Annotated in this window: 50 protein-coding genes, 1 tRNA gene and 1 pseudogene (1 of these 52 running past the window's edge); 31 read left to right on the top strand and 21 right to left on the bottom strand. The window is 59.3% G+C overall.

Annotated elements, in window-relative coordinates; genetic code table 11:
* Positions 1-1,354, bottom strand: partial view of a hypothetical protein gene (locus ACQY7R_RS14155; protein ID WP_428306239.1) — the 5' portion only. 524 nt of this gene lie to the left of the window's left edge; 1,354 of the gene's 1,878 nt are visible here — the first part of the coding sequence; its start codon is at positions 1,352-1,354; its stop codon lies beyond the left edge, outside the window.
* Positions 1,355-1,822: 468 nt separating this feature from the next.
* Here ACQY7R_RS14155 and ACQY7R_RS14150 point away from each other — a divergent pair, with 468 nt between their 5' ends.
* From ACQY7R_RS14150 to ACQY7R_RS14135, 4 genes are all read left to right on the top strand, one after another.
* Positions 1,823-2,353: a sigma-70 family RNA polymerase sigma factor gene (locus ACQY7R_RS14150; RefSeq protein WP_428306238.1), complete on the top strand. Its 531-nt coding sequence runs from the start codon at positions 1,823-1,825 to the stop codon at positions 2,351-2,353.
* Between the two features lie 54 nt (positions 2,354-2,407).
* On the top strand, positions 2,408-4,195 hold the full coding sequence (locus ACQY7R_RS14145) for a LamG-like jellyroll fold domain-containing protein (protein ID WP_428306237.1): 1,788 nt from the start codon (positions 2,408-2,410) through the stop codon (positions 4,193-4,195).
* A 215-nt stretch (positions 4,196-4,410) separates the two neighbouring features.
* Positions 4,411-5,454, top strand: a complete 1,044-nt coding sequence (locus tag ACQY7R_RS14140; protein WP_428306236.1) for a DUF1559 domain-containing protein — start codon at positions 4,411-4,413, stop codon at positions 5,452-5,454.
* A gap of 231 nt (positions 5,455-5,685) precedes the next feature.
* Positions 5,686-5,767: transfer RNA gene (locus ACQY7R_RS14135), tRNA-Ser, on the top strand.
* A 156-nt stretch (positions 5,768-5,923) separates the two neighbouring features.
* Here the strand turns inward: ACQY7R_RS14135 and ACQY7R_RS14130 are convergent.
* Positions 5,924-7,165, bottom strand: coding sequence for a tyrosine-type recombinase/integrase (locus ACQY7R_RS14130; protein ID WP_428306235.1), 1,242 nt, complete (start codon positions 7,163-7,165; stop codon positions 5,924-5,926).
* A gap of 25 nt (positions 7,166-7,190) precedes the next feature.
* The gene (locus ACQY7R_RS14125; RefSeq protein WP_428306234.1) at positions 7,191-7,469 is read right to left on the bottom strand and encodes a helix-turn-helix domain-containing protein; all 279 of its coding nucleotides are present in this window, start codon (positions 7,467-7,469) and stop codon (positions 7,191-7,193) included.
* A gap of 158 nt (positions 7,470-7,627) precedes the next feature.
* On the opposite strand from ACQY7R_RS14125, the gene ACQY7R_RS14120 reads away from it, so the two are divergent.
* The gene (locus tag ACQY7R_RS14120) at positions 7,628-8,776 is read left to right on the top strand and encodes a hypothetical protein (RefSeq protein WP_428306233.1); all 1,149 of its coding nucleotides are present in this window, start codon (positions 7,628-7,630) and stop codon (positions 8,774-8,776) included.
* Positions 8,777-8,789: 13 nt separating this feature from the next.
* Here ACQY7R_RS14120 and ACQY7R_RS14115 read toward each other — a convergent pair whose 3' ends face one another.
* A complete protein-coding gene (locus tag ACQY7R_RS14115; RefSeq protein ID WP_428306232.1) occupies positions 8,790-9,248 on the bottom strand; it encodes a hypothetical protein in 459 nt (152 codons plus the stop codon).
* Between the two features lie 126 nt (positions 9,249-9,374).
* Between ACQY7R_RS14115 and ACQY7R_RS14110 the strand changes: the two genes are divergently transcribed.
* Together ACQY7R_RS14110 and ACQY7R_RS14105 are read left to right on the top strand one after the other, a co-directional pair.
* Positions 9,375-9,581: a helix-turn-helix domain-containing protein gene (locus ACQY7R_RS14110; protein WP_428306231.1), complete on the top strand. Its 207-nt coding sequence runs from the start codon at positions 9,375-9,377 to the stop codon at positions 9,579-9,581.
* A 1,267-nt stretch (positions 9,582-10,848) separates the two neighbouring features.
* Positions 10,849-10,971: a hypothetical protein gene (locus ACQY7R_RS14105; RefSeq protein ID WP_428306230.1), complete on the top strand. Its 123-nt coding sequence runs from the start codon at positions 10,849-10,851 to the stop codon at positions 10,969-10,971.
* Positions 10,972-11,003: 32 nt separating this feature from the next.
* On the opposite strand, the gene ACQY7R_RS14100 is transcribed toward ACQY7R_RS14105, so the two are convergent.
* Both ACQY7R_RS14100 and ACQY7R_RS14095 read right to left on the bottom strand, forming a co-directional pair.
* Entirely contained in the window at positions 11,004-11,510 is a 507-nt protein-coding gene (locus tag ACQY7R_RS14100) for a hypothetical protein (protein ID WP_428306229.1), read from the bottom strand.
* Positions 11,511-11,742: 232 nt separating this feature from the next.
* Complete coding sequence (locus ACQY7R_RS14095) at positions 11,743-11,991, bottom strand: helix-turn-helix domain-containing protein (protein WP_428306228.1); 249 nt, start codon at positions 11,989-11,991, stop codon at positions 11,743-11,745.
* Between the two features lie 104 nt (positions 11,992-12,095).
* Between ACQY7R_RS14095 and ACQY7R_RS14090 the strand changes: the two genes are divergently transcribed.
* Positions 12,096-12,299 (top strand): DUF5685 family protein, encoded by a 204-nt coding sequence (locus ACQY7R_RS14090; RefSeq protein WP_428306227.1) that lies wholly within the window; start codon positions 12,096-12,098, stop codon positions 12,297-12,299.
* A gap of 4 nt (positions 12,300-12,303) precedes the next feature.
* Positions 12,304-13,077, top strand: coding sequence for a DUF5685 family protein (locus ACQY7R_RS14085; RefSeq protein WP_428306226.1), 774 nt, complete (start codon positions 12,304-12,306; stop codon positions 13,075-13,077).
* 754 nt (positions 13,078-13,831) lie between these two features.
* On the opposite strand, the pseudogene ACQY7R_RS14080 reads toward ACQY7R_RS14085, so the two are convergent.
* From ACQY7R_RS14080 to ACQY7R_RS14045, 8 genes and pseudogenes are all read right to left on the bottom strand, one after another.
* Positions 13,832-14,524, bottom strand: a pseudogene (locus ACQY7R_RS14080) (DUF1501 domain-containing protein); the annotation flags it as partial.
* A 1,201-nt stretch (positions 14,525-15,725) separates the two neighbouring features.
* Positions 15,726-17,495 (bottom strand): DUF4091 domain-containing protein, encoded by a 1,770-nt coding sequence (locus ACQY7R_RS14075; RefSeq protein WP_428306225.1) that lies wholly within the window; start codon positions 17,493-17,495, stop codon positions 15,726-15,728.
* 46 nt (positions 17,496-17,541) lie between these two features.
* On the bottom strand, positions 17,542-18,780 hold the full coding sequence (locus ACQY7R_RS14070) for a hypothetical protein (protein ID WP_428306224.1): 1,239 nt from the start codon (positions 18,778-18,780) through the stop codon (positions 17,542-17,544).
* A gap of 29 nt (positions 18,781-18,809) precedes the next feature.
* Entirely contained in the window at positions 18,810-20,024 is a 1,215-nt protein-coding gene (locus ACQY7R_RS14065; RefSeq protein ID WP_428306223.1) for a hypothetical protein, read from the bottom strand.
* A 209-nt stretch (positions 20,025-20,233) separates the two neighbouring features.
* Positions 20,234-22,648 (bottom strand): hypothetical protein, encoded by a 2,415-nt coding sequence (locus tag ACQY7R_RS14060; protein ID WP_428306222.1) that lies wholly within the window; start codon positions 22,646-22,648, stop codon positions 20,234-20,236.
* 116 nt (positions 22,649-22,764) lie between these two features.
* Complete coding sequence (locus ACQY7R_RS14055) at positions 22,765-23,781, bottom strand: DUF1559 domain-containing protein (RefSeq protein ID WP_428306221.1); 1,017 nt, start codon at positions 23,779-23,781, stop codon at positions 22,765-22,767.
* A gap of 90 nt (positions 23,782-23,871) precedes the next feature.
* On the bottom strand, positions 23,872-24,282 hold the full coding sequence (locus tag ACQY7R_RS14050) for a hypothetical protein (protein WP_428306220.1): 411 nt from the start codon (positions 24,280-24,282) through the stop codon (positions 23,872-23,874).
* A 123-nt stretch (positions 24,283-24,405) separates the two neighbouring features.
* Positions 24,406-27,759 carry a beta strand repeat-containing protein gene (locus tag ACQY7R_RS14045; RefSeq protein WP_428306219.1) on the bottom strand — a complete coding sequence of 1,118 codons (3,354 nt, stop codon included), beginning with the start codon at positions 27,757-27,759 and terminating at the stop codon, positions 24,406-24,408.
* 824 nt (positions 27,760-28,583) lie between these two features.
* Here ACQY7R_RS14045 and ACQY7R_RS14040 point away from each other — a divergent pair.
* The 13 genes from ACQY7R_RS14040 to ACQY7R_RS13980 all read left to right on the top strand — a co-directional run bounded on the left by ACQY7R_RS14040 (position 28,584) and on the right by ACQY7R_RS13980 (position 43,003).
* A complete protein-coding gene (locus ACQY7R_RS14040; RefSeq protein ID WP_428306218.1) occupies positions 28,584-29,915 on the top strand; it encodes an ROK family protein in 1,332 nt (443 codons plus the stop codon).
* Positions 29,912-31,012, top strand: a complete 1,101-nt coding sequence (locus ACQY7R_RS14035) for a mandelate racemase/muconate lactonizing enzyme family protein (RefSeq protein ID WP_428306217.1) — start codon at positions 29,912-29,914, stop codon at positions 31,010-31,012. Before ACQY7R_RS14040 ends, ACQY7R_RS14035 begins: the two co-directional genes overlap by 4 nt.
* Positions 31,005-31,733, top strand: coding sequence for an amidohydrolase family protein (locus ACQY7R_RS14030; RefSeq protein ID WP_428306216.1), 729 nt, complete (start codon positions 31,005-31,007; stop codon positions 31,731-31,733). The genes ACQY7R_RS14035 and ACQY7R_RS14030 overlap by 8 nt, the downstream gene beginning before the upstream one ends.
* A 12-nt stretch (positions 31,734-31,745) precedes the next feature.
* Positions 31,746-32,546: an amidohydrolase family protein gene (locus ACQY7R_RS14025; protein WP_428306215.1), complete on the top strand. Its 801-nt coding sequence runs from the start codon at positions 31,746-31,748 to the stop codon at positions 32,544-32,546.
* Positions 32,543-33,418: an amidohydrolase family protein gene (locus ACQY7R_RS14020; RefSeq protein ID WP_428306214.1), complete on the top strand. Its 876-nt coding sequence runs from the start codon at positions 32,543-32,545 to the stop codon at positions 33,416-33,418. The genes ACQY7R_RS14025 and ACQY7R_RS14020 overlap by 4 nt, the downstream gene beginning before the upstream one ends.
* Positions 33,415-35,304 carry a sodium:solute symporter family transporter gene (locus tag ACQY7R_RS14015; RefSeq protein ID WP_428306213.1) on the top strand — a complete coding sequence of 630 codons (1,890 nt, stop codon included), beginning with the start codon at positions 33,415-33,417 and terminating at the stop codon, positions 35,302-35,304. Before ACQY7R_RS14020 ends, ACQY7R_RS14015 begins: the two co-directional genes overlap by 4 nt.
* A gap of 11 nt (positions 35,305-35,315) precedes the next feature.
* Positions 35,316-35,822, top strand: coding sequence for a hypothetical protein (locus tag ACQY7R_RS14010; protein WP_428306212.1), 507 nt, complete (start codon positions 35,316-35,318; stop codon positions 35,820-35,822).
* Positions 35,819-36,670, top strand: coding sequence for a creatininase family protein (locus ACQY7R_RS14005; RefSeq protein WP_428306211.1), 852 nt, complete (start codon positions 35,819-35,821; stop codon positions 36,668-36,670). The genes ACQY7R_RS14010 and ACQY7R_RS14005 overlap by 4 nt, the downstream gene beginning before the upstream one ends.
* A complete protein-coding gene (locus ACQY7R_RS14000; protein ID WP_428306210.1) occupies positions 36,667-37,755 on the top strand; it encodes a Gfo/Idh/MocA family protein in 1,089 nt (362 codons plus the stop codon). The genes ACQY7R_RS14005 and ACQY7R_RS14000 overlap by 4 nt, the downstream gene beginning before the upstream one ends.
* An 81-nt stretch (positions 37,756-37,836) precedes the next feature.
* Positions 37,837-38,232: a RidA family protein gene (locus ACQY7R_RS13995; RefSeq protein ID WP_428306209.1), complete on the top strand. Its 396-nt coding sequence runs from the start codon at positions 37,837-37,839 to the stop codon at positions 38,230-38,232.
* A 53-nt stretch (positions 38,233-38,285) separates the two neighbouring features.
* A complete protein-coding gene (locus ACQY7R_RS13990; protein ID WP_428306208.1) occupies positions 38,286-38,960 on the top strand; it encodes an RraA family protein in 675 nt (224 codons plus the stop codon).
* A gap of 96 nt (positions 38,961-39,056) precedes the next feature.
* A complete protein-coding gene (locus tag ACQY7R_RS13985; RefSeq protein WP_428306207.1) occupies positions 39,057-41,165 on the top strand; it encodes a hypothetical protein in 2,109 nt (702 codons plus the stop codon).
* Between the two features lie 53 nt (positions 41,166-41,218).
* Complete coding sequence (locus ACQY7R_RS13980) at positions 41,219-43,003, top strand: DUF4091 domain-containing protein (RefSeq protein ID WP_428306206.1); 1,785 nt, start codon at positions 41,219-41,221, stop codon at positions 43,001-43,003.
* A 568-nt stretch (positions 43,004-43,571) separates the two neighbouring features.
* Here the strand turns inward: ACQY7R_RS13980 and ACQY7R_RS13975 are convergent.
* The gene (locus tag ACQY7R_RS13975) at positions 43,572-44,009 is read right to left on the bottom strand and encodes a hypothetical protein (protein WP_428306205.1); all 438 of its coding nucleotides are present in this window, start codon (positions 44,007-44,009) and stop codon (positions 43,572-43,574) included.
* A gap of 651 nt (positions 44,010-44,660) precedes the next feature.
* Here ACQY7R_RS13975 and ACQY7R_RS13970 point away from each other — a divergent pair.
* From ACQY7R_RS13970 to ACQY7R_RS13940, 7 genes are all read left to right on the top strand, one after another.
* Positions 44,661-44,843: a hypothetical protein gene (locus ACQY7R_RS13970; protein WP_428306204.1), complete on the top strand. Its 183-nt coding sequence runs from the start codon at positions 44,661-44,663 to the stop codon at positions 44,841-44,843.
* Positions 44,844-45,774: 931 nt separating this feature from the next.
* Positions 45,775-45,915 (top strand): hypothetical protein, encoded by a 141-nt coding sequence (locus ACQY7R_RS13965; RefSeq protein WP_428306203.1) that lies wholly within the window; start codon positions 45,775-45,777, stop codon positions 45,913-45,915.
* Positions 45,916-46,060: 145 nt separating this feature from the next.
* On the top strand, positions 46,061-46,309 hold the full coding sequence (locus ACQY7R_RS13960; RefSeq protein WP_428306202.1) for a hypothetical protein: 249 nt from the start codon (positions 46,061-46,063) through the stop codon (positions 46,307-46,309).
* A 570-nt stretch (positions 46,310-46,879) separates the two neighbouring features.
* On the top strand, positions 46,880-47,107 hold the full coding sequence (locus tag ACQY7R_RS13955) for a hypothetical protein (RefSeq protein ID WP_428306201.1): 228 nt from the start codon (positions 46,880-46,882) through the stop codon (positions 47,105-47,107).
* 344 nt (positions 47,108-47,451) lie between these two features.
* Positions 47,452-47,766: a hypothetical protein gene (locus ACQY7R_RS13950; RefSeq protein ID WP_428306200.1), complete on the top strand. Its 315-nt coding sequence runs from the start codon at positions 47,452-47,454 to the stop codon at positions 47,764-47,766.
* A 451-nt stretch (positions 47,767-48,217) separates the two neighbouring features.
* Positions 48,218-48,607 carry a hypothetical protein gene (locus tag ACQY7R_RS13945; protein ID WP_428306199.1) on the top strand — a complete coding sequence of 130 codons (390 nt, stop codon included), beginning with the start codon at positions 48,218-48,220 and terminating at the stop codon, positions 48,605-48,607.
* Positions 48,608-48,613: 6 nt separating this feature from the next.
* Entirely contained in the window at positions 48,614-48,937 is a 324-nt protein-coding gene (locus ACQY7R_RS13940; RefSeq protein WP_428306198.1) for a hypothetical protein, read from the top strand.
* A gap of 359 nt (positions 48,938-49,296) precedes the next feature.
* Here ACQY7R_RS13940 and ACQY7R_RS13935 read toward each other — a convergent pair whose 3' ends face one another.
* The 3 genes from ACQY7R_RS13935 to ACQY7R_RS13925 form a co-directional block, all read right to left on the bottom strand.
* Positions 49,297-49,626: a hypothetical protein gene (locus ACQY7R_RS13935; RefSeq protein WP_428306197.1), complete on the bottom strand. Its 330-nt coding sequence runs from the start codon at positions 49,624-49,626 to the stop codon at positions 49,297-49,299.
* A gap of 41 nt (positions 49,627-49,667) precedes the next feature.
* Positions 49,668-50,069, bottom strand: coding sequence for a hypothetical protein (locus ACQY7R_RS13930; RefSeq protein WP_428306196.1), 402 nt, complete (start codon positions 50,067-50,069; stop codon positions 49,668-49,670).
* 729 nt (positions 50,070-50,798) lie between these two features.
* The gene (locus tag ACQY7R_RS13925) at positions 50,799-51,158 is read right to left on the bottom strand and encodes a rhodanese-like domain-containing protein (RefSeq protein WP_428306195.1); all 360 of its coding nucleotides are present in this window, start codon (positions 51,156-51,158) and stop codon (positions 50,799-50,801) included.
* Positions 51,159-52,327: 1,169 nt separating this feature from the next.
* On the opposite strand from ACQY7R_RS13925, the gene ACQY7R_RS13920 reads away from it, so the two are divergent.
* Positions 52,328-52,513, top strand: coding sequence for a hypothetical protein (locus ACQY7R_RS13920; protein WP_428306194.1), 186 nt, complete (start codon positions 52,328-52,330; stop codon positions 52,511-52,513).
* A 613-nt stretch (positions 52,514-53,126) separates the two neighbouring features.
* Here ACQY7R_RS13920 and ACQY7R_RS13915 read toward each other — a convergent pair.
* A complete protein-coding gene (locus tag ACQY7R_RS13915) occupies positions 53,127-53,801 on the bottom strand; it encodes an RNA polymerase sigma factor (RefSeq protein WP_428306193.1) in 675 nt (224 codons plus the stop codon).
* A 606-nt stretch (positions 53,802-54,407) separates the two neighbouring features.
* On the opposite strand from ACQY7R_RS13915, the gene ACQY7R_RS13910 reads away from it, so the two are divergent.
* Positions 54,408-56,111 (top strand): TolC family protein, encoded by a 1,704-nt coding sequence (locus tag ACQY7R_RS13910; protein ID WP_428306192.1) that lies wholly within the window; start codon positions 54,408-54,410, stop codon positions 56,109-56,111.
* 598 nt (positions 56,112-56,709) lie between these two features.
* Here the strand turns inward: ACQY7R_RS13910 and ACQY7R_RS13905 are convergent.
* Together ACQY7R_RS13905 and ACQY7R_RS13900 are read right to left on the bottom strand one after the other, a co-directional pair.
* Positions 56,710-57,201, bottom strand: a complete 492-nt coding sequence (locus ACQY7R_RS13905) for a DUF421 domain-containing protein (RefSeq protein WP_428306191.1) — start codon at positions 57,199-57,201, stop codon at positions 56,710-56,712.
* A gap of 70 nt (positions 57,202-57,271) precedes the next feature.
* Positions 57,272-57,607: a hypothetical protein gene (locus ACQY7R_RS13900; RefSeq protein ID WP_428306190.1), complete on the bottom strand. Its 336-nt coding sequence runs from the start codon at positions 57,605-57,607 to the stop codon at positions 57,272-57,274.
* Between the last annotated feature and the right edge of the window lie 64 nt (positions 57,608-57,671).

Raw genomic sequence — 57,671 nt, 5'->3', positions numbered from 1 at the left:
CGATCGATAGCGACGTCAGGGTGTCGTTCTTAAGCGATGCGATGCCGGTCGTCGTGTTGACGATCAGCGCGATGTTGTTGAGGAACTGCGTGCCGACGTATTCGATTTGCCCGCTCACCACGCCGCCGCCGGTGGCGTGGTAGGTGAATTGGAGGTCTTCGCCGTTGACGCCAAGCCCCTTGCTGGCGACCGCGGTTTTGCTGAATCCGGTTCCCAGGGTGACGGACGTTCCTGCGGTAGAAACGTTGAACGAGCCGGTCGGCTTAAATTCAGCCAAACCATTGGCGGAATTTCCGGTAGCCTTTTCCCAACCAGCGTTTCCGGCGGGAGCGCCGGAGATTCCCTTGTAGCTGGTGAGCAGCGAACCGATGGTGGGCGAACTGATGGTGTAACCATCGAGTTGCGTTACCGCCGCGCCGAGCGGATTGCGGATGGAAAGCTCGCCCGTGTCACGGTTGACCCGCAGCACGAGCATCGTTTCTAAGGCGACCTGCAACAACTGGCCGTTGGCGCCGCCGGCCGTTTGGCGGAGTCGATACGCCGAACCGAGTGCCGGGGCGGGAGCGCCGGTCACTTGAACCTGGCCGCCGATCGTCGCGTTGGCGAAGTTGCCGGTGATGGCGGCGGCGTCGACGAGATTCCAGGAGTTGCCTGCGGTCGGCGTGACGCCATTGAACTGCACCGCCAAGTTGCCGCCGAGGGCGACGCTGGCGGCGGACTTCACCGGCGACTGGGAGGAGCCGCTAGTGATCTCGTGCGTCAAGACGCTTGTTCCTTGGAACGTCACTCCGGTCGCGGAGTTGAAGTTGACGTTCGGACCCGTGATCCGCAGGTTACGGGAGATCGTCGAGCTGCCGCTGATCGCGACGGCGGCATTGCCACTGAAGGTCGCTTGGCTGGCCGCTTGTCCGGCTACCGAGAGACTCGTCGCGGCGAACGAACCAGTTCCACTAACGTTGAGCGTCCCCGTACCGGCGACGCCGATCGCGGCGGCGCCCGTCGTCGACGGGCTCACGACGCTGTTGAAGACGCCGCCGGAGGTGATGGACAACGTGCCCGAATCAGCTGCAGCTTGTCCGAGCGATACTCCGCCGACGTCTTGGATGATTGCCGTGCCGAGCGTCGCCGTTCCGCCATTGTTAATGACGCCGTTTTCCTCAAAGGCCGCACCTGGTGCTCCCTCGGGCCGCGCCGCGCCGCCAGGCGTGTAAGACCAATTGGCGTTCGAATTCCACCCCGAACTGCCGGTTGGCAGCCAGTAGATGTCGAATCCCGCCGTTGCCTCCGGCGCGGCCGCAATGCTCAGACCAATTGCAGCGAGCGTTGCCGCGATGAAAAGCCTCAAACGCGTCATGATGCATCCCCGAAAGAGTTGCTGTTATCCCTTGCCTCGCTTGGAGGCCCAGCAGATTCACACAGTCTTGCCAACTCGCTATCTCTGTCGGCGGAACGTCGGCCGTCGTCGCGTAGCTAGCGACTGCGGGCGCCGCCGTTACTCAAGCCGCCTGGACCATCGCCGCATAGCGGGCGAAGTCGTGCGTCGTCACGATGAGAAGCGATTAGAAAAGTCTATTAACCGCGGCGTCCCCACCGCGGTCTGCCTAGTATCTCCGGAGGCGTCGCTGTGGTGACGCGCTTTCTTCACATTTTCTTCTTTTGTCGGCGAGATTCCGCCGAGACGATTTCTTTCAAAGAAACTGGCCGAATCACGGAGTTTCTTCGACACCAGCATCGGTTCAGCGGAGACTCTATGCTGGAGAGGAAGGCAACGCACCATTGGTTGAGATATAAGACCGCAATTCCCAATCGTTGAAGTTCCACGATGAGCGATGAACGCAGCGAGGCGCTAGAGGCTTACGTGCAGGCGTTGACTGCCAATCAGGGGCGTTTGCGCGGTTATATTTTGGCGTCGCTGGGGAACTACGCCGATGCGGCCGACGTGCTGCAGCGCACGAATCTCGTGCTTTGGAAAAAGGCGAGCGAGTTTCGCGTCGGGGCCGAGTTTTTGCCGTGGGGATTGACGATCGCCCGCTTCGAAGTGTTGTCGTTTTTGCGCGACGGTCAACGCGATCGGCACGTCTATTCGACGGCAGTTGCGGAGATGATGCTCGACTCTGCCGCCGTGGAAGCAGCGGACGCCAACGACCGGCAGGCCGCGTTGCGGAAGTGTCTTGAAAAAGTGCCGCGAAGAAATCGCGAGTTGCTCTGGCAGCGTTACAGTGCGGAAATGTCGATTCGACAAATCGCCGCGGAAGCGCAGCGGAGCGAAGACTCGATCAAGAGTCTTTTCCTGAGAATCAGGAAGGGACTCGAGCGTTGCGTCGAAGCGAGTTTGAACTGGAACGCAGACTAGGGCAGCGGATTAGAGGCGGCGACGATGACTGCTGATCGTCGCTAGGAACCCACAATGGCCACCGAAGAAGACGAACTTCGAGAACTCTTGCTAGTCGCACTCGACGGGGAGTTGTCGGACGAACAGCGTGAACGCCTCGATGCGCTGCTACGTGGTAGCGAAGCGCTGCGGAGCTCGGCTGCGCGATTTCTGTACGACGACTCAGTCCTTGCGGAAGAAATTGGTACGCTCGGCGAAGCGCTCGATTTCCTGCAGCATCCCCGGGAGCAGACCGCGTCCGGGGAAGTGATCCCCATGGTGACGCCGGCGGGCGCCGCTCGGCGGATGGTTCAGGAACGCTTCCATCCTGCGGCGGAGTCGCCGAGGACGCTTCCCAATAAGTTCCGGCGCGCCACAGACTATGTCAATCGGCATGGCGTTGCGGTCGCTCTCGTCGCCAGCATCGCCGCCGTGGCGTTTATGTGGCAGTACACGACGATGATGGCCAAGCTCGATCATCTCCACACGCTTGCCGCGGCCAGTGATCCGGCTGAAGTGAAGAAGTATCAGCAAAAGATTAACAAAGGAGCCGCCTCTCCCGGCAGCCCGCCCGTGGCGCGAGTCACCGGTCTCTCCGGCTGCGAGTGGCCGAAAGGCGTCCAGGGTCTGAAGTTTGGCGATACGCTGGCGCCCGGGCAGCGCCTCCGGCTGACGAAAGGGGTCGTGCAGCTGACCTACGACGCCGGCACGCGCGTGATGCTTGAAGGCCCGGTCGATATGGTGATGACGACTGCCATCGAAGCGAAGCTTTCGTCGGGAAAGATTGCAGCCGCCGTGCCGAGATTCGCTCGCGGCTACACGATCCTCACGCCGACGGCTGAAGTCGTCGACTTGGGCACCGAGTTTGGCGTGGCTGTCGACAAGCTAGGCGATTCGGAAATCCACGTCTTCGACGGCGACGTCGTCACGCGGCCGCTTGGCGAAAAGGGCGTCGACGGCAATCTGGTGCATACCCGCCAGGACCAAGCGGTGAAATTCGGCGTGTCCACGAAGAAGCCGGAGCGAATTCGAGCCGATAGCAAGAAGTTCGTCCGTCGTCTGATTCCCGATCTTCCCGCCGATAAGCTCCCTCAGTTGCCGCTGACGGAGAAGCTATCGCTCTGGCTGGCGGCTGACGTGATGCCGAGCATGCAAGAAGGAGATCCCGTTTCGGTCTGGCCCGATATTCTCGTTGGCGAAAACAGTTTCCCGGACGACGCCTGGCAGTTCGATGAGCGGCTTTGCCCGACTTGGATCCGCGACGGCGAGAAGCGGCCGGCGATTCGGTTCGACGGGTGGTCGACTTATCTATCGACGAGCCCGATGGAAGCTGGCGACCAGCAGACGGCATTTGTGGTGTTTGCCCCCAGCCCGGCGACGTTTGCCAGCTCTACTCATGGCGGAATGCTGCTCAAATATGGCCTGAACGCCCCCTCGCTTGAGCTGAGCCTCCTCACCGACCATGTCCCACGCGGCCTCGTTTGGGCGAGTAATTCTGTTGGAGAGACCTCAAACGTTGGTATGATAAGCGGCGTGCCAGTAAAGCCATTGGCCCCGTGCGCCGTGGCGTATACCTACGATGCCGTCGGCAATCAGTCGGAATTAATGGTCAACGGAGTTAGCCGAGGGGTTTCCGACGCCCCGCGGCGACTCGAACAGCACGCGAAAAAATATATCGGCAGCCACGCACAACCCTGGTACGAGGCATACTTTCTAGGCAATATGTACGAAGTGATCGTGTACGACTCGGCCTTGTCGAACGCCGAGCGTCAGCGGGTCTTCCAATACTTATCAATGCGATATGGACTTCAACTCGGCGAGTAGCCGGTTAAGTCCGAAGTTCGACGCACGCCCAAGCGCGGCCGACGCCCGCAGCAGCTAGCCAAGAGACTGCTGCCAATCGTGAGGCGAAGCTACGTTAGTGGCTGACAGCAATGCGACGAGACGCCATGACCGCCTACCAGCGAACATCGGCTACGACGCGGCGATTTCAGCCACGCGCGATTCGCTCGGCGCAGGCTTCTCGGTCTGCGTTCACCATGATCGAGCTATTGATGGCGATCGCCATCATTTCCATGTTGATTGCCGTATTGCTTCCGGCAGTCCAATCGGCCCGTGAATCGGCTCGACGCACGCAATGCAAGAATAATCTCAAGCAACTCGCTCTGGCATCGCTCAACCATCACGATGGGCAAGGGCATTTCCCAACCGGCGGTTGGGGATGGTATTGGCTTGGCGACGCCGACCGAGGATTCGGCAAAGATCAGCCGGGCGGCTGGATGTTTAACCTGCTTCCCTACTGCGAGCAGAGCGCGCTCCATCGGCTCGCCTCCGATGGCGATCCCTACGTCCTGACGCGAGACCAGCGGGTCGGCGCTTGTCAGATCGTCGAGTCTCCGCTCTCCGTGCTCAATTGTCCTTCGCGACGAGCGAACCGTACGTATCCGCTCTCGGCTCATGAGGGAGGAAGTCTTGGTTTCTTCAACTCAAACACTCCGATCTCCGCCGGTCGGAGCGACTACGCCATCAATTCAGGGCACGTCTATAGCGAATGGCACAACGATGCGCTGGGGCAGGGTCCCAAGAACTACATCGACGCCGACGTCTGGACAGCCAATCGCATTTGGGGAAGCGATCAATCGCGTTTCTTGCAGCTTCCGAACGGCGAACCAACAATGACCGGCGTCTCCTACGAGCGTAGCAAAGTTGCGACGCGTCATGTGCTCGACGGTTTGTCCTCCACTTATCTGGTTGGCGAGCGATACATTCCCCACGGCGACTATGAGTCAGGATTAAATAGCGGCGATAACGAGACTTGGTGCACTGGATTTAATAACGACAACTATCGAAGCACCGGGTGGTTGGTTGGGCTAAAGTATGTGTTGGCGACGCCCTTGTTCGACGGCGTCGTCGTGACCGATGAAGTCACGGCCGGACGTTACGGTTCGGCACATGTCGCCACTTGGAATGTGTCGTTTTGCGATGGCAGCGTGCGCGACATTTCGTACGACATCGATGCGATCGTCCATCGCGACCTCGGAAATCGCGCCGACGAGAACATGGTGCTGCCGCCGAGGGATTGACTCAGTTGCTCTTATCGCCGCACCCTGCCGACTTACGTCGCCAGCACGTCGGCCTGCGGCAGTCGCGCCGAGCCACTAATCTGTGCGGCATTCTGACCACTCGTGAAGTCCGCATGCCCTAGTTGTCGGGACCGTGGAGCGCTTCTCAGGCCTGCCCGAGAGTTTTGAGCGTTGAATCGCGGATTGCATGTAACGGAAAGTGTTCTATCATAAGAGGTTCACGCCATTTCTGGAGGGTAAGCGAATGGCTAGCGTCCTGATTGGAATTCAGGTGCCGGGCAACCGGTTGCGGGTTCGAGTCCCGTGCCCTCCGCTTCGTTAGACTGACGGTTCACAAGTAACTGGTTTTCAGGCACTTGTGATTCTCTTCCGTCACAGCACAGGTAACTGTGCCAATGACTGAGTCAATCAACTCCGCCGAAGGCTCTGCTTTCACGGCTTCTTCCCGGCTCGACGGCTCCTCTGGTTGTTAATTCTGATGGCTGTGCGGACCATCCGCAAAGCGTCCCAGAAAGTCGATTCGATTCATTCGCTGACGCGCCTCGGCGTCATGTAGGTGATAGTAGTGCCGGACCATCTCGCTGTCGCGGTGGCCCAGCCACTTCATGAGCATTTGGTCCGGCACGCCTTTGTTCGCGCAGGTCGAGCAAAAATAGTGGCGGAAGCTGTGCAGCCGCCCATCTTGGAATCCACGTTGCCCGATTAGAGTTGGGAACTTGTCGGCAAGCGGCGTTAGTACATCGCGGATCAGTAGGCGGCGCACTGTATCCGGCTTCAACTTGCCGCCGCGAGGCCCCAGAAAGATGTCCTCGACTTCTTGCGATAAGGTACGCAGGACCTGCAACAAATTTGCGTGAATCGGGAAGCTACGACTTTTGCCCGACTTAAGTCGACGGTGGCCACTGCCGTCGCGACCGAAATTTCGTTCGTCCGTCAGGCTTAAGATACCGCCTTCAAGATCGATATCAGCCCATCGCAGTCCAGCAAGCTCGCTGATGCGTAGGCCGGTGCATGCCAACGCTACGATTACATCTCCCAACCAATTGAGCCCTTTGTGCGATCGACAATGATTAATCATTGCGGCCACCTCGATCGCTCGCCAACAGTAAGGACGCTGGCTTTCGGCTTTGCGGATTTTGAGTTCGATGGGCTGCATGCCCGCTAAGTGCCCCTCGGTTATAAACCACTTAACTAGTTGCTTGGCAAACACGATCTCGTTCGAAACCGATTTGTCGGAGTACGACTCTGGCCGCGAATCTTCTGGGCCCCCGCGTTTAAGATACGCAGCATAGTCGCTCAGCAACTGCGCAGTGAGGTGGTTCCATGCGCTAATATTTTTCGCAGCAAGGAAATTGATCAGCTTGTCCAGGTGCGAGCGGTACTTTTTCTTTGTCGACTCTTGCAAGCCCCCGGTAACCGCTGGGCGATTAATGTGCTGTTCATAAAGTTTCCGGCCATCAGCCAGCGATAAAACTTCGCTGCTCGTCGTTGGCCGCGAAGTACGTGGGATAATTCCCAAGTCCTCTGCCTTCTGCTCGTCTAGATCGTGCAGAACCTTCTTTGCTTCCAGCAAATCGCTTGTCTCCAGCGAGTGACGCCCCGCGTTGGGGGTATTGCTGCGACCGTCTGCGTACCAGATTCCCTCGCGCTGATAGAGCCTCCATTTGAAATGAGGATACTCTAAGCACTTGTTTTTACGAGGTTTAGGCACTGACTGAATCTCCAAATATTGATGTTTACTTTTTCCATCTTGCCCGCGGTCCAGAGCGTTTCCTCGCGGGTGCCGTCCTGCAGGCAGTTTCCACCGATGCGACTATTCCCTGTAATGCTTCTCGCGGGATCATGACCCGGCATCGAGGACCACCAGGCTGGTAGACGGGCAACTTGCCGCTGCGGATGTAGCGCCAAACCGTCGACAGTGAGAGCCCTGTGACTGCCACCGCCTGATATGGAGTCAGATATTGACGGGTTGATTCGCTGGGCTGCGTGCTGGCAGTATGCTGTAGACGGGGCATAGCGGCTGAGACAGGGGTGGTGTGGTCCTCTACCCCTCCTGCGCGCCGGAATATCGCGCGCGCTGCGCGTTCCAGCTCAAACTGCTAGCACTTTCGCCAGAAGTTGGCTTTAAGGTCCGCCGGTCCCAGTAACGCCATAAGCTTGGCACCCAACGACAATGCCCGACGTTTTTATCGAAGACATCACACGCAAGAACTCTCTCACGCAGCTACCGTTGAAGTACCGCTGGGAGTTCACTCGACGCCATCCTGTCTACCTAGTGTGTTGGAGATTGGCTCGTAGCTACCTACGAGGCGAGATTCCGACGGATCGCCACGACGAGCAGGCGACGGCTTACGCCGCGCTGCTCATCCTCCAAACGATGGGCGTCACGGGCGAGCCAGTCGATCCGGCAATGACATCCAAGCAGCTCGAAGAGGACGATTCCGTTGCGCCGGAATTTCTGGCGGGACCGGTGCAACCGATGACTTATCGAATGATGCTGCTCAACCAGATTATGGCGTTACCCACACCTGAACTCGCCACAATCGGCGCACTCTTCAACGTCGCGGCTAACCGGTATCGCGAAGATGAAGGAGTCGACAACGAGGAAGCGGCATTCTCCCGAAGACGGCGAGCCGGCGCAGAACTCAACACTTTGATCAGCCCGGCACTCGATTCGTTTCCAATGGCGCCGCTGTACTACATTGATCCCAATGCATCCACGCGAGTCATTAGCGCCGCCGTCACTCGAATCGTCCGGCTATGGAAGCGCCGAAACAATATCCCCGAGCAACGACTGCAGCTAAGGGCATTTGATGAAGGGTTAAACGTCTGGGACCGCCGAGAGGGCTGGACCGGTGCAGGCTACGACCTGGAGCGAATCGAGAATAATTCCCGAATCGCCAAATCCCTCTCAGCGCCAAGATCGACGTTGGTGTCACGCTACGCGACGGCGTTTTCGTGGATTATTGGTACGCCTTACTCTATCGACAAATGGATGCGATTGTTTTTTTCGTACCACCGGCTTGCCGGCTCCCCAAGCCAATCTAATGGCTATATCACGCGCCTGCGGAGAAGTTTGGCAAGCTTCCAAAACAGGCAAAGCAAAGAGGAGGAATTGACGCCGAATGCAGACGACCTCCAGATCCCTTCATTACACTCCTACGTCGATACAGTCGCATCGGACACGGATCTCATAGACTTGCAGATCGACGTTGTGGATCTAATCAAGAAGGGCAAAACTGACGGCGAGATCGCCCATATCCTGCAGATCTCCGTCCTTCTCATTGCGCAAGTGAGGTCACATCTCTCAGACGATTCCTGAAAGCGGGCAAGCATTACTGGCGAGATTTCATCTTGAACTTTGAGTCATACCACTCTTCTTGAACCTTGAGGGTCGCGTCTACGCCTCCCTCAATTCGTTCAAATCCTTTAACCTCAATTGCAACCACTTGGTCCCGCTCAAAGATCCAAGCAGCTTCAAGCCAACCGACCTCGACGATCTCTCCTGGACCTATCAACGGGACAGTGTAAGCCATGCGAGAGCCATCTGAAGGATCCGTGACGTAGAGATCAATCTGTCGCAGCGGGCGGTCTGAAGCGTTTTGAAGCATCAGTACATAACCAATTCCAGAGTGCGACGGCCGAAGCATTGGCAGCAATGGCGCGCTTGAAACTTTATTTGATTTCACGGCGTAGAGAATCGCGAGCGCCACTAAAAATCCGATCAGGCACGCAATAGTGAGCCAAAAGTATTCTGCGTACCTGCTGCGAGGTTCTTCGAGAAAGTTATTCATCGAAAAGGTTATCTCCAGTGAACGGTGGGGGGGGGGTAGCCAAAATCAATGCGTAAGACGCGGAGCTCGGATCAATTCACACTATAGTTGGAAGACTTGCCGCTCTGCAAACTTTAGTTTGCAAGCATGTTGGGCAGTGCAATACGTAAAGCGAGACAGAAAGCGGGGTTAACTCAGGAGGAACTAGCTTTTCGCGCTGACGTGTCGCGTAATTACATCAGCCTGCTAGAGCTCGAACAGAAGTCTCCAACCGTGCAAACGCTTCTGAAGGTTGCGAACGCCTTGGGCGTAAAGGCTTCGCAGCTGGTCGCACAAGTCGAGAAGGGGAGGTAGCATCTTCCCCAGCATTGCAATCTACCTAGTCTCGATACTTAAATTACTCGCAATTTGTAGGCGTCGCTTTTCTGCACACTTGCCGCATCGGCACTCCAGCGAAATCCGTCCAGATCGCTGCGTTATGCCTTTCAACCCAACTGAAAGGAAGTAAGATGCGCCCCTCGTGGACTCTCCTGTACTTAGTCAACATCGCTTGCGGTGAGATCCCAAACCGATCGCACAGCCCTAGCAGCTCCTCGCCTGAGCCTTTAAGCCCTTCCGCTGCGTCTGCTGCGAACGCTGACCATAGTTGCGGCCACCGGAGCGGAGCCTGCTCCATTCGCCGCAAGTGGCGCTGCGCCTGGTGAAGCCGGTGCTCGAGGCGCAACGCCAACTCCAGAAGCGATCGCCAGCGACTATCTAGCCGCCGTCCTCTGGCGTACGGCCGCGGACAGCTGCTCAATGACTTCCGCATCACGATCTCGGCAGTCCAATCGACCGAGTTGCCGACTAGTCTTGGACGAAAGCCGACAAGCTGCACGCCGCGGTCCGGATCATCGAAAACCACGATGGTGGTCACTCGATGGAGTGGCACCAGTTTCGATCCATTGGCATGGTAGTAAAAACCAAGCGCCGCCCCCTCGCGAGGGCGGCGCTCGTAACGCGAGAAAGCATGCACGCCGATTTGCCGCCGCCAGCGACGACGCAAACAGGCCGATGATGTCTTCGAAAATGTGGTCGTGGTCATGGGAGTTCTCCTTGAATCGTTGTTTGACCTGTAGTGTCGATGGAAGTGGTCGTGGCAAGTTGACGAGTCCGCGTATCACATGAAGCATCCAGCTCGAATAGCCAGCAAGCGGCCTCGACGTCGATGGCGGAACTTCCCTGTCCCGCCATGACGCGCCAACAAATGCCCAATGCCAGTAGCGCAGCCAGCGCCGCCGCCAATGAGGCGCCCACGGTTTCGGTGGCCGCCCATCGGCGCTGACGTTCAATTGCAGCTTGGCGGCTTAGCTCAAGCTCACTCCAATTCGCGAGTAGCCGGTTCCGCTCATCCTGGAGCTTTCCTTGGGCGAGGATCAAGTCGCGCCGAGCCCGCGACTCTTCTTCCCCTAGACGACGAGCATTCTCGCTCGCCCCTTGAGCCGTCTGAGCGATAATCTCGCTCTGGCGAGCTTGACGGTCAGCCGCCTCGCGGGCGATCTCCGTCGACTGGTCTCGGCAGCCGATCAGACCCCACAGAGTTAGGGCGATTATCGTTAGTGCTGTTGTTTTCGCGCTGTTCATGACGGAGCCTCAGTCGATCGAGGAGTACCGCAATGATCCGCTCGAGCATTCGGCGGATGCGCACCTCGCGAGCGAACGCTACAGCGACGCTTACCAGCACTGCCGCCAGCGTGAAGATTAACGATTGAAGCATGGCGTCTTCCTGGTTGCGGCTCAGACGACCTCGTCATGGCTCAAGATCTCCTCTGCGATGCGATCGACGTCCTTCCAAAGTGTTGGATATTGGTAGGCTTCAATCGCGGAACGCCAGTGATCGTCGAACACTTCTGCGGCGTTTCGCGTTCGTCCTCCGCCGAACCAACCCATCACGATTGCGAAGGCCCAATCGAGCGCCGGATCGGGCTTTGCTTGGCGGCGTAGTAGCCAGTGCTGACGGAACCGCGTGCGGCCCGGGGCGCGGTGATCAATGGAGTGGTGCCGCTCCAGTCGAAGGAGTTCTGCCGCTGGCCCCGCCATGAGGAAGCGAACGTAATTTCGCACGGGAATGTACGGCAGTTCTTTGGCGGCTTGCTCGCAGTGATCGAAGAAAGTTTCGAAGCGATAGTGTCGATCGCCATCGCCGAGCGTCTCGCACAAGACGCCAAGCTCGCGGGCCATCACGGCGTGGCCCGCCACGCGATAGGCGCGCATTTCGTGCGCAGGTATGGGGGTGTAATTCACAGGCGCGTCTCCTGGAGAGAGGATGACGGAGGTCGGGGCGTTTCAACGCCAACCGCTAACCCTCGTCATCTAATTATGACGCGATTTGAACGCGAATTTAGTTAGGAGAATCCCTGTGGAGCAGGCGTGGAGGCTGGGCGGTGAACGGCGGAATTCTCCACTCAATGCGCCAGTGAGGTGATGGAAGCGTCAATGGCGCCAGTGCTGCCTTCAGCGTGACGCGGTGGAAGACTTAAGCCCGGCGCAGCCTGCGGTCTAGTTCCGCCACAACTTCTAAAAACGGCGTCCCAAACGCTTTGCAAATCTCACGCAGTTCCAAGACGTCGATCCTACGCTCTCCGAGCTCAAGCTTACTTACAAATGACTGGTGCCGCTTAAGCTTTTTCGCCATGTCAATTTGGCGAAATCCCGCGTTCATTCGCAGCTCGCGCAGCAGCGAAACGAGAATTTTGTGCTCTCGGCTGTGAATCTGCTTATCCATGTCGCGGGCCTAACTGTGGCCGCGACGATATATCCCGCTTGAGAATATCCCAAATTTGGATATTGTGAACTTGGGTAAGACGACTCTCCAGCAGGGCCAAAACAATGTTTGGAATTCTAAGACCTTCTCAAGTCCGGCTCAGCGGTCCGGACCGAGTGGCGTATTCTTCTACTTATTGCAATGTTTGCGGAGCGCTGGCGGCCGAGTACGGACACGCGTCGCGACTGCTAGTCGTTCATGATATCGCAACGTTAGCATGGCTTCTGATTCCTAAGAGCATCGAAACAATGCCCCCTCAACCGAGGTAATTGCTTGCGAGGCGGAGTCAGCCGCGCCAAGCAAGATGGCCTGCCACTGTTGCTCAAATATCTCGCATCGATTTCAGCGTTTACGCTTGGAGTGAAAGTGCAAGACAACGAGCGTGACCGGCGCACATGGCGCACTGCGACCGCTAACGCCATGTACCAGAAAACATTTGCGCGATCATCTAGCCTGCTGGAGGGAATTGGCGCAAACGTGAGTCGTTTACAGCAGACGCTACAGGAGCAATATGTGCTTGAAGTGAGTTCAGAGTCCGAGATTCGTCTGGCCGCAGTTCCAACCGGGTGCGCGTATGCTGCGGTGGTACATGATATTCAACGGTTCGGAGACAACGGCTGCGAACTGTCTTTCGATCAGCGAGAGACGCTCGGGCTCGCACTTGGCGGCGCGATATACGCAATCGATGCAGTCCGAGACTATGAGGCTGATATCGGCATAGCGTACAACCCTCTGTGCATTCAAGGCGGCAATTCCAACTCTATGCCAACCGATGTGCGACGCAACGCACTGATGTTTATTGAAGAACGCCTTGCTTCAGCCGGCAGCATCATCAAGCCCCTTGGAGAGGCTACGCACAAGCGTTGGAACGCCGTCGCTGCTCACTTACTCAGCCACTTGCGACCTTTTCCGGAATTCGTCACGTTGAGCGCGAGGTGCTACGTTCCATGCGATCATGGCGTTGTGGCGTTCGATGATAAGGAGTGCACGCCGGCAGCATACGCCTGCTTGTGCTGCTGTTGTGTTGGGTTCAAGTACTGCACATAAACAATTGCATTGCCTTCCCCAAAGGCAACACCGTGGTGAGAAATGCAGATTTGCCTCGGCCGTTATAGGCCCACTTCTGCTCTCCTTTTTTGCCACCCAGGGCGATGTTGAGGATTCAGAGGATGCGCTATGCCGCTTCGTCAGCGGCGTGTTGTTAAACATACAACGCAGCGTCAGTGCTCCCGATGAATTCGCGAGGCTTAGCCACCACTTTGCTAAGTCCTCACAAAATGATCGTCGGAAGCAGGGCAATCGCGGGAAGGAGGGCGTGAGGAGTCTGCTGGTCCGAAGACTGGTTCGGCTGGTTAAATCACAATTTGCTGAATCGCATTGTTGAGAGTCAGATCTTCATTTTCGGCGGATCGTGATCGGGTAGAGATCAGTAACGGCGTGCTCACCGCTTTTTGCAGAACCTCGGCTTTCCGAACTTGTACTATGTGTCGCGATGCCTTTGTGCCAGTGAATCAACGGACCTGAGAGCCCCCGTCCGATCACTAAGAGGCAAAGAATCGACGCAATGCTGTGGCGACTTGAACCCGTGGCGCTGTTCACCACCACGAAAAGTGCCGGAACAGCTATTCCCGCAAGCTTTTCGTGCTGATAGCGAATCGAAACCCATTATTTACACGCGGAGGTGTTCACGGCCGATTTTACCCAAAAACTGACGAGTTGACGCCCAGGTCGATTGCACCGCCGCGTCTTACTAACCGCCGTCGGCCGCACGCTAGGTGTCTCACCTCAGTGCGCAAATGCACTAGGCGAGAATCCCGTCGATCACGCGCCCGTGAACATCTGTCAGACGAAAGTCTCGCCCCGAGTACCGGTAAGTCAGGCGCTCATGATGGAAGCCGAGCAAGTGGAGAATCGTCGCATGCAAGTCATGCACGCTCGTTGGTTGTTCGACAGCTTTGAAGCCAAAGTCATCCGTTGCGCCGTGGACGGTCCCCCCCCGAATGCCGCCGCCGGCCATCCACACGCTGAAGCCGTAGGGATTGTGGTCGCGTCCTGCGGCTGCGTTACCGTCGGCGGTCAGCTCAACCGTCGGCGTCCGGCCAAACTCGCCGCCCCACAGGACGAGAGTATCTTCGAGCATTCCCCGTTGCTTGAGGTCGGTGAGCAGCGCCGAGATCGGTTGGTCGATCTGCGCGGCGAGGTTGCGATGGGACGACTCGATCTGTGCATGGCTGTCCCAAGGTTGGCCAGCTCCGTGCCACAGCTGCACATACCGCACGCCGCGCTCCATCAGTCTCCGCGCGATGAGCGTCTGCCGCGCATGAACGCCGGAGCCATACATGTCTCGAATGTACTGCGGTTCCTGAGCGACGTCGAAAGCGTCTGTCGCCTCCATTTGCATGCGGAAGGCGAGCTCGAACGACTGGATGCGAGCGTCGAGCCGCGGATCGCTGCGGGTCGACTTATGCTCTGCGTTAAGCCTTGCGTGGCGATCATGCCCGTGTTGTGAACACCGCCCGATGTGAAGGTGGTGATCGTGAGTAGCCCATCTGCAACCGATACGGCATCAGCCGTATTAATGGCATCGCGGCGCGGACCGAGACCTCGGTGCGACCACTTGGAAGCGTCGAGCGAAGTTCCTGAGAATTCGTCGCTGAATGCGAGCGTCCAGCCGGCAGAGTTGTCGGTAACGACGGAAGCTCGGGTCGCGTCGGCTAAGATGCCGATTGTAAGGAGCGTGACGGCTTAAGCCAGAAAATCGGTGTAGGCGCCGTGCAGTGAAAGCGTATCCTGCGTCCGGACAGCTTGCAGCACTCAAGATGAGAGAGAACATTTCTCAATTGATTATTCGGATTCTTCAGGAGCATTTCGGAACACGCCAACCGCTTGGCTGGTCAAGATTTGGCGCTGCGGCGCAGATTCTAGATAGAAGACTAAGTCTCCGGCCGCATTGCGTCAATTAACAAGATGGCAATCAATGACACTAGCATCATTCTTCGTCACGATCCTTATGGCTACGGCGTAGGGCGTAGCAGCACCTCCCTTAGCATGTTGAGCCATCGGAGACGCCTTCGCTTATCACATAGCTGAGTGGCGGAAGCCTCGATTCGCAGCTTTCCTATCGAGTCCGCGCCTTAACTCTTAGCCGCGTCCGGAATGATGCCCTAATTTTACTGCCCGGTGAGAGTTTGAAGCAGTGAGGCGGTGCAGTCACGATACAACATCAGATGCTCGCCAGGACCTAAAGCCATATCGAGGGCATACCGAACAGTATTGTTGTCACGTGATAACAATGCCTCTGGGCGGCCGACGGTCGTTCGCTATAGAGGACTCTAGCGACATCGATCGCCAAGCACTCGCGCGGACACTCATCGGTCAGCGTCACCGTCCGATCGCCATGCCGCCGCTCGTACGAGCATCATGGCTGCGTTCACTTCATTAGCAGATGCTGAGACGCAATGCGAATACTGGCCGGAACCTTCGAGATTGCAACTCGGTCTACGTCTGTCGATCCCGAGTTGACACGGCTGCAGCGGAGGCTTACCGAGGCGGTGCCGGGCTTCGCGAAGGCTCGCCGGCATGCCAGTGACCGTAAGAGTCTACTGCGCATTGAACGAGCGTTGCCCGCGCGGAAGGCAACGCCCCTATCGTCAACACGCTATCCAGCGGGCGAAGCTAACTCTGCCATTCAGCAGCTACGGTATCGTATCCGCTGTGCGTGTCTTGCCGACCGCCGGCGAGGCAGGGGAGCGGAGAATCTGCTCCAGCTTCGCGCTGATCCAATCCTTGTTTTTCGGGAACTCGGCGTAGGTCCTGATGTCTTCAAGCAACGCATCGTCCGGGCTGATGCCGGCGGTTTGCAGAATCGCATAGTCCTGTAGCGATTCGCCGAAGACTTCCCAGCGAATCGAATCGATTGGGCCGTCCTTGCCAGGGTAAATCATGAAGGGATCGCCGTAAGGAATGCCGGGCCACATGTCGCTGGAACCGTCGGCGAAGGGATCGAGAATTCGTTCTTGTTCGAGGGCGTGCCAATAGTTGTATCCCCAGTGGAGAAACCCGCGGGCCTGTAGCTTGTAGAAGAGCCAGCCCGACATGCGAATCTTCGCGAGCGGCGTATCCATGAACCGGTTGAGCCATGGTCCTGTCGGCCCGCAGCAGTAGTACACCCAGTGCGGAATCTTTGCGTCGATGTAAGCCTGAGCTGAGCTGACGATCGGAATCGGCATATCGGTGAGACCTTGCTTGCCGTACTGAATATCGCTGAGGGCGTCGATCACCTTCATCCATGGCGCGAGGTCCTTCAGCACCTTCCGCGCAGCCTTGTAATTTTCGACGTGCTGGCCCTCGCCCGGTTCATCAGAGAGATGGAAGTACGATCCATTAAGGATGTCTTCTTGAACGAGGAACTCGTGGAACGCCGGCAGAAACTGCTTGAGAAAATTAACGTACGTGTCGGATAGGGCCTTCGTTTCAGGCGGCCAGAGCATGACGTACTCGTCGCCCACTTTCTTGTAGAGTCTCATCGGGTTCTCAACGCCCCAGTAGATCCACATATGGGGCCATTCGAACTCTTTGAAACCGATCTCCTTACACATGTCGACAAACCGTTTCACGTTCGTCCAATCGAACTCGTACTTGCCCGGTTCCGGTTCATTGATGATCAGGAGCTGGCAAGGGCGTTTGAACGTTTCACGACGATTGAAGAACATCGGCACGTAGACGACGTTCGAACCATGGTCGTACATGTTTTGCATTTGGTCGCGAGTGAGTTGCCACCAACGCTCGTCTTCGAACATGCCGGTCTTATAGTAGTCCCAGGTGGCTTCGCCGCGCCACCAGTGGGTGACGGGAAAGTTCTCGCGCGGCTTGATCACAAAGGGGCTGATCTCAAGTTTGATCGGCAGTTCAGCTTCTTGGCGCAGATCGCCTAGGTAAAACTTGAACTTCAACTCGCGGACGCCCGGCTTCGCATCGGCGGGGATCCAGAGCGTAATCCAATAGGAGCGAGTTTCTCCTGGCCCAATCATCTGCTGCGTTTCGGGATAGAGCGGATCGGGAACTAAGCCAGGCAGGAAACCGACGCCGTCGAGTTCCGCCGGATCAGTGGTCGGCGTGAAGTGGAGCATCGGGACGAGACCGACATAGCGTGTGCGCGGCTTCAAGCCCTCGGCGCCTTCGATCCCGCCGTCGGTGCGCAGTAGATAGACGCGGTCGTTGCGGATGCAAGCCTGGAACGAGATCGTGCCGTTGCGTGCCGCCAACAGTTCAACCTTCTGTGAACCGGGCTTCGTTTGCGGGAAGACCCGTTCCAGCGACGTCGCGAGCCACAACTGAACAGTTGGCTTTGGTTCGTCGCCGATCGTCACTTGAAGCGCTTCGTCAGCGGCATGCGCGAACGTTGCGAGCGTGACGACGAACAGGCTGCATACGAAGCGGACCAAGAGATTCGCCGAGATGGTCATGCGGTCATCTTTCAGGTTGATCGGAAGCGACTAGCGTCGAGGCCATCTAAGGGGCCGCGACTGGCTCGTCAGGATTCAATTCCAGTAGCACGCCCTGACCAGGCGCTAGGAAGTAGGCCCAACCAATGTAGGGAAGCGTCTCGCCAGTAATGGGCGAGACGTACTTCACGTTGCCGGCGGTGGAGAGGAACTCCGGAGCACACCGCTGCGAGTTGACCATGCTGCGGTTGACAATCATCACGTAGCGTTTGCTGTTCTCGCTGTGGGTGAAATCGCCGACAACGAACTCGCCTTCGGGGATGCTTTTCACCAGCGACGTCTCGCTCGGGCCATGATTCCGGTCCGGCACGGTGCCGCCGATGTGGTAGACGTCGTTCGACTCAAGCTTGAGCAGCACCGGAGCCATGTTGTGGACCTGGCGATTGATGTTACGCATCCAATGCCAAGCCGGCGTCCGCTCGCCGAATTGGTCGAGCGGCGCGTTGCGGAAGTTGCCGAGATCAGGGGCTTTTAGAATTGGCAGAGAACCCGACATGAACTTGTAGTAGCCGATCCCCTTGGCCCCGTAGACCAGCGAGCCGAAGACCTCCATCCGATAGTCGGCCTCGGTCAGTTCACGGTAGTTCCAGTGGGTGGCCGTCAGAACGACGTTCCAGAAATCGAGCTTATGCTTCTGCGCGGCTTCCCGCATCTGCGCGAGGTTCGCCCAGAAGATCGGCAAAAAGTCGTTGACGCCGTACGTGGTGTACCGATCGTACGACAGCACCGTAGGATTGCAGATGGTAACGAAATCTTCCACATACTTGTCGTACGCTTCCCCTTCGCCGGGCAGCAGGTTGATGTAAGGCCACTTGCCAGGCGCAAGCTTGCGGACCGCAGCAACGCCCTTCGCAAGATCGGGGTACTGCTCCGGGCTCGGCTCATCGCGAAGGTGATAGCCAAGCACCGCGGGGTGGTCGCCAACTTCCTTCAGCACGGCGGGCAGGTTCTGCTCCACCGCGGCGCCGTCGAAGGGGCCGTGATACGTGGCGCCAGAGAGACGTTCGTCAAACACAACGGCCTGCAGGCTTGCGTCGTGGCAGAGGTCGAGCGCCTTGATCGGCACGAACGCAACGCTCGTGATGCCTGCGTCGCGCATCGCTTCGAACGTCGCCTGATCGTCAGCGTAGTCCCACGCCATCAGCGGGAAACGCGCCGCACCTGCTGCCACGGGTTCGCTTGCAAACGCCGCTGGTCCGCTAAGAAGCGACAATAATGCGACAATCAACATCGACCGAAACTTCATTGCAACGTTGCCTGGGGGTCCAATCGGAATCACTTCTCGCTGACTTCTGCGACTGGCGGCGCGAACGTCGGCTTCAGCAACACGCCCTGGCCAGGAGGAAGGCAGTAGTACGGGCTGATCTCTTTCATCTTGCCGCTGATCGGCGAGAGATACTCAAGCTTGGCGACGGCGTCGCGGAATTCCGGCACGAGCGTCGTTGAATGGGTGAGGCTTTTGTTGACAATCATCACCCAGCGCGACCCGTCTTCGTGCGTGAAGTCGCCGATCGCGAAATCGCTGCCGGACTTCAATCCCTTCACCAAGGTATCCTCGCCGACGCCGCGATTTTGCTCGGGAACGTCGCCGACGTGGTAGACGACATCGGACTTCAGCTTGAGCAGCGTGGGGCCCATGTTCTGGATCTGGCGGTTCATGTTCCGCATCCAATTCCAGGTATGCGTCTTCTCGCCGAACTGGTCGAGCGGCCCGTTGCGGAAGTCGCCCAGCTCGGGAGCGTCGAGAATCGGCAACTCGCGGCTAATAAACTTGTAGTAGCAGAGGCCTTTGGCCCCGTAGACGAGCGAGCCGTAAGCTTGCAGTCGCAGGGCCGCTTCCGAAGGCTCGCCGTAGGTCAGATGCGCCGAGCTGAGGAAAATGTTCCAGAACGGCAAGTTATGCCGCAAGCCGGCGTTGCGTACCTGGGCGATATTGGCCCAGAAGCCGTACGAGAAGTTTCCTTCTTGGCCGACGGGGTAGTTGTCGTACGAAAGAATCTTGGGATGGCACGTGTTCACGTAGACGTCGAGATAGCCGTCGTAACCTTCGCCCATGCCAGGCGGAAGGTTGATGTAGGCCCATTTGCCAGGCGCCAAATCGTGGACGACCTTCACCGACTTCGCAAGTTCAGGGAACTGGCTGTGGTCGGGCTCGTCCTTCAGATGGTAGCCGTACACGGCTGGGTGGTCGTTCACGCGATTGATGAGATCGGGCAGCGCTTTGTTCGCCTCCTCGGCATTGAATGGCGCCGCCCAATGGGCGGGAGTGATCCCTGCCTGGTAGACGATCGCTTTGATCCCCAGCTTCTGGCAGATATCGAGTGCTTCGGGCGGAACGAATGCGACCATGTTGATGCCGCAATCGGCCATCTTCTGCAGCGTTTCTTCATCGTCGGCGTAGTCCCACGCCATCAGCGGGAACGGCGGCGTCGCCTCCTCGCCTCGCACTTCCTGCGATCCAATCGAGAGACCGATTGCCGCTGCAAGCATTAGCGCAGTTCGTACGCAACGAACGCCGCGTCGACGAGATTGGCATGGAATCGACAGTCGCATCAAAAAACACTCCACAGACAAGTTCATGGTGTCGCGCGGGCCGAGCGAAGCTCGCAACTAAAGTTGCGCAATAGAAGCTGAACGGCGAAGACGAACTGCCTCGTCGAAGCGACGAAAACAGAAGAGTCGCCGCGCTGCGCCGACGCTCAAAGCTTCAGGATATCGCCAGGCTTAGCTGGATGGCGTTCGCCATTAACGATCACCGCTTCCAAGCCTGTGATTTCCGGCACATGCAGCTGAACGCCTTGCGGTTGCTTGCGGAAACTCGGCTCCCACTCGACGTCGAGCGCCTTGCCGCCATCGACCACTTTAAACCGCAGCGTGACGGGGCCCGATTCGGTTGCAATGTTTTCGAAAACGGTTTGCTGCTCCGCGCTCAACCAAGCCTCAGGACAAAGGCGAAGGAGGTGGAACTGGCCCGGCTCAAGTTGATCGTCGATCACCGCCAGCTTCATCGCGTAGAACATCAACGCACCCGGCGCCGGCAGGCTCCAAATGCCGTGGCGATGCTCGCAGCCGCTGAACGTCTGCTGCGACAAGGCGCCGGAGAGAAGGGCGTACATTCCCTCCAAGAACTTTTCACGATCACCCGACTGCCACGAGCAAAGAATGTTGAAACTGTAGCACGGCTCGCAGGTTGAGATCTCGTGAGTGAGAATCGCCCGCTGGTGCATGTCGCCGCGCGGATCGTACAGCTTGACGTCCGGTCCCTCGCGATAGTAGGCGAGCGAATCCTTCATCAACGGATCGTCCGCGTCGAGTAGGCCCGCGTACACGAGCACCATCGGCCCAGTGTCGAGAAAGAAAGGGTGGCTTTGCATCTCGGGTCCGAAGAGGCCGGTCGGCACGACGCGGTGCTCGACGCCGGCGTCGGTCTTCCAGGTCGGCATCGTCGCAGCGCGTTCGCGATAAGCGTTGACGAACGCCTCCTTATACTCTTTCGCTTCCGTCGCAAACTCGTCGGCGCGAGGGTGGCCGATCGATTGCAGTAGCTTCACGGCGGACTCAAGGCCTTTGTAGTTCCAGGCGATATTCCAAACCGCTTGCGAGGGAACGCCCGTGTCGGTGGCGACCGCAGGAGGGAGCACGCCCGGCGCCCCTTCGTGGTTGGTGTTGCGGCGGGCATCACGAAGGAACTCGCAACCCTTAAGAATCGGCTCAAGCGATTCGTCGATGATCTGTTGGTCGCCGGAGAGCAACGCATTCTGCGACATCGCGTGAAGCACCGAGCCGTGATCCGTCAGCCAATCGATCGAGCTGAGTTGCTTCGGGGCTCCTAGGTAACCAGGGTGTAGCTCGTACGCTTCGCCCGGCGGTTTGGTGGAGCCTTGGTACTTGTGAAAAATCTTCAGGTTGTCGGCGACAAACTGGTGGTAGCCGAGGTGATCGAGCAGCATATGCGTCGCCATGCAAGTCGGCGTGGGCCAGAGCGTGTCGTAGTTCCAGTTGCCCGTCAGGAGCGCCTGGTCGCCGTTTTCAGGATTCGTTTCGCTCGTCACGAGGGCGAGTTCAATCATCCGGCGAATCGCGCGATTAACGTGCGGCTCAGGGGTAATGACGACGGCGGCCGTTTCGGGACGCTTCGTCCATTGCTGATCGTTCTGAGCCAGGGCGGCGTCGAAACCGAGATCAGCCTCCGCACGCACCGCCTCCGTATCGCCCGGCAGCATCGGGACGAGCAAGTCGACGTACGTTCCTTTGACAGCCGGGATCGAAACCTGCAGGTAGTAGTCGCGGCTCCCTTCGGTCCGCTCCACGAGCATCGCCGAACCAGCGGACATTATGCCGACCAACCGCACGCGGCCATCGGGCTCCACTAGCCGGCAACAAGAGAGGTTTCCCTTCTGATACGTATCGCGTGTGAGAGCTCGCGGATAAATGGCGCGTTCCGGATGAACGGTGAGGTTCTCTTCGTGCCACATGCTCCGTTGCATCATGTCGGGGTTGCCGATGTGGATCATCATCACCGCGTTGGGCGACGCCTCGAACGGATCGACATGCTCAACCTTGAGCCGCATCCAGAGGTACAGCGGCTCTTTGCCGGTCTTCGCTTCGATGCCGGCGGGCGAGTGGGCGAACACCTCCTCGCGGACGACGACGCCGGTGCTGCCGTACATCGTGTTCATCGGCCAGCGGGTCCACAGGACCGGCGCTGCGTGATCGTCGTCCCACCCTTGCATCCCGACGCCGCCGTCGGGCCGGCTGCTGAGCTGAAATGGATGGTCCGGCCGCTGCGGAATCGATCCATCGAACGATGGCGTCAGCGTCAGTTGAACGCCTTGGCCAATGTAGGGGTTCAGGTACTCTTTAATCGGCCCCGCTGGCATGCTGCGCAGCGGATGCGTGTCGGCGACGATCGTGCCGTTGTAGAGCGAAGTGAACCTGAAAGGATGGTTCTTGATCCCGACGGGCGTCCAGACGTTCCGAACTGACGGGAACCAATTTTTGGCTGATTCGAAGCTGGGCTCCGCGGGCGACGCCGCAAACGTTTGGCTGACCAATGCGAGAACGAGGAGCCGAGACGCGGCCAGCTTCATTAACCGTAAACAGGGGAATTCCATAACGCTTCCTCTCTTGACTGCCTGCTAACGCAAGCTGGAGATGCGAGCGGGCAGTCGCTGTAAGCCGCGGCGACTTCACCGTTTGAACCGTGCGACGCGCAACGGCGCGTGATCACTCAATTGGAAAACGAGGTCGTTTCGCCGCCCTTAATCGTAGCGAGCGCTCGGTATACCCCCAACTCAACGCCCTCGTCAATGAAGTGGACGGAACCATCAACAAAGACGAAGCTCAATCCGGCCGGGTGCATGCTGTTGAAACCGAACTGCGTCCGGTATGGAAACTGCTCAACCGAAGGATCGGTGTTGGCGAGGCCTGGAACCGCGGCATTTGGCTTGAGGGCGGCGCTCGCGCTGGCTTCGACGCTGTGCGCCCATGAGTAGCCGAGGCCGTAGCACTTCCCTGGATCGCCGCACATTGCGCGCGATGCCTCAAACGCCTGCTCGCCAGCCATCATCGTTTGGCTGGTTCCGTCTTCCACGTGCTCGAACCCGAGCGGATTGATCCAAGCGAAGATCGCCATGACGCCGTTTCCATTACGCCACGGTTCATTGCCGGTTCCTTCGACGTTGATATTCTGATAGGGAGGGACATCCGACTGCGCTCCCATCACGCCGTCATAGTTTGTCATACCGATGTTGCGAATACCTTTGATATACCAAGTATTCGCATTTCTGATGGGATTGTTTCCGGCTAACTCATCGCTTGGACATTGGAAGGCGGGAATGACTGCGCCTATCGCCTGCAAACTGTCTTGCAAGGGTAGCTTGGGGATTTGCCCTTGGTTGTAAATAGCGCCTTGTTCAATGTGCGGCAGAATTGAGGACAGCCAACTCCAGGCTCGGCACGGAGGGCCCTGTTCTTGGCCATTAACCTGCGCAATCCCCCACGCCGTGGCTGGCAACTCGTAATTGCCGCTGTATCGATTATACGGCAGCACCTTCTGGCTTGATTCGTAATTATGCGAGCCTAGTCCAATTTGCTTCAGGTTATTCGTGCATTGCGACCGTCGCGCTGCTTCGCGCGCCGCCTGAACGGCCGGCAGCAGCAGTGCCACCAACACGCCGATGATCGCAATGACGACTAGCAATTCGACGAGTGTGAACCCACTCTTTCTCGATACAGTGCGACTCATGCTCTGCTTCCTTACTCTAGCGGGACTTATTCTCTTCCGGCAGGTGACGTGCTTGAAGGTGTGCGTTCCAATCGCTCTGGCTGATTGTTCCTACTTGGTAACGCCGAGATCGTAAGCACCAGGCGCGGCGTCTACTTTTACTTCGACTTTCAGCGGAGTGGTTCCCGGATCGGCGAACTTTCGATTGCTGACCGTCTTGGGAAGCCCCGAGTAGTTCCCGTCAGGAGTCATCGGCGTTTCGCTCACGAGAACGGTTACGACGTAGTCGCCCGCAGGCGCACCTTCGTCGCGGTTATGCATCATCACGTAGGTCCCGTCAGAACGTATCGAGCTGACGAGCTGAATCATCTGATTCGCGGCGTTGTGGAAAGTCACTCCGCCTTCCTTCGCAGGCTGGCCGTCGATTGTGACCTTGCCCTTCACTGGCAAAAGCGTCGGACCTGACTTGCCGCAGCCTGCGGCAGACAGCGCGACGGCCACGGCGACTAACAAGAGGTGCATAGCCTGCCGACGCAAAACGTAACATTGGTTCAGATTCATCGATTTCTACTGGCACATAGAAAGGTGTTGCAGGCGCTTGGCCTTCCAAAGCCAAGCGTCTGCAACGGTTCCGAATAATCTTGATTACCGGCGGCGGCGAGAGACGACCCAGCCAAGGCACGCGAACGAGCAGCCGAGGGCGAGCGATGTCGGCTCTGGCACCGCCGCGGACGTCGGCACTGCGGAAGTCCTGCCGAAGTTGCGCTGCCAGATCAAGAAATCGGCGCCATCGGTGCGACCGTCGCCATTGGCGTCGGAACCGGCGCCTGGGCCGAAATCGGTCTTCCACTTCGTCAAGTCGGCGCCGTCGACGGCGCCATTGTTGTTGAAGTCCCCGGGAATCGGCGTCGAACCGCCAACCGTCAGCACAAGGCTCTTGCCGGAAACGCCCAGCGAGAACTGCGACGCATCAGCCGGGGTTAAAGCGAGCCCCGCAGTGTTCAACGTGCCGCTCACCGTCAGCAGCGTGTAACTGCCAGACGGAACAAATCCTGGTTCAAGCGTGATATCGACCAACCCCGACAACGTCGCGTTGCCGGTAATGTTGAAGAAATCTGTATTCGCGAGGCCCAGATCGAATGCCAATGTCCCGGTGCTGGTCAGATTCGCAGCGATTGGCGTCGTGCCGGCAGTGCCGAGGACGCCCGTGTTCGTAATCGATCCGCCGCCGGTGACGCCGTAATTTAGATTGACGGCGCCGGCAGTTGCCAGCGTCTTGCCGCCTAACTCCACGGCGTTGTTGAAGTCGATCTGCGCCCCTGCGGCGACGGTGATCGTCGTATTGTCGAGAACGCTCAGGCGAGTCTGTACTTCGTGCGAGCCGCTGAGCACGTTAATCGTCGGATTGACCGTCCCGCCAACCGTATTGGCCTTGAGGGCGACGGCCCCGGGACCGGAAATCGCGTACTTGTTGGCATTGTCGAAACGAAGGCCGTTCACCGTTTGGGTTGCGCCCGTGACGACAGTTTGCGGCGAGGTGATGCGGCTGCCGAACACGGCAATTGGCGCGTTGCCAGTGGCGACATTGGGAGCGATGTTGGGAATCCACGAGGCGTTGGTCGCCCAACTCCCCGATCCGCCTCCCCACAGCGCCTCGGTGTAGTCAGCGCCGATGGCAGTAATGTTGTCGATTCGCGCCTCGCCGCTGCGAAGCAGCACTGTCGTGTCGAACGTGTAGGTTTGATCGTCGCCATCGCTCCCGTAGCCGCCTCCGAGAAAGACGAAGCGCCCGTTCGGTCCCGAGCCCGTCAGCGTTTGAGCCGGGGTTCCCGCCGTGATATTGCGTGACGTGACCTCGTACGTAGCACTGTCGACGTCGACGCCGAACGTGTACTCGTAAACGCTATTCGCGACGTACGTGGAAGTCGAGAACGCGGCGTTGTCGCCGATGAGGACGCTCCCGGTTCCAGCCGAACTGCTGGCGTCGGTAATCAAGACGAAAATCGGGCTGGCGCCGAACCGGCCAAGGAAGAAGCCGGCAGACCCGCTGCCGACGCTGTTCGCGTCAGTGCGGATCTGAAACGACGCGGTCAGGTCGTTGGCGGGCGTTCCGTCCTTTTTGGCGAAGACGGCGTTCGCTCGCGAGACGTCTGCCGCCCCGGTGTTGCCGGCGGACGGAGGATCGACAGTCTGCGAATACAAGAGCGACTGGGATCCGCCGATCGGATTAACAGTACTCACCGCGGCGGTGCCGTTCAGCACGCCGCCGAAGAAGGGGTCGGCGAGCACGTACGCGGGCGTCGTCCAGTTCTGCTGGCCAACGATATTTCCCGACGTGTACGGCGGATTCTCGAAGTTGTAGTTGACCGCTAACGCCTGCCCCACCGTTCCAGCGGTTGCCGCGACGACCACGACGCAAGCTACCTGCCGTACCTGAACTCGGCGGCGGCGAAACAAGGTTAGACCCGTCATGGCGAAGCCTAGCAGTCCGGCAGTAGTTGGTTCAGGCACGGCAACCCCCAGGAAAGTGAGCGTCAAATTGTTCCCATCCGTGCCGAGAGCGAACGACTTCGCGTCCTCCGGCGCGAGAGCCAGGCCGGAAGCGTCGAGCGTTCCGCCGGCGGTCAGAATCGTCATCTGGCCGGCGGGTAGCGACGATGCATTCCATACCACGTCCAAGATGCCGGAAAGAACGGCGTCGCCAGCGACCTGATAAAAGCTGTTGCCGCTTTCATCAGCGCTAACCAACATCGCCCCCTTGCTCGTCAGGTCGCCGCCGAAGCTGGCGACGCCTTCGGCTTCAAGCGATCCGAGGCTCATGACCGCGCCGCCGCCGATCGTGCTGTGGTTAAACCGCACCGTCCCCGAAGTGGTGAGCATGTGCCCGTTCAAGTCGACGACGTTGTTGAAGTCGAGCGACGCCCCCGCCGCGGCGGTGACGCTGGTGTCGTTGAACAGCTCGACAGCTAGCTGAATTTGGTGGGCCCCGCTCGTCACGTTAATCTTCGGAGCGATCGTCGTGGGGCCCGAAGCATCGGCCTGGAAACCCAGCGTCCCAGTGCCGGCGACGATGTACGAGTTCGTGTTGCTGATCGTTAGAGTGTTGAGCGTCCGGGCTTCATTGTTGTAGATGGTTCGCGCAGCCGTAATCGCCGAACCGAGCAAGACGTTCTGGCGACCTGCAATCGTGCCTGGTATTCCCGTCGGCGTCCAATTCGTCGTTAGGTTCCAGTTGCCAGTGGCATTGGCGGTCCATTCAAAATTCGTTTGGATGGGCCCCACGCCGGCAGTGAGCGTAATGTCGTCGACGGTGACGTTGCCGCCGCGGAAAAAGATGCCCAAGTCGATGTTGTATTCGCCATTAGGGCCGGTAGGGGCGCCGTAGCCGGCAAAGAACGGATAGACTTGCGAAGCGATCTCGCCGCCCACAAGATTCTCAAGAATCAGATTCATCGACCCCAAACCGAAGTCGATCTCGTAAGTCATTTTGATCGTTTCGCCCGGACTAAAAAAGAACGCGTTGACCGGGACGAAGGCGCCCGCCGACCCTACTTCCACGACGCCCCCGTTCAATCTCGCGAAGATGGGGCTCGCGCCGAATGGTGCGCCGTTGCCGATGAACACGCCCCCATTCGGGCCGCTGACACCGGTCGTTCCTTTGATGGTGTACGAAAGCGTGACGTCAGTCCCCTGAATGTCCTGAACGGCGATAGCCCCCAAGCGCCCGACGTCGGCCAATCCCCCGGCGGTCGCCTCGACGTACGAAATCGATTGAGCGCCGCCCAACGGAGCAGTGCTCGAGACAGTGACCGCACCGTTGGGATCACCGTAGTAGGTGTTCTTAATCCAGCCGTCCTGCCCTACGAGCGGTCCAGCGACATACGTCGGCGATTCGAAGTTGAACGTCACGGCCGCGGCGGAATTGACGGCAATCGCTACGCACGCAATCGCTAGGAAGGCCGACGCTTGCCCTGCCCGCAAGAGTCTCGAACTCGTCATGGGAAGTCCCTCGTTCGGAAAGTTGTTCGTTGTAGATGCGCCGGTCCGTCGACCGTGAAGACGCTCGCGCCGTTGCCGGCCCCGCTGCTCGCCTACCGTCTGATTCGCATCGAATGACGCTTGCCAGACGCTTCCCCTGTTCTCCGGCCCATGTCGATGAGCGGCCGGTTGACTTGCGCCCGATGCCGACGAGTTGGTTCCACCTGTCGGCATCGGGGTCGAGCGATTGCTACAGCCGGCGCGGATTTGATCGCGCCAACCATCTGCCCCGAGCAATCGACTCATCTGCAGCTCCTGATTTGAGGAGCGATTCCGTTGAACCTTCACGCATCGCGCGACGATTCAGCGAAATCGCCCAAGGTGCCGCCTGTGGACAATTCCTCACTGAACGGGCTCATGCTATTCGATGCGACCAGGCGGGGTCAATAACTTTTTTTACAAAATTGGAATTTTATTATTTCATTCCCCCGGCAAGTTGCGATAGGATGAAAGCCGCATAAAAATGGCTCGGAGACGGCCTTTAACGCGAGTCGCTTGCGAAGCGGCACCACACTTCTACTCGCACATGCCATTTAAATTTACTGTCTTGTAAGTTTACTGGGGACGTAGCAGCAGCCACGAACGTCTCCGCAAATGACTGGAGGCCCGCCAACCCAAGCCATTGATCGCCAACCACTCCGGCCTGCCGCAACTCAGCTCTAAACTGCGGCCGAGCAGAAACAGAACGGCCAACCGACCGGCGATCTCCACACGCAGCACTCGAAGCGGTTATGTTTGATCGCGATTGATCAAACTGATCCCAACCGCTTACACCGTCGCACGTTATGCCCAAGAAACGCCCCGCCGCGAATATGAAGTCAACGAAAACCAACCCGCCTGTCTGGCGACGCGAAGATGGCCGCAGCTCGAAGCGCGCCTACAACCGCTCGCTCGTTTGCGCGGCGCTGTTTCACGAAGGGCCCCGCTCGCGGGTCGGGTTGAAGCAGTCGACTGGGCTGCCGTTGTCGAGACTGTCCGACATTTGCGGCAGCTTGATCACCGAAGGGGTGGTTCGTGAAAGCATGATCAGCCCGGCTGCAGGAACGGGGCGCGGGCGGCCGCGTTCGCTGCTGGAGCTCGACCTGCGGCGACTCGGCGTAGCCTGTGTGCGTTATGACCAAGAGTCGGTAACGACGGCCCTCGTCGATCTCGCCGGAACCGTCCACTGGAAGCGCCGCTGGAACGCCCCTGAAACAGAAGATGCGACGACTCGCCTGCGGTTGATCGCCAAACATTTGAAGCAAACGCTAACAGTGGCTCACGAGGTCGGCGTGAAACTCGTCGGCGTCGGCGCGGCTGACCCGGGAACAGTCGACGTCTCCACCGGCAGATCGATTCGCGCCGTCAACATGCCAGGCTGGACGAATGTGCCGGTCGTCGAGCACTTGAGCCAGTCGACGGAACTGGCGGCGGTCATCGAACGGGCCGACGGTTGGCAAGCGCTCGGCGAAGTCGCCTACGGCGCGGGCCGCGGATCGCAGCATGTGTTGTTCGTCACCTTACTGGAAGGCATCGGCGGCGGCATCGTCGAAGGGGGCAATCTTCTCGCCGGACGCGACGGATCCGCCGGCGAAATCGGCCACACGCGGGTGTCGATGGACGGCCCCCTCTGCGGTTGCGGCGGACGGGGCTGCCTCGAGGCTCACTTGGCGCCGTCTCGCTTAGCGGCCTTGTGGCGCGGCGTAGCCCCCGCAGATCTCGACAACATCGTTCCGCGCGGCGAAGAAGCAGGCGACGATTTTGCCCAAATGCTTGTCGCAGCTCAAGCGAACGATTCGCGGGCTCGCGAAGTCCTCGCCAACGCGGCAAAGGCGCTCGCTGTGGCGCTCGGCAACGCGACGAGTCTACTCAATCCGGAGCGAATTATCTTAGGGGGCCGCTTCGTGGCCGCCGGCGATTCGTTGCTCGCGTTGCTTCGCGAAGAATTACCCAAGTACGCGCTACCCGAATTGGTCGCGAACGTCGACGTCCGCCTGGCAGAGCTCGGCGAAGACTCAGCGTTTCTCGGCATCGCGGCGCGCGTGCGGAGCAATTTATTCGCCTACCCATCGATGGGCGGCACGGTGGAGCATCGCCCCAGTGCGAAAAGCACGGCCAAGAAAGGAACGAGTTCGTGAGTTTCGCGGTTAGCAAGATCGAAGCCCGCATCGTCGATCACGCGGTGCGGCAGGAAGGGGCGATCGTCTCGTCGCTCGGCCGGCATGTGTCGTCGCGATATCTGACGATTACTGTTTGCGGCAGCGACGGGGCCTGCGGTTACGGCGAGGGAACGACGGCGCCGATCTGGAGCGGCGAATCGGCCGAAACCGCAAAGTGGATGATCGAAAACTTCATGACGCCGCTCGTCGTTGGCAAAACCTTCGACCATCCCAGCGAAACCGTTGCGATTCTTGATCGGCATCTCCACGCGAACTCATTCGGCAAGGCGGCCATCGACATCGCGTTGTGGGATCTTTGGGCCCGCAGCCAGAACAAATCGGTCTCGCAGCTGATTGCCGATCGGTCGCCCGTCGAATCAATCCCCACGCGAGTCAGCATCGGCTGCTACCCGCCCGCAGAAACGGTGCGGTTGGCGGTGGAGTTCTGGGAAGCGGGCGTGCGAACGCTCAAATTTAAAACGGGTGTACCAGGCATCGACGACGTGGCACGACTGCGTGCCGTTCGCGAGCGACTGGGCGACGAGCCAATTTTCACGATCGACGCCAACGGCGCTCACGCCACGGCCGATGAAGCGGTCGCCGCTATCGAAGCGCTGGAACCATTTAACCTCGCCATTGTCGAACAACCGACGCGTCGCGATCGCCTAGCAGCTCTTGCCGAAGTGAAGCGTCGCACGAATCCGCCGGTCATGGCGGACGAGTCGGTCTTCACACCCGATGATCTCGACGAAGCGCTCGAACTCGACGCCTTCGACATTCTGTCGGTCTATCCGGGCAAGAACGGCGGCTTCTCGCACTCGCTCGCCATGGCCAAGAAAGCTCATGCAGCGGGGAAGCTGTGTGCGATTGGCTCGAATCTTGAAACCGATCTGGGCCAGGCGGCTCACCTTGCGCTCGCTTCGAGTCTCTCCGCATTTCCAGTTGATCGCTACGCCTGCGATTTGATGGGTTCATTGTTCTACGCTCAATCTGCAGTCGTTCCCGCGATCGAGTTGAAGCAAGGACGCGTGACTGTTCCCACTGGGGTAGGTTTTGGAGTGCAGCCGCGTGACTAGGGCTTCGCGAATCATCGACGCACACGCCATGCTCGGCGACGAGACCTATCTCGCGCTCGACGCCGCGGAGTTGCTGCGCCGGATGGATGCAGCACGAGTTGAAATCGCCATCGCTCGTCCGATGGGAGCGGGCCTCGTGGTCGACCACCGGGCCGGCAATGATCTCACGCTCAGCGCAGGCCCGCGCATTCGCGGACTGGCGACGATCAATCCTTGGTGGGGCAGGGCAGGGCTGGAGGAACTCGCGCGCTGCCGAGATCTCGGCGCCGTGGGCCTCTACCTCGATCCGCTACGACAAGGCTTTTTCCCGACTGAGCCGGTGGCGTTCCCTGTGTATGAACGCGCCGCCGAATATAGCTGGCCGATCATGTTCCGCACGGGGACGTACGTGTTCGCCGACGTGCTGGCAGTAGTCGAGATCGCGAGAAAATTCCCGACCGTCAATTTCATCGCCGGCTTCGGCGGTTACGCCGATATGTGGTTCGAGATTGGCGCCGCGATCGGCAACGTGCCGAACTTGTACCTTGATGCTTCGATGCTCTGGTCAGACGGCATTTTAGAGATCATCAATCAGCACGGCGCCGAACGCGTGCTGTTCGGCAGCGCCGAGCCGCGCAGCCGCTACGAAGTGAGTCTCCGCACGCTCGATCGTCTCGAACTTTCTGCGGAAACGCGGGAAGCGATTTATCATGGTAACGCCTCGCGGCTCTTCAAGGTGTAACTCGGAGCGAAGATGACGCGAATTATCGACTTCCACGCCCACCTCGACGAACGCTGGTTCCACGTGCCATGCGATTCGCCGAGTTCGATGGTCGCGACGCTCGATCGCTTCGAAGTCGAGGCGGCCTGCGTCTTCACGATCATGGGTTTTTATGAGGATTGCATCCCGCACAACGAAGCGCTCCTTCGCCGTGCGAACGAGTATCCCGATCGCTTAATTCCCTTCGTCACAGTCGATCCCAAGCTGGGACGTGCGGCCGTCGACGAACTAGAACGCTGCCTCGCAAATCCCCGCTTCCGCGGCATTAAGTTTCATCCGTGGCTACAGGCTTTCGCGTCGAGCATGCTCCGTAACACGATGATGGATATTCTGCACGTCGCCGCGCAGCACCAAGTGCCGATTCTCTTACACGACGGGACGCCGCCCTATTCGACGACGTACCAAGTGGCGGATCTAGCTCGCTGGTCGCCGAAAACGATCATCGTGCTCGGCCATGCCGGCTCGGCCGACTACGTCAGCCCGGCGGCGCAGTTGATTCGCGAGATTCCGAATCTCTACGGCTGCTTCTGCGGCCCGCGGCCAGGCGACCTTGAGCACTTGGTGGCACTCGGCGGCGCCGAGAAGATCATCTTCGGCTCCGACTTCGGCGCGGCGGGTTGGCGGTTGCTGCCCGAGCGAATCGACAATGTCACGGAAGCGAAGCTAACACCGGCGGAACTCGATCTCATTCTGTACGGCAACTCGGTCCGACTCCTCAAGCTCGACGAATTCCCGCTCACTGCAACGGCTTCATCGGCGGGAGGCAAAAGATGATCATTGACGTCCATGCACACTGCTGGCCGGAAGGCTCGTTCAACGAAGAGTTCATGACCGACGCCCGTCGTATGCGGGCGAGCGCGGTGAACTTGCTCACGCCGTACGAGCGTTACCGCGACAATCTGCCGACCGACGAGGAAGTCGTCACGATTGTCTTCGGCGGCAAAGCCCGGCTTTCGGGGCTATGGGTCAACGACGCCGACGTCGCCTCGTACGTCGCCCAGGCGCCCGACCGGATGATCGGGTTTCTCTCGGTCGACCCGACACAGCCAGGGTGGGAAGAGGAACTTCGCGAGGGTCATCAACGCCACGGCTTGCGCGGCATCAAGCTGCTGCCGATGTACGCCGACTTTTACCCGCAAGACGAACGCCTCGATCCGCTCTGGCGTTATGCCGGCGAGCACCAACTCCCGGTTCTGTTGCACACCGGCACCACGTTCGTGTCGAAGGCCCCGATCGACTGCACGCTGCCGCGGCACCTCGACGTGGTCGCGCGGCGTTTCCCCGACGTCAAGATGATTCTGGCCCACCTAGGTCATCCCTACGAAGGCGAGACGGTTGCCGTCATTCGCAAGCACCCGAATCTGTTCGCCGACATTAGCGCTCTGACGTATCGACCGTGGCAGCTGTTCCACAGTCTGATGCTCGTCCACGAGTACAACGTCTGGGACAAAATTCTGTTCGGCACCGATTACCCCGTGACGACCGTGACGGAAACGATCGCCGGACTCCGTTCGCTGGCCGAAGTGCGGATCGATCGCTTCGCACTGCCGGCCGAGCAAATTGAACTGTTAATTCATCGCGACGCCTTGGCGTTGCTCGGACTCTCTGACTTCCGCAGTCAACCGCAAGATCGGAGAAGCGCGTGAGCCTGCTTGCCTTACTCAACCTGTCGTTGTCGGCAACCGACTGGGCCGTCATTGCAATCTACTCGGTCGCGATGATCGGCCTCGGCGTCTACTTCTCGCGAGCCGCGACTAAAAGCGCAGATGGTTTCCTTATTGGCGAGCGCAGCCTGCCCTGGTGGGTGATCGGCTTCGCCAACGTCTCCGGCTACTCCGACTGCGGCGGCGGCTGGGTATGGCTATTCTTCGTCGGCGGCTTCATGTACCTCAACCAGATCGCCTGGATCGCCTGGCCGATCTGGATGCCGCTAGTCGGCGTCTTTTGGGCAAAGATGTGGCGCCGCAGCGGGCTCGTCACCACTGGTGAGTTGATCGAATTCCGTTACTCCGGGAAAGCTGCCGCCGCGTTCCGAGGCTTCTATGGGCTCTACGCCTGTTTCGGCTGGGCGACCGTCTTTCTCGGCTACGGCACGGCGATGCTTTCAGAGATGCTCGCCCCGCTGCTCGGCTGGGAGCCGCTGACGGTCATCTTCATCTTCGGAGCTATTGGCACGGCGTACACCGTCCTCGGCGGATTGCTCGGCGCGGCTTATATCGACATCCCGCAGTTTGCCATCTTCTTCACGGCGGCGCTCGCGGTCTGGTTCTTCGGCGTCCAAGATTTCGGCAGCTACCAAGCGATCCTCGATAGCGCGATGACGCAACGCGGCGCCGACTTCTGGCAAGTGCTGCCGCCATCTTCGGGGACGAATAGCTATGTCGATCCGATGACGCTGGTCGCTCTCTGCATCGTTGGCCTATTCCTGGCGGGTAGCCCATGTGCCGGCGAAGGTTGGACCGCCCAGCGCTGCCTCGCCGCGAAGGATGAACGTCACGCGGTGCTGGGTCAAATGCTCAACTGCGTGCTGACGTTAGTCGTCCGCATGATCCCGCTGCTACCGCTCGGCTTGCTGGCGATCGCTCTCTATCCCGCGGCCGACGCGAAGAACTCAACGATCCTGCTTCCCGACGGCTCGACCGCTGGTTCGATCAGCGTCTGGTCGCAGCTCGTGATCAAGTACGCGGACCGCGTCCCCGGCTTTGGCGGCATCCTCATCGCCGCAGTCGTGGCCGGCTACATGTGCACCGTCGGCACGATGCTGCAGTGGGGTTCGTCGTTTGTGGTGAACGACTTCTACCGCCGTCACATCCGCCCCAACGCCCCGGAAAAGGAACATATCGTCGTCGCCCGCATCACAATGGTTGCCATGATGATCATCGCGACCGTGCTCGCCTTAGGCATCAGCGACATCGGCCCGTGGGTCTTCTTCATCAATGCTGCAATGATCGCCCCGGCGTTGCCATTGGCGTGGCTCCGCTGGTTTTGGTCGCGGTTCAACATCTGGGGCGAACTGTTCGGCCTAGTGATTTCGGTGCCGCTTTCAAGTTTCGTCTGGTTCACGCTCGACGGCAAAAGCTGGCCGACGTGGCAGCCGACGCTGTTGCTGCTAGGCATCGGCTTGATCGGCAGCGTGACGATCTCGCTGCTCACGCCGCCCGAATCGGCAGAAACGCTGCGGAATTTCTACCTGAAAGTTCGACCGCATGGGGCTTGGGGGGCGGTGCGCAACAAGCTTGCCGCGGAAGGCCTGATCGATCTTGGCCAGCAGCGTCGCGAGCTGCGCTGGGATCTGGTCGCCTCGGTCTGCGGCATCATCTTCTGCTTCACCATCACCTACGCATTCTTCATGGCCGTCGTGCTGAAGTGGCAAAGCGCCGCGGGCTTCGCGATCACCGCCGTAATCAGTGGTTTTGCGTTCTTCATCAGTTGGTTACGCAGCGCACAAACCGCGGCGCTGGCCGACGAAAAGTCGAATGCGGGCGGGTTCGCCACGCCGACGCAATCGTTTGAATTGGAACTTCCCACCTAGTGACTGAATCGATGACCAACGCTGCTTCAGCAGACCCGTTCGCGAATCCCTACAGCGCCGGCGCCGATCGCGGCGAGCTGTGGGAGATTCTCATCGCCCGCGATTCCGACGCGTTCGTCGCCGCCGATTGGTCGGTTTGCGACGGCGACTTCGCGCACGATCGGTTCGAAGGCATCACGGCGAATGGCTCGTTCAATCCCATCGACTGGGCCCTCCGGTATCCGACTGTCGCGTCGTACCGCGACGACTGGCTGCAAATGGCCGAGCGCTACCTGCAGGTTCCGCTCGCCGCGACGCCCCACCGCGAGTTGCTTTACCGCATGCAATCTTTTGCCAAAGTGGAGATTGCCGATGGCCGCGCGATCGTCTGGAAGCAGTTTTGGGCCGACGAACCGCTCACAGGCGGTGAACGCTACCAACTCTCCGCCCAGAGCGTTTACCGCCTGCATCACATCAACGGCAAGTGGAAGATCGTCGGCTTCGTCGGTTACCTCCCCATGGAGTCGCGCAACGCATGAAGTGGGTTGAACTCAATTCGCCGCGGCTCGGCAGCGTCTCGCGCGAGACGATCTGCGTGCTGCCGCTCGGCGCCACCGAGCAGCATGGCCCTCACTTGCCGCTGGCAACCGATCAATTGATCGCCGACAGCTTGGCGGCGCGCCTCGATGCGCTCTGCAACAACAAGTTGCTCGTACTGCCGGGACTGCCGGCAACGTGCAGCGAACACCACATGGCGTTTCCCGGATCGCTCACTCTCGATCACGCCACGTTCATCAATGTTGTGACGCAGATCGTCGGCTCCGCGGCTCGTCACGGCTTCCGCCGCTTCTTTCTACTAAACGCCCACGGCGGCAACATCTCCGTCGGCGGCGTCTCGGCCGAACAGCTTTCCACGCTGCTGCCGGAAGTCGACGTCGTCTTCGGCACCTGGTTCCGCATGGCGGGCGAACGGCTGCGGCATCTCGTCGAGGGCGACTACCCCGCCGTAGGACACGCGTGCGAGTTCGAAACCAGCCTAATCATGGCGATGCGGCCTGAACTCGTCGACGAGTCGGCGATTATCGACGACGGCGCGGCCCCAACGTCGCCGCTGTTGAAGTTCGATCTCCTGGCCGGCGGACCGACGGTTCGCTCAGTCCCCTTCGATCGCTTCACCGAGAGCGGCGTTTGGGGCAAGCCGAGTTGCGCCACCGCGGCGAAAGGCGAAGCGATTCTCGACATCGTCGTCCCCCTGATGAGACAGATTTTGCACGCCTATTGGCCGGATGGCCCGGGGCTAAAGGACGCCGGCGGCACTGATACTCAACGCGACGCGGCTGCGAACGCCGGCGATGCGCAGCAGATGGAACGGGAGGTGATTGCGTGATCTCCGTTGGACTCATTGGATGCGGCGAAGTGGCCGAGAGCGGCCATCTACCCACGATTTTGCAGAGCGATCGCTTCCGGTTGGCCGCAGTTTGCGACGTCGATCCCGCCCGCACGGAATTGTTCTCGAAGCGCGCCGGCGGCGGCGTGCCGCAGTACAGCGATTGGCGCAAACTGCTGACGCGCGAACAGAAACTCGACGCGGTCGTCTTAGCGCTGCCGCCGGAAATCAGCCCCGACGTGGTCGTCGCGGCGTTGCGCTTGAAACTTGCCGTCCTCGACGAGAAGCCGATCGCCGCGTCGGTCGCCGAAGGTCGGCGTTTGCTCCAAGCGGTTGAAGAACATCGCGGCGTCTACCAAATCGGCTTCGTGCTCCGCTACGGCGATTGGGTCGAGCACATCCGCCAGCTCGCCCCGTCGCTCGGTTCGCCGCTGCAGATCAACGTCGAAGTGTACGACGAACGTTACAATCCGCACGACGCGCTCCATCTGGCCCGCATCCAAAGCTTTATCCGCAATAGCTCGGCGATGACGCACGAAGGCTCGCACGTCATCGACTATGTGAGCCTCTGGAACCACGGCGCGTGGCGCACCGTCAGCGCCGTCGCCCAGCAAACATCGCCGACATTCAGCGGCCCGAACGTCTGGAGTTCGCACATCGAGTTCGACGATCAATCGACGCTCGACGTCAAAATCGGTTGGCTCCTGCCCGAACTTCCGCCGTCGACTGTCACCGTCAACGGCCCCGACGGACGACTCGACTTCAATTGCGTCACCGGTCGCGGCCACCTGGAACTCGGCGGCGTCGAACAACCATTCACGCTGCCGCCGCTCGCCCCGCACTGGGAACGGCAGTATCAAACGTTCGCCGCTGCGATTAATCGCGGCTTCGCCGAGGTGGCGACGGTGAGCGATGGCGTTCGGGCGCTCGAAGTTACCGCCGCCTGCGAGCTATCGGCGCGAAACGGGTTGGCCGTGACGCCCGAATCGTTGGCCGCTGCGTTTGGCTTGGCAGGGAGCGTGCAGCGTCCCGCTCGACACACGCCGCGGTCGACGGGACCGGAACGGATCGTCGAAGCCCGCTAATTCCGCCCCCACGATCGCCGGCGCGTTGTCGGCGTCCGTTTGGCCGTTACTACAGTTTCCATCACACGTCTCCGCAGCACCATGCCCCAAGACATCGTTCCGATCCGCGGCGGCGGAATCATCAACAGCTCGCTGCCGTTCTCGCCCGGTATCCGCGCCGGGGACTACGTGTTCGTCTCCGGCATGGCCTCAGCCGATGAGAACGGCGTCATCATCCATGATGAGTTCGAGAACGAAGCCCGCCGCACCTACGAAAACCTCGGCCGCGTCCTGCGCGGCGCGGGCCTCGATTTCGATCGCGTCGTCCAGGTCCGTTGCTACTTGCAACGCCAAGAAGATTGGGACGCTCACAACCGCATTTATCGCGAGTTTTTCTCCGAACCGTTTCCCGCGCGGACGACGCTAGTCGGGTGCCTCGGAGACCTCGTGAAGTATGAAGTCGACTGCATCGCCTACGCCGGCGCAACCACCGCTTAGTCGCTTCCAGTCAGCCACCCGTTTAACTCGATCATCTATACCGCTACACCGCCATGGCCATCCCCACTGACGATCCTTCCCGCTTCGCCTGGATTCGCGAGCACCTCCGCGTTCCCGCCGTCTGCGACATCCTCGACGACATCGGCCGCCGCTCGCAGGCGATGCATCACCGCCTCCGCCCGCTCGACGCGGAGAATTGCATCATCGTCGGCCGCGCCCGCACCTTCCGCTGGATGGAAGTCGACTACGTGATCGAAGAGGATCCGTACGGCCTCGAGATCGACGTGATGGACGACCTCAAGCCGGGCGACGTGCCGGTTCACTCCAGCGATGCGAGTTGGACTAACGCTCCCTGGGGCGAGTTGATGAGCACGCTTGCCAAGCGGAGCGGTTCCACCGGTTGCATTTGCGACGGCCTAATCCGCGACTGCCTGCAGATCATCGAGATTGGTTACCCGATTTTCTACGCCGGCATCCGCCCGCTCGACAGCAAGGGGCGCGGCCGCGTCATGGCGTACGACGTGCCAGTCCGTTGCGGCGACGTGCTGGTTCATCCGGGCGAACTGGTGTTTGCCGACTTTGACGGCGTCGTCGTCGTGCCGCGGGACGTTGAAGATCAAGTCCTCACAATGGCTGACGACAAAATGGGCAAAGAAAGTCTCACACGTCGCGATTTGCTGGCGGGGCGTTCGTTGCGCGAAGTATTCGACCAGTACGGCGTGCTATAAGCGCCGCGGGCGATCAGGGTCGATCGCCCATACCCTCAACCACGACGTCGAGCGCCGAGTCGCTCGACGTCGACGGGATCGGTAGAGGACGCCTCCGTGAGTACGGCTCTTCATTCACTGCAGCGACTGCTCGCGATCGTTGCCGCGTTCACGGTGTCCGCGGCCGCAACGGTTCAAGCCGCGGCGCCGGTGCTGGTTCTGACGGACGGGGCCGCCCAGAACAAGTTCGGCAACTACTTTGCCGAGATCATGCGCGGCGAGGGCTTGCTCACGTTTGAGCAACGCGAAAGAACGTCGCTCACAGCGGCGAACCAATCGCCGTTGAGCAACTACCAGGCGATCGTCCTCGCTGAGATGTCGCTGTCGCCCACGGAGCAGACGCTGCTACGCAACTACGTAGCGAGCGGCGGGACGCTCATCGGCGCTCGCCCGGATACAGGACTCTCCGACGTGTTCGGAATTGAGTTCGCCGGCAACCGTCCGGAGCGGACGCTGCAGTACTATGCGGTCGATCCGTCGCAGCGAGCGGGGGCCGGCATGACGCAGGGCGCCCTTCAATACCACGGCGTGGCCGCGAACTACAACCTACAAGGCGCCACCGCCATCGCCTCGCTCTACGCGAACGCCGAAACGCCATCCAACTTTCCAGCCGTCACGTCGAACCACTACGGCGCAGGCCAAGCGATTGCCTTCAGCTTCGATCCCGCCAAAAGCGTCGTCCTCACGCGGCAAGGCAATCCTGAGTGGAAAAACACCGAAGGCGACGGCGTTCCCGAATTTCGGCCGCACGACATGTTCACGCGGACCGACGGACGGACCTACTACGACATCGACCGCATGGCGATTCCGCACGCCGATGAACTGCAGCGATTCCTCGCCAACGTCCTCATCGACGCCAATTCGGCGCCGCTGCCGCGCATGTGGTACCTACCCGGGAATCACAAGACGCTGTTGGTGAATACGGGCGACGGCGAGGACAACTACGGCGCCCAGTTCAATCAGGTGCTGGACGACGCGGCGAGTTACGGCGGGACGTTCAGCGTCTACCTCCGCGATATCGGCGTGGCCAACACGACGGCCGCTCAGGAAGCGGCATGGCGCGCGGCCGGCCACGAAGTCGGCGTCCACATGTACGCCGACGGCATCGACGGGGCTGGCGCCGCTCCCCACATGACGTACGCCTACGACCGCGTCGTCTCGGCGCTTGAGAACAAGTTCGGACACACCGCCCGCACGGCGCGTAGCCATACGATCGATTGGACCGGCTGGGTCGACATGGCCCGCATCGAGGCCAACCGTGGTACGCAGCTCGACACAAACTACTATCACTATCTCAACGGCAACCTGTTCGATTCCGTCACTACCAACGGGTATTTCACCGGCAGCGGGTTGGCCCAACGGTTTATCGACGAGGAAGGCCAGATGCTCGGCATCTATCAAGCCGCCACGCAGTGGACCGACGAGTGGTTTGGCAACTTCGGCATGACAGGCGAGCAAGCCGTCAACATCATGACCACGATGTTCGAAACGGCTGAGCGCGAGGGTTACTACTCCGCCTTCGTCAACAACATCCATCCGGTCCGCTACTACGGCGCCGACATCACGCACGAATGGGCCAACGCGATCTGGCAATACTGCCAGGAGCGCGACATTCCGATGTGGTCCGCGGAGAAGCTGCTCGACTTCAACCTCGCGCGCAACGAATCACAGTTCGCCAATGTCGCCTACGCCCCCGGCAGCTTGGAATTCGACTACATCGCCGGCGCCGCGGGCTTCGACCTGACGCTGATGCTGCCGCTCGACTGGTCGGGCGATCGGCTGACATCGATCTTGATGGATGGCTCGCCCATTGATTGGGTCGTTGAGGACATCAAGGGCATCGAATACGCGATGTTCACGACGCCGGTCGCCGAAGCCCACATTGCCGCCTCGTACGTCGCTCCGCAGTCGGCGGATTTCAATCGCGACGGCCGCGTCGATGACCTCGATCTCGCTCGCTGGCGCGAAAGCTTCGGCGTAGACGAGCTGGCCGACGCCAACGGCGACGGCGTTACCGACGGCGCCGACTTCCTCGTCTGGCAGCGGCAGTTCAATACCGCAACGCCCGCTGCGACAGCGAGCGTCCCCGAACCAACCTCATTGTTACTCCTAGCGGCAGCTGCAGCTTGCGTGGCGCCGCGACGACACCGTGGTCGAAGTCGCTGAACTCGCAACTCGCCTACAATCAATCCACTCGCTATCCACCTCGGAGAATCGACATGCAACGTCGCGACATGCTCAGAACGCTGGCCGCCGGAACCGCAGCCGTGGGCGTTTCCGCCGCCGCTCCCGCCGCCATCGCGCTGGCCGCCGCTTCGGCAGACCGCGCTGGTGCGCCGCTCGAAAAAGAGGGAGTAAAGTTCTGGACCGAAACCTCGCTCAAGCGGATCTTCCCGAATACCGAGCCCGGCAGCGCTGCCGAACTCCATCTCACCTCGGCCCGCAACGCCCAGTTGTCGTTCCAGCTCGCATTCCGCAATCTGCGCGATTGCAGCATCCGCGTCCGCGCCGCCGTCGAGGCGCCAGAAGGTTGGAGCGTCCGCGTCCGCCGCGTCGGCTATGTCCCGATCGCGCAGCTCGACACCGACATTCCGGTCGACGAGCTCGATGGCGTCGGCCAGCTCCCTGGCTTGGCCCCTGATCCGCTGTTCCCGGAAGAGACGGCCCACATCGGCCCCTCGTCCAACGGCGCTTTCTGGATCACGCTACACATCCCGCCCGATGCACAAGTCGGCGCCAACAAGCTCGTCGCCAAGCTCACCATCGAAGACGAATTTCGTTTCCCGCAGTGGATGGGCGTGCCGCCGCAGTCGGTCGAACTGCCAGTCAGCGTCGACGTCCGCCCGCTTGTTCTCGAAAAGCGCAAAGACTTCCCGGTCACCCACTGGATCTCGGCCGATTCGATCTGGGAGTACTACAAGACCGAGCCCTTCAGCGAACGGTTTTGGGAACTGGCAGACGCCTACGTCGCCGATCTCACTGCTCACAACCTCAACGTCGTCTATTCGCCGATCTTCAACGCGCGGCACGAACTGCTGGAGCGTCCCGCCCAGCTGCTAAAAGTTCGCCGCGTCGACGAACATGAGTACGAATTTGACTTCAGCGATGTGCGGCGCTGGATCAAACTGGCCAAGAAGAACAATGCCGAGTATCTCGAGTGGACGCACTTCTTCACGCCGGCGCCGACGAGCGGCAAGCATCCGCAACGGATCTACGAGCGTTGGGGTACCATCGGCAAGTTACTCTGGCCGCCGGAAACAAGCGCGACGTCGAAAGAGTACCGCAGCTTCCTTGAGCAATTCATTCCGCAGTTCAAGCAAGTGCTGGAAGAGGAAGGCGTGCTTGATTGCTCGCTCTTCCACTGTGCGGACGAGCCGGACGGGCACGTGCAAGTAACCGACTATCGCCAAGCGCGGGCGCTGCTCCGCGAGTTGGCCCCTTGGATGAAGGTAATGGATGCGCTGAGCGAACCCCTATTCGCGACGGAGCGGATCACCGACATGCCAATTCCCAGCATCGTCACCGCGCACCATTTCGTCGAAGCGGGTTGTCCGGCCTGGGTCTACTTCTGCTGCGGCCCGCGCGGCCGGTACCTGCAGCGATTCCACGATACGCCGCTTCCAAAGCTCCGAATGGCGGGTTGGCTGTTCTACAAGCTTAAGGCTCAAGGGTTCCTCCACTGGGGGCACAACTACTGGTTCGTGTTCTGCACCGGGACTCCCATCAACCCGTTCCTCGATGCCGCCACTGGTGCATGGCCAGGGATGCCCCACGGAGACGCTTTCGTGGTCTACCCTGGCGACAATGGGCCGATTGATTCGATCCGCTGGGAAGTCTTCGCCGAGTCGCTGCAAGACTATGCGATGCTCCAAACGGCTGGCATTGATCCTGACGACTCGCTGCTGGCGCAGCTCAAGTCTTACGAAATCTTTCCCAAGCAAGAGGCTTGGCTCGATGCGTCGATCGCAGATGTCCTAACTCGCCTAGCCCCCACACGCAGATGATTCTGAGAAAGCTCGCTCAAGCTAAGCCAGAACTGCTTAAAACGGCTCGGTGAGATTCGCTGGGCCCGAGCACGGCGTCACCTTCATCTGTAGCTCCACTTCGTCACTCGGATCACTTTGAGGCGTGGATTTTCGCGAAACGGAGCGATAATCTGATTCTTCACGTTCAACTGAATTGTTCTCGGCGTGGTTGTTTCATCAACTAGGCCGAAAGCAATCCTGTGAGAGTCTGTCCCCAACTAAAGCTAGGCGAGCTGATTCGCTCGAAACTTTCTAAATCAGGCCGAGCCGCCAATCAACTTATTTTAAGAGTGGCAGATATGGCGCCAAGATGGCCCTTGAGAAGCCGCTTGCGTTTTGAACTGAGCGATTGGGCCAACTACCACCGGTCAAATAGTCACCCGTTTGTCGACTCCTTCGGAGAACCGTCAGGATCGCCCTAGACTGAGCATCCGGCGGTGCAGCGGCTGGGTTACCACTCGTTGCGAGGGCACCAGATCAGTTGCACTTTTCACGATCGCTAGTATCGACTCAGCCGAAGCCGAGGTGGGTGGGAGAGGAAGTCCGCTCAAAAAGCCACCACGATCCCCAACAGCCCAGCTACAACCGTCGTGGCTGCGATCGCCGAGCGAAGCGTGAAGCGTTTGCCGAAGCGAATCGCCGCGACGGCTGCAAGGGCGAAGACTAGAGCGGGATACCAGAGAGGGAAATGCATCTCCGCCGCCGGGATTTGGTGGAGGCCAAACGCACCTTCCGTGTCGATATTAAAATACGCGGAAGAGTCAAATGCAGCCGACGAGTGGTATCCCCAACCTGGATCGAAGCCTGGGAGGTCGTAGAGACTTATCCGCCCGAATCCAATGCAGTCTTCCATCCTGAGGAGTACGCCTGTACTTGAGAGTCGAGACCAAGTTTCAAAGTACCAGTAGCTCCTGCCCCACAGAACCAAGCATCCGGCGCTCGTCGCGTAGCAGACAAGCGCGATGGCATATCGAAGCCAGTTCATCGGTCGAGGTCCTCGACGCGAGGCTCAATCCAGTAGGACTCAACTGACGAGGCGGTGAAGACTATCGCTTGGCAGCGGCGACATGTCAGCGTTTGGCGGTCGGGGTAGTGAGCCGGAACCGATTTTAGGTGATAGATTGCACCGCACTTAGAGCACGACGCCGACCCGTGCGTGCTTTTGTTTTCGATCGCCATAGCGGTCCCATCCATTCGGCCCGGTGATTCGGGTGTCTAGTAGGCGCAGCCGTTCGGATGCGATTTCTGTGCCGAGCATTCGCTCCGACGAAATTGCGTTATGGGCTTTGCTAGCTGCAGCGCAGCACAGGCCGTGGTCCGCTTCGGCGTGCCACGCTGGTCGAATGGGCGCCATGGCCCAGACTCACATGCGGCGAGGGGCGTGGTCTTCGGCTGCTATCCGAATCCTCCTTGGACACTACGCGCTCTCCGAAGCAAGTTAGTGTTCGCAGCTACTGGCGTAGATCTCGCCGCCACAGCAGACTCATCAGTCCATCTTGCCCAGCCTAATCGCAAGGACTATCGGCGACTAATTTGTCGACAGTTCTCGCGCGAATTGCGGAGACTCGCACCCAGCGAGTGGTAGAGTTCCTCGGGCAACCTGCCCGCAAAACACTCTCGATTGAAAGGCTGATAAATGAAGTGGCTCCTATCGCTCGTTGTTGTTGCAGGTCTTGGAAGTCTCGCTTTGACCGGCTGCTCGAAGGAAGCGTCGACCAAGACTGAGACGACGACTTCAACTCCAGAAGGCACAACGACCACCACCACTGAAAAGACGGTCGAGACCACCGGCGAGCACCCGCCGGCGCCGGCGCACTAATCGCCCGTTAGCAATACTCGTTGAATGCGGCTTAGCCGCGGCGGTCCGCTCCCTGTTTGTCGGATCGTCGCGGCGGCCGTGTTTGCACTTAGCACGGTAACCCGGGGTGTTTCAGCCTTTCCCCTGGGTTGCCGTGCTTTTTTATTGCCCGTCGCGATTGGTGGGTCTCCAAAGGGTTAGGGGGAAATTGCCTTTCGAACTTCTAACTAAGAACGGCTCATCGATTGCATTGGCTGCCGGTGCTTTCGTTCGCTGACTGCTCGTCGATTCGAGCAAGCTGCCCTTCCTCGGTCGGCGGCGGTCGGCTTCTTATCCATCCTAATGGCCAGCGTCGCCAGCTGCTCGTCGAGATCGTCACGCTCGATCCTTCGTTCAGCAGGCGACGCCCCGGCCGCTCGGCGCGCACGCTGAACGTCCTCAAGCCGGACGAGTTTGTAATGTTGCCCCACATGGGGGGCAGCAAGCGCGAAATCCATTCGGATTCGGTCGATTGCTCTCGCTTTGGTCGCGCAGTGGTGGTCATATCCGAGGGATGTGCTACTTCGACGAAGAACGGGTTTGCAATGACACACGGCATTTCGCTGAGCTTCCTTTCTCGAGGACCTGGACGGCGATTAAATGTCATCTCACGGCGCTAGAGGGTGCGAGCTATGTCAGCCTCACTTCAGGATGCGGTGACAAGTCAGCGACTTACCTCATCTTCGAATATCTGGGCCACGAGTTTTGCATTCAAAGTCGATTCGCTCAGCTGATCTTTTCCGTCGCAGACCCTCTCTGCCCCTCAGCGACTTTTGAGATGATTGCACGGCATTTTGGCTGGCTACTCTCGCCAGATCTCGCTGACTGACGCCACCACCAACACCAGTCGCTGGCGATGATTGCGCTCTCCAAAGTCGTCGGCGGCTGGTGTCTCTCGTAGCAGGATCACGCTATGCCACTCGACGAATGCGAAGCTGAGCCGACCGGGTCTGATTTCCATCCCACAGAGGATCCGGCGGAACTGTTGGCAGCGGAGAACGTCCAGCGAGAAGCGGCCGAAGCTGGCGAGAGCCCGCTGGATCGCAGTAAATAGCGACGCGACTTCGTCGGTATTTCGGTCCCGGTTGGTCTGCAGTCAGGCCCGATGGCTCAGCGGCTAGCCGCGGTAGTCCGGGGGTTGCCGCTGGTGGTGGCATATCAATCTAGTCGGGGAAGAATGTCACTCCTACATTTCGGTCATGACCACGACCGAGATGGCCCACTGCGTCGATCTTCGGATTGCAAAACGCGTCGCGCTGGCGATGGTGAAGTCTGCTAGTTTGGGTGCTGAGAGATCGTGCTTGGGGCATCGGAAATCGCGCAACAACGCGGAGCGGCGTTTCTTTTTTCGAACCTACTTGCAGTTCACTGTGGACTGGCGGACCGCCCGGGCGGAGTACGCCGCAGTCTCGGCTGAACTCGCCACGATCGAAGGTCAATCGCAGTGAAATAACCCGCCGCCTGCCCCGGCGGGTCGCTCTGAAATTTTCAACATTGCGCGTCGGATTGCAGCCGATACCGCGACTATTCAGTTGTGGGAGGCTGTTCCTTCGCAAGAATGCCGCCCACCGACTTCGCGAAGTCGACAGCCGTGCCGGAGCTGCCCCTCTGGCGCGGCGTCGACTCGCGCCGCCCGCTATCGCCGCTTGGCCCGAAACGGGATCGCATCCCGCTTCACGCGAACGCGAGGAGCGTCAGCGGCCACTCGCTCCACAGTCGCAGGGCAGCAATCGCCGAGGTCGATCGGCTCGCGCTCGTCGATCTCCCGCATCAGTTAGTTTGCCAGCTTGAAGCCCCAGTTAGTCGGGCGGTGGCGTGGAACCTTGCGGCCCTATCGCTTCATTCATCACTAGGCAACGGGTGAGAATGCCTGAGTAATGAATTTTTTCGATAGATGTCGGCACGTTAGATGCACCGGAGGAACAAGCCGTCCCGCCGCTGCCAGCCTTTTACCACCTGCCGAGCAAAACCCGAGAAGATGTGAGCGTTTTCGACCCGACTCACTCACAATCAGTCCAATGCAATACGTCCTTCACATCGAAATCGATGACGAAACTTTCGAGCCTCTGAAGTATGCCGAGTGCCCGCCTATCCCTCCGGCTGGCGCCCGCGTGATTGCGTCGACGACGGCTGGAGCGCCTGTCGGGATTCTGGATGAGGTGGAGTTCAACTACACCCCTGATGGATGCCATATCACGCTGCTGTGCGACTCCGACAGCGATGCGAAGCAGAGCGTAACTCTGTGAACACGACAGTGCTGGAAGATCCGATCGTGATTCATAGGCGACTTCAAGACGATTTGCAATCCGTCTCCCATTTGCTCGCATCTACAGGGCGGCATCTAGCCGCACTGCATGTGGTTGGATTCGCAACCCAACTCGCCGATGAAATGGCCCACTTGATTTCTCCGGCGCTCGATCGGAGCACCGCGGTGGAGAACCTGTCAGGAATTGGAACGATCGACGCTACGTAGTCGCCCCGCGGGTTGGTGCCTCTGGGGCGACCGATGGTCGGGCCAGTCCAGGATGCTCTTGAGCGAGAGCTACTGTGGCTGGGCCGACTGTCAATTTAAATATCAGAAGTGCAGCAAATGACGACCGATAAATCACGTCAGATCGATATCTCAGGGAGAACTGTAGACTGCGATTCGGACAGCGACTGCGCGATTCTGCTTCATGCGAAGGCGGTCATTGAGCGGCGCGAGGCCGCGGAAAACTTGTCGCTCGATATGCTCAACCAGGTCCTAAATGCCTGCCAGCTGTACGCCCTCGGTGAGGCGCAGCACGTCGTTCGGGAAGTGATCGCCAATCGGCACGGCAGGCTAAAGGGCACGATGGCATCGTCGACGTTAGCGACGAAGAGGAATAACCACGGGTCCGCGCGCAGCCCCTACGTCGCCTGCTAGCAGCCTTCCGCGTTTCGCGGCTCGATGTCGGGCCAGCGTCTTCCATAGCGCGAGAGTGGCAATGCGAGCTTCGATTTATCACGACCGCGCAATTTTGCGGGATCAAGCCGCATCGGCGTCCCTCTCTCGCTCCAGTAACGGCCTGCCGAGCGAATACGGTCCATGAGCTCCAACAATCAGCTGCATTCGAAGCTGGATGTGCTGAGGCCGCCGCTTCAAAAAGAGGTCGACCGCCTCTTCGCTCTCGACTCTTACGGCGCCGCACCAAACGGCGTCTTGCCAGCGACTTCTGCGAGCTAACTGCAGCCAGGCTCTGAACTCGCCACGCGCCTTCTCCAACCAGTAATCCACGACAAACACTCCAAACGGGTAGAGAATCGACACGACGCCGAGATTATCACCCAGGCTGATCAATCGGCAGAGGCGCTTTTGAATTATTGGAAATCGTTGCTTGCAAAACAAACGTTCTGAGGCGAAAGTGGGCAAACCTTCTAACTCTTCTGCGGAGCGGCCAGTGCGAGCTCTTTTCCAAACAGCGATCGTTACCTTGGGGGTGTTCGCCTTAGTCAGTTTGAACGTCAATGTTCCGATTGACTCGGTTGAACTTGAGTTCGCGCTCAATTGGACGCAGCGCGCATTCGGTGCATTGATTTCTGTCGCGGCTGGTGCGATGGTTCTGATTCGTGCGGCGCAGAGGGAGCCAATTGAGGAACTGTTGCCACTGACGCTGGCTGCTCTGGTAGGCGTGCTGATTGCTGCCAGTAATTGGGGCGTTGCGGTCGCCATCGGAGCCGTAGGCGTCGCGGCAGTTTTGAGCGGTCGACTGAGTCATCGCGACTAACCCCCCATGCCCCGCCCCCGCTTCACCCTCCGCGCAGCACTAGTCGTCACGGCGATCGTGGCGGCGGTAGCCGCGAAGTACAGCTTCGTATTCCGCCGAGTCCAAGCGATGGACGCAGGCCGCCACACGTTCGTCGTATCTCTGCCGCTTCCCGGACCTAACTCGCCAGACCCCACAAAGGTGGGCTGGCTACGAGATCTATTGGGAGATCGGATGATTCATTCGATCTACGTTGCACCTGGCGAGAACAAAACAACGGAAACAGCGCGACTGCGAGAGCTGTTTCCGGAAGCTGAGATCGACCCTCCGCCACCTGAGTACACGTTCTAGAACGCGATGTACTACCGCCGTCCATACATGCTCAATCCCCGCGGGCGGCGGAGGCGGCGTGAGCTCAAGGGTCTTTCTCTGAGATCGCCAAGAACGCTATCCCGGCGGCGAGGCACCCAGCCGCAATGAACCATGGGCCGAGACTGACATACCCCAGGTTCCGAGCGAAATCTTCCGGCCCCCACTGGCCGGGGTGGTTTCCTCGATACCAGATTGCGAGTGCGTACCTCGAAAGAAACGCAATTAGCGAGAATGCACAGAAGGAAACACCCGCCGCGCGTCGGTTCATTGTGAGCCTCGAAAGAGTTGAGGAGCAGTCACGCCACTCTACCGCCCCCGCTCCCCGGCCGCAAACTTGGTCACCACGGTCCGATGATCTTGTCGATCGTCGCGAGCGTGATGGTGCAGGTGAACGCGGATAGAGCTGCGAAAGCCACTGTGAAACTAACGATGCGATTTGGCGCGAGTCGCTGGGCGATCGATCCCCCAATCGCGCCCAGTGCGATGGGCGCCAAGATCCACCCTAGCATCGCGTAGATGGTAAGACCGAACATCGCCGCGCCAACCCCGTCCCAACCATCCACCATTCCAACTATGGGCACAGGGAAGCGATAGAGCAGGGCCGTAAGTCCCGCGAAGGGGAACATCAACAGAACGGCGAGGATGGCGCCCAGCGCTGAAGAATGCATGTCCCCACTATATGGGGCGTGATCGCGTTAGAAGCGATTGCTTACTCAATGAACTCCGAAGCAATTGTAGGAGCCACGCCATTAATAAATCGCGCGGCCTCGCTTTTCGTCACTATTCGAGACTGAAATTCTTTGGGGATTGCCTTTACATCGCCGGCACTTACCGACCTCGTAATTCCTGCCTCATCTTGAGAGAATCCCAGCACCCCTACTCGGCATCGTTCTATCGCGTTCCGCGATTCGTTCTCAATCGCCGCGATGAGCAGATCGACCTCAAATTCCACTACCGGAAGAAGCTTTTCCTTAATCGACTCCCATCGCGAATCGACGATCGCATCAGTCGCGTCAAGCTGCCAGGAGTGAGGACTGTTTGCTCGTAGTTGGCCGTATTGCTGAAACGTGAGGCAATCGATCGCTTGGGCCTCGAAGTACGCGCTGAACACCCTTGAATGCTCTGGGCTGCATCGTGCGCCGATTTGTTCTCGAACTTCGATAGCACCGTGGGGACGCGCTGTTCCCCCTATCCTCGAACTTTGTCTGAGGTGCAGTACGCGGACTGCACGGGCTCGAGCAAATGGCGGATGTCGCGCAGTGGCTGATGGAGATCGTTTCGAGAGCTATTCGGGTCCAGGAGTGCGCCGATCGGAGAGGCAGCCCCGTCTGGCCCCCTCTCATAAATCCCCTCGAAGAGTCGCTTGATGAGTTTGCAGGTCGCGACCGCCGGATCGCGAGCACGTTGGAGTTACTCCGTATCTCGTTGAATCACGTCCCAGATGATGCCACCCTGGCTGTTTAGCACGAGCATCGGAATACATCCTGCTGGAAACCCGACGCGCGACGACCGACCGGAAGAATGGGAGGGTCGGTCGCTGCGGGTCGCTTGCACCGCCGGTTTCGAACCCGACAGCGACACCCGATTGCCAGTAATCATGCGCTCGTTCGCACAAACCGTCGACCGGCCGTTTGCAACCAATGAGCGTCCTATCGAGTCGAATTCACCACAGTTGCGGGCAACTATGGTTGATTTGCTGCTGTCTGTCGGTTCACGATCTCTAGCGTTTCATCGAAGTCGCAGAAGAGCGATGCGCAGAAGGCACGCTGCAGTTGAAGTCAGACACTCGTTCTAAATTTGGGTTCACTGTGCGAAGCTCGAGGCAAATAACCACCCGAGGCTATTCCACCGCTTGTCCCGCCGCCTTCCACGCCTTTGAGCCCCCAGCCAGCGACGAAACATTCTCATAGCCCATCCGCTCCAGACTCTCGGCTGCCAGCGCGGATCGTTTACCCCCACCGCAGTAGCAGACGATCGGCCGTTTAACTTCCGGCTTGACCTCCTCGATCCTAATCTCAAGTACGCCGCGCGAGAGGTGCTTGGCGCCGGCGGCGTGTTCCATCTCGAACTCGTCGGCCTCGCGGACGTCGATTAACAGCCCGCCGTCGGCGACGATTTCACCGGCTTCGGCCGCTGAGACTTCCTGGATGGTTTCCTGGACTTCTGCCGCCAACTTTTCGAATCGTGGCCCGTGTGGCATCGTCGGTCTCCTCGTCGATAAGGCTGGTTCACCTCCAAGCTCATTGGAAACGGGCGCTGAAGGTTTAACGGGTTTCACTGCATCTCGTGACAGCTGCGCTCAAATACCGCCGTTGAGTGCGGCTTAGTATTTGATCGGCCCACCGGCCGCCGCTTCGGAGACACCGCTGGGCTGCTGGCCCGCAGCGGGAGCATTGGAGCTTGAGGCCTGCGATGTCTGGCCACTACTCGGCGCCAGATAGAACCGCCATTGCGACTGCTGACTTTGCATTGTCTCGCCAGGGACGTTAGGAGCGGGACCGCTGCTCGTTGGAACCTCTTGATTCGCTCCCGGGACGGTCGCTGCCGTGGGCGCCGGCAAATTGGATGCATTCGACGTGTTGCTCGAGAGGGACGTTCCTGCCCCTTGTGCGCCTCCGGCTGGATAGGCAGTCTGGGGCGCCGGTTCGTAGTCTAACCACTCGCTTTCATTGGCGTACCCGCCTTCGCTCCGAATCGCACTCTGGTTCCCGCCCTGTTGAACATTTGGATTTGCGGGATTAAACGTGCTGGCACCAACTCCCCTGACATTGGGGCGTTGAATGGGAACCATCAACCCTCTACCACGCTGATAGCTTTGAGCGATGGAAGTTCCCATCCCCGGGTAAACGTTGCCCGCCCATCCAGCGTAGTTGCCGCCCCAGCTCGACGTCCCGCTCGCTGCTCGCATACCGGGGCTGGCTTGCATTTGGCCAGCGCTGGCGTTTGCAGGACCACTGAAGGGAAGTCGCGAGCGGAGGCTGCCTCGCGGACCGACGCTGCTCACAGTCTGAGCCTCTGCAAATTCGCTCGAAACAAAGGCTATAAGCGTGGCGCACGTGAGTGCTGTTAGTAATTTCATAGTTCCACCCCCGGGGCATGGGTTTCTGCGCTGCGAGACGACGGTGCAAGGGGCGCGCCGCTTGCACCCTTTTCCGCCTGCTCGTCTCTAAATCAACCAGCGAGGCCCGACCATGGCCGACACTCACCGCGTCCTCAACGAAGTTCGCCAACGTCTGAAGTCCCGGGGGACACATTCCTGAACTCGGACGGCGAAACGCTGTTCGCTGAACTGAAGAAGACCGCAGCGGTCGATTCCGAAGCTGTTAAGGCTGTCGAGGAAATCGAGCATCGCCGCAGTGAGAAGATCGAATGACGCGCTTGCCGAATGTATTCGCTTGGCAGATCGGCGAGGTGTGGTTCTACGCTGACGCCCGAAAGAATGCCGCGCCGATAGCGGTCGAAGTGGAACGCTACGAATCAGACGGTCGTACTGTGCTCAATTGGCCGGTACAAGACACAGCAACGCTCGTTTGGAACGCCGAAAAAGTTGATTGACGCTATGCGATCACCCCGCCCTGATGAACGCCCGCTCCAGATTCAAATTACCGGGCGCAACGTGCTCTGCGACACGGCCGATGATCGCGATTTGCTAGCGCAAGCTAAGCGGATCATCACAAACCCAGCAGCCGCAGACGGGATTTCACTGGAGGCTCTCGAAGTTATCCGCGAGACGTGCCAGCGATACGCCCTCGGGAAGGCTCAGAGAGCGATCAAAATAGTGATCGACATCAGGACGCGGCCTGGGCCTCAGTGAGTCATTCGGGCGGAATCCGACTCGGTTTCACGCCAACCGCCCTTACGGCCGCTAATCCAACTGCCATGGGACTGGCACGAAGACGTTATTTGGTAACCGAAATGCTTCCGCCCACGAGCGTGGGCATCGTCCACCAAAGGTGAACACTGTGGCGACGAAGAGTAGATAAAGGGCGGGGAGATTCCGGCTGGTCGTGGCTAACTCCACTAGTGAGAGGCAAGCGACGGAATGGTCGCAATATACTATCGCCGATTTGCAATAAAATGGGTCTGAAATACTCAAACGGTGAATGCGCCAGCACTGCGCTGGCGGAATAGAAAAGGTGCCCGGACGGTTGGCAACGACGCCCTGTCACTACGGGTGACATTCACTCGGCTTAACCGGAGGGGCAGCGATGGCCAATTTGCGCCGTGGGTCGTGGATCGCGACGCGCAGCTGGAGAAGTCCTTTTCGGCAGTGCGTTTTCACCGTTCCCAGCGGAAGCGTCAGCCGTTCGGCAATCTGGGAGTGGGAAAGGCCCACGTAGTACGACAGCTCTAAAACGCCCCGAGTCAGATCACTCAACGATGCCATCGCTTGAATGACTTGGTGGCGAGATTCAACTTCCAGCATGCGCACACCGGAGTCGAGATCACTCGCAATTAGCTTCTCGTAAGAGGTGGGATCGATGGAGCGAGACTTCACTTCTGGACGATTGGAGCGAGCTCGCAGAGCATCAATAGCGCGGCATCGGGCAAGCTGAAGAAGGTAGCCGCGAGAACTTCCCCGTTGACTGTCGAATCGGTCGCGCCGTAGCCACAACTCCGTGAACACCTCGGCCACGACATCCTCGGCGTCGCTCGCGCACTTCAAAATGCGGTGGCAAACCGCCAAGAGCTGCGGCGCGTAGAGCGTGAACAGCTCCCGGAATGCGACCCTATCCCCGCCGTGGATTCGCTCCAGCAGTTCGCGCCCTAAGAATTCGCGATCTGTCTGATCCTTTTCGATAGTACTGCGACTGCATTCACTGGGGGACGAAAGCCTCTGCATCGCGGTCTGCCTACTCAGTCGAGAAGTTCCCCTTGCGTTCGTCTCGCAGTTCGACCGCGCTCGCGGGTCGGCGACGCCGCCGGGGGAAGACTAGACGACCGTTGATGCCATCTCGGTGCGAATGTCATGCCGCCGATCAACTTGCGAACAGCTCGTTCGCAATTGCTTGGATTCGGCCAGTCCACGCGGCAAGCGGCGTCGGTAGGAAATCTACTAGTGCGTTAAAGGGCTCCGCTCTGAAGCCGCAGTGCGCAACTGGCACCGCAACTGTGGTTCGCGAAACAGTTGCAGTGAGGCTTCTCCATACGCCCACAACGCCACCACCCCAGCAACGCGACGGCGACAAGCTGTCAAAGGCGTAAGGTACTCTCGCCGCGGCAAAGTGCCGCACTAGCTGCCATGACTGCGGCTTCGGCGAAGTAGAGCCGACGAAGTGCCATCAGCCTGCTAACTCTAGAGAGGGGGTTATCGCGCTTTAGCAGTAGTTCTAGCGACTAAAGTCCGATTGTGACGACTGTACGGACTGTGCGGCATTTCGTGCGGGACGCCGCTGGCAACTCCAGCCGGCGTAGCGTGATGCAGTCGATTCTCACAAAGGCTAAACCGATGAGCCGCTTCGCAAGTATCCCGAGCGGCAGCAAACGCCGGCGAAAATGGACGACGGCCATCGGCGTTGGTGCGATGCTAGCGGCGGCTGGCTGCGGCATTCCCGGCCTCCGGAAAGCTGATCGGGCGGCCCCACTGCCTTGCGATTTTAATGGCGTCGGGACGCAGGGGAGTTCGTCGCAGATCGGGTGGCACGAATTCTTCAACGATCCCGCGCTGGGCACCTTGATTGACCAGGCGATTGCGGGCAACCAAGAACTGAAGATCATTAACCAGAACATTCAAATCGCAAACTTCGAGGTGCTGGCGTGGCGCGGCTCCTACTTGCCATTCGTTGGTCTCAGAGCGAGCGCTGACCTGGAGAAGCCGAGCCGCTTCACTCCTGAAGGGGCAGTCGAAGACCAACTGCAACCGTTCCCTGGAAAAGACTTTCCGGAACCGCTTCCCAACTTCATGCTCGGAGCGGAGGCCAGCTGGGAAATCGACATTTGGAGAAGACTACGCAACGCAAGGGATGCCGCGACGCTCCGTTACCTAGGCACTCAAGACGGCCAGCAGTACATGATCACGCGCTTAGTCGCGGACGTGTCGAAGAACTACTACCATCTCATGGCTCTCGACAATCGGATGGTGGTGCTTGATGGAACGATTGCCATCCAGCAGCAAAGCCTCGACATGTCGCGAAACATGAAAGAGGCGGGCCGCGACACTGAACTCGGCGTGCAGCGATTCCTCGCAGAGGTCAGGAAGAATCAGAGCCAAAAGCTCATTGTAAAGCAGGACATTATTGAAGTCGAAAACCGTATCAACTTCCTACTGGGGCGGTTCCCACAATATGTTGAACGCGACGGATCCAAGTTCTTAGACTTGCAATTGCAACAGCTAAGCGTCGGTTTCCCAGCTCAGTTGCTTCAAAATCGCGCCGACATCCGTCAGGCTGAGCGTGAACTGCAAGCGGCCGGGCTCGACGTGCGCGTCGCGCGGGCGCGGTTCTACCCGTCGCTCAACCTGCGGGCAGGCGTCGGGTACGAAGCGTTCAACACACGATATCTTTTCAATAGCCCGGAATCGTTGATCTACAACGCGGGCGGTGATCTAGTTGCGCCATTAATAAACCGAAAGGGAGTGCAGGCCGTCTATCTCACGGCGAACGCCAAGCAGCTGCAAGCTGTGTACGACTACCAGCAGACGGTCCTCGACGCTTTCAGAGAAGTGATTAACAGCCTTTCCAAAGTCGAGAACTACAGCAAAAGCATTGACGTCAAGAAGGAACAACTGGCGTCGCTCGAAGCTTCCGTCGACAACGCCACCAAGCTATTTCAGAGCGGTCGCGTCGAATACATGGACGTCTTGTTCTCGCAGCGTGATCTGATGGATAGCCGAATGAAGTTGATCGACGCGAAGCGGGAGCAACTCTCCGCGATCGTCTCGGCGTATCAGGCCCTCGGCGGCGGCACTGCGCCTAGCACTGGTATCGCCGCGCTACCGACGCCGCTGCGACAGCCCGAGCTCATTCTGGAGCAACCGATTGAGCTCAAGCAAGAAGAAGTCGCGCCACCGATTCCGACGGCTCCTGGCGAAGAGTTGCCGCCGGCTTCCGGCATTCAATTGCTGAACCCATCGGCGCCCGTCGCTTCCGTTGAGCCGAGGACGCCAGTCATTGTGAATCCTGCATATGCGGGCCTGCCATTGAATCTCGAATGACGGTCTTAGAGTGGGCCGTACTAGGCCCGAAGTAGCTGGTACTGTCTAGTGCCAGTTCTACTGTGAATCGGTCTTGACCGCGCATGATTCATTTGAGATGGTTTCCTCGCCTGTCTTATTGGCCTGCTACCATTCGGTCGGCGCCGTCACGTGACTTCATCCCTCGCGTGGCGGTGCCGCCCGTTTTTGATAGTTGCATCTCGCGGTAGGTAGTATGTGAGCGAATGGGTGCCGCGCTCACTCTGGCGACATATCAATTCTAAGCCTGGTGCTTAGACTGCCGCTTTGTTGCCCGCTGGATCACTCTCTCCAGGTCATCCCGACTCATTGCCCGCTTCTCAGCGAACTCGCGCCGGGTGATTCCTCTCGCTTGAGCTTCGCGCCAATCGCGGAGAGTAAGGGCATCTTAGGCGTGCGTATTTAGATGCGGGCGGCCTGGCGCCCGACGCGGCATATCCATGGCGATCCCTCTTTGCGGTGCGGATAAACGCCTAATTGCAAGTGCCGTGCCTACACACCTTGGGTGCGACTTTCCGGATGATTTGCCCCGACGATTGCATCGCCACGGACCTAGCGCTAGGCGCCTCAGGCCCGAAACTCACCGTGCGCGCTGTCCACGAAGTCGAACGCTTATGCCACCGTCTGACTCGATACATACAAGTTGGGCGTCATCAATCGAGTCGACACCCTTTTCACGCAATTGACCTCGCAGTTCGTCCTCTGTGATGAACTCCTGCCGCATGTTGCGTCGTAGAAATTTTCCATCGCGGACGACCGGCAGGGGAGCGGGTTCCAGCAGTCGTTGCACAAACGGCGAACGGTAAGCGAGCCAATCAAGGAAATAGTTCCAGCCAATCAACGTTCCGCATAGAACGACGCCCTCAGTGATCGAGCGGTAATCAGTCGCCATCGCGTTCTGGGCCGCGTCGGCAATGAGAACCATGAGAAGTAAATCCATCAGGCTCATTGAACCGACGTGACGCCGCACCAAAACCCTTAAGGCGGCTAGGAGCAGCAGATGCATCACTGAGCCGCGAATCGCTAGCTCAAGCAAAGACGTGTGCACAGCGAAAAGATTATCTAGGTTCACGGCTGCAGTTCATTTTTTGAGAGCATGCGATGCGGGTGCACGGCGACTAAACCCGCGGTCCGAAGAACCATTACCCCACCGCTTTCGCAGTCGCAGTCGCCTTGATTGCTGGCATCTCCCACGACTCAGGAAAGTCGTCGAGACTAGCTCGCTCGCAGAGGCGGCGCAAAATTGGCGCGATATCTTCCGCACGGGGACGGCCGAGTTCGCCAACTGCTTCGGAATGTCCGCCGTTCGCATCTTGTACGACATAGATCAGCGACCGACCGCGACGATCTTGCATGATGCCTGCCGTCCAAATGCTGTAGAACCCGCCCGTTGCGGCGGAAGAGTTTCCTGACCAAACCATTCGCCACTCAGCTTCGTCGACGGCGATAGTCTGTTTGGTTTCCAGTCGAATGCGCATTGGTACGTCGCCTGTTGGGGTGCACGGGAGCTAGAGGCAATTGCTATGCCCGCTCAATCGCCTT

This window comes from Lacipirellula sp. (assembly GCF_965279485.1).
GTDB lineage: Bacteria > Planctomycetota > Planctomycetia > Pirellulales > Lacipirellulaceae > Lacipirellula.
This window is presented reverse-complemented; position numbering and strand designations above follow the sequence as displayed.

Coding starts and splice junctions, on each gene's coding strand:
- ACQY7R_RS13920 (WP_428306194.1), top strand. CDS start 52,328: ATGACGCGCTTGCCGAATGTATTCGCTTGGCAGATCGGCGAGGTGTGG.
- ACQY7R_RS14125 (WP_428306234.1), bottom strand. CDS start 7,469: ATGCCCCGTCTACAGCATACTGCCAGCACGCAGCCCAGCGAATCAACC.
- ACQY7R_RS13975 (WP_428306205.1), bottom strand. CDS start 44,009: ATGAACTGGCTTCGATATGCCATCGCGCTTGTCTGCTACGCGACGAGC.
- ACQY7R_RS14050 (WP_428306220.1), bottom strand. CDS start 24,282: ATGCACCTCTTGTTAGTCGCCGTGGCCGTCGCGCTGTCTGCCGCAGGC.
- ACQY7R_RS13935 (WP_428306197.1), bottom strand. CDS start 49,626: ATGCATTCTTCAGCGCTGGGCGCCATCCTCGCCGTTCTGTTGATGTTC.
- ACQY7R_RS14095 (WP_428306228.1), bottom strand. CDS start 11,991: ATGGATAAGCAGATTCACAGCCGAGAGCACAAAATTCTCGTTTCGCTG.
- ACQY7R_RS14005 (WP_428306211.1), top strand. CDS start 35,819: ATGAAGTGGGTTGAACTCAATTCGCCGCGGCTCGGCAGCGTCTCGCGC.
- ACQY7R_RS14020 (WP_428306214.1), top strand. CDS start 32,543: ATGATCATTGACGTCCATGCACACTGCTGGCCGGAAGGCTCGTTCAAC.
- ACQY7R_RS13950 (WP_428306200.1), top strand. CDS start 47,452: ATGACGACCGATAAATCACGTCAGATCGATATCTCAGGGAGAACTGTA.
- ACQY7R_RS14145 (WP_428306237.1), top strand. CDS start 2,408: ATGGCCACCGAAGAAGACGAACTTCGAGAACTCTTGCTAGTCGCACTC.
- ACQY7R_RS14105 (WP_428306230.1), top strand. CDS start 10,849: ATGACGGAGCCTCAGTCGATCGAGGAGTACCGCAATGATCCGCTCGAG.
- ACQY7R_RS13965 (WP_428306203.1), top strand. CDS start 45,775: ATGCCACTCGACGAATGCGAAGCTGAGCCGACCGGGTCTGATTTCCAT.
- ACQY7R_RS14045 (WP_428306219.1), bottom strand. CDS start 27,759: ATGACGAGTTCGAGACTCTTGCGGGCAGGGCAAGCGTCGGCCTTCCTA.
- ACQY7R_RS14140 (WP_428306236.1), top strand. CDS start 4,411: ATGATCGAGCTATTGATGGCGATCGCCATCATTTCCATGTTGATTGCC.
- ACQY7R_RS14150 (WP_428306238.1), top strand. CDS start 1,823: ATGAGCGATGAACGCAGCGAGGCGCTAGAGGCTTACGTGCAGGCGTTG.
- ACQY7R_RS14040 (WP_428306218.1), top strand. CDS start 28,584: ATGCCCAAGAAACGCCCCGCCGCGAATATGAAGTCAACGAAAACCAAC.
- ACQY7R_RS14055 (WP_428306221.1), bottom strand. CDS start 23,781: ATGAGTCGCACTGTATCGAGAAAGAGTGGGTTCACACTCGTCGAATTG.
- ACQY7R_RS14090 (WP_428306227.1), top strand. CDS start 12,096: ATGTTTGGAATTCTAAGACCTTCTCAAGTCCGGCTCAGCGGTCCGGAC.
- ACQY7R_RS13940 (WP_428306198.1), top strand. CDS start 48,614: ATGCCCCGCCCCCGCTTCACCCTCCGCGCAGCACTAGTCGTCACGGCG.
- ACQY7R_RS14110 (WP_428306231.1), top strand. CDS start 9,375: ATGTTGGGCAGTGCAATACGTAAAGCGAGACAGAAAGCGGGGTTAACT.
- ACQY7R_RS13970 (WP_428306204.1), top strand. CDS start 44,661: ATGAAGTGGCTCCTATCGCTCGTTGTTGTTGCAGGTCTTGGAAGTCTC.
- ACQY7R_RS13955 (WP_428306201.1), top strand. CDS start 46,880: ATGCAATACGTCCTTCACATCGAAATCGATGACGAAACTTTCGAGCCT.
- ACQY7R_RS13910 (WP_428306192.1), top strand. CDS start 54,408: ATGAGCCGCTTCGCAAGTATCCCGAGCGGCAGCAAACGCCGGCGAAAA.
- ACQY7R_RS14070 (WP_428306224.1), bottom strand. CDS start 18,780: ATGAAGTTTCGGTCGATGTTGATTGTCGCATTATTGTCGCTTCTTAGC.
- ACQY7R_RS14025 (WP_428306215.1), top strand. CDS start 31,746: ATGACGCGAATTATCGACTTCCACGCCCACCTCGACGAACGCTGGTTC.
- ACQY7R_RS13990 (WP_428306208.1), top strand. CDS start 38,286: ATGGCCATCCCCACTGACGATCCTTCCCGCTTCGCCTGGATTCGCGAG.
- ACQY7R_RS13915 (WP_428306193.1), bottom strand. CDS start 53,801: ATGCAGAGGCTTTCGTCCCCCAGTGAATGCAGTCGCAGTACTATCGAA.
- ACQY7R_RS13960 (WP_428306202.1), top strand. CDS start 46,061: ATGACCACGACCGAGATGGCCCACTGCGTCGATCTTCGGATTGCAAAA.
- ACQY7R_RS13900 (WP_428306190.1), bottom strand. CDS start 57,607: ATGCGCATTCGACTGGAAACCAAACAGACTATCGCCGTCGACGAAGCT.
- ACQY7R_RS14065 (WP_428306223.1), bottom strand. CDS start 20,024: ATGCTTGCAGCGGCAATCGGTCTCTCGATTGGATCGCAGGAAGTGCGA.
- ACQY7R_RS14075 (WP_428306225.1), bottom strand. CDS start 17,495: ATGACCATCTCGGCGAATCTCTTGGTCCGCTTCGTATGCAGCCTGTTC.
- ACQY7R_RS13995 (WP_428306209.1), top strand. CDS start 37,837: ATGCCCCAAGACATCGTTCCGATCCGCGGCGGCGGAATCATCAACAGC.
- ACQY7R_RS14115 (WP_428306232.1), bottom strand. CDS start 9,248: ATGAATAACTTTCTCGAAGAACCTCGCAGCAGGTACGCAGAATACTTT.
- ACQY7R_RS13925 (WP_428306195.1), bottom strand. CDS start 51,158: ATGCCACACGGGCCACGATTCGAAAAGTTGGCGGCAGAAGTCCAGGAA.
- ACQY7R_RS14060 (WP_428306222.1), bottom strand. CDS start 22,648: ATGGAATTCCCCTGTTTACGGTTAATGAAGCTGGCCGCGTCTCGGCTC.
- ACQY7R_RS14010 (WP_428306212.1), top strand. CDS start 35,316: ATGACCAACGCTGCTTCAGCAGACCCGTTCGCGAATCCCTACAGCGCC.
- ACQY7R_RS14120 (WP_428306233.1), top strand. CDS start 7,628: ATGCCCGACGTTTTTATCGAAGACATCACACGCAAGAACTCTCTCACG.
- ACQY7R_RS13980 (WP_428306206.1), top strand. CDS start 41,219: ATGCAACGTCGCGACATGCTCAGAACGCTGGCCGCCGGAACCGCAGCC.